The following is a 57,671-nucleotide window of genomic DNA, read 5'->3' on the forward strand; positions in this document are numbered from 1 at the left end:
CCCTGCCAGATTAAGAGATTGGATTTCTCAGCCAAAATCAACTGGGTATGAGGCATTGCACATTACTGTTATTGGTCCTCAAGCTAAATGGGTAGAAGTTCAAATCCGTTCCGAAAGAATGGATGAAATAGCCGAAAAAGGTTATGCAGCTCACTTTAAATATAAACAAGGATCTGTTAAAGAAAATGGTTTAGAAGGATGGTTAAATCGCTTGAAAGAAAGTTTAGAAAACCAAAGTTTAGATGCTGTAGATTTTGTTGAAGATTTTAAACTGAACCTTTATGCCAAAGAAATTTATGTATTTACTCCTAAAGGAGATTTAAAATCGCTTCCTAAAGGAGCTTCGGCGTTAGATTTTGCCTTCTCAGTGCATACCGATGTCGGTTTAAAATGTCGTGGAGCAAAAGTAAATGGAAAGTTAGTTCCGCTAAGTCACGGGTTAAAAAGTGGCGATCAAGTAGAAGTACTTACGGCGTCAAATAACAAGCCTAATGTACGATGGTTAGATTTTGTGATTACTGCCAGAGCTCGTGCTAAAATTAAATCGGCCTTAAAAGCAGAAGAAAAGAAAATAGCGGAAGAAGGAAAAGCCATTTTACAACGAAAATTACGCCATTTAAAAATCAATTCTAGTGAAAAAATCATTCATGAATTGGCTAGTTATTTTGGACTAAAAACGAGCTTCGATTTATTTTATAGAGTGGGTAATGGAGCCATAGACAACACGCAACTTAAAGACTTTGTTGCTCAGAGAAGCAATCGTTTCATGGGTTTCATTAAAAACACTTTTAGACGTTCTCCTTCCAAAGAAATATCAGAAAAAGAAGAGGTTACCAACAAATACGATGCTTTAGTGTTTGGTAAAGAAGAACAAACATTAGATTATACTTTAGCTAAATGTTGTTCCCCTATTCCTGGTGATAAAGTTTTTGGCTTTGTTACAATTAATGAAGGTATTAAAGTACACAAAAACGATTGTCCGAATGCTATTTCGTTACAATCAAACTATGCTTATAGAATCATGCCTGCCAAATGGATTGATTCTACCAAGCAAGAGTTTACGGCTATTTTGCATCTTTCAGGAATAGATAATAAAGGAATTGTTAACAACATTACGAAAATCATTTCTAACAGTATGGATGTGTTTATTCACAGCATCAATATCTCTGGAGATGATGGTGTTTTTGACGGAAAACTCTCGTTAAGTGTAAAAAATAAAAACCAACTTGATAAATTAATTAACAACATGAAACAAGTGGAAGGCGTTCAAAAAGTTGAACGCGTTAATACTTTGTAAATTTCGTATTTAACATCCTTGTATTTTATCAAGAAATAAACGTAAATTTGTCCTTTCGTAAAATTTAAATATAAATGAGTAATTCAGCCGAAAATCAAGAAATTGTAAAAAAAGTATTCACTTCTTTTTTAGAAGAGAATAAGCATCGTAAAACACCAGAACGCTACGCTATTTTACAAGAGATTTATGATGCTGATGAACATTTTGATATTGAATCTTTATATATTAAAATGAAAAACAAAAACTATCGTGTTAGTAGGGCTACCTTATACAATACGATGGATTTATTATTAGATTGCGGGTTGGTTCGTAAACACCAGTTTGACGGACAATCGATGGCGCGTTACGAAAAAAGTTACTTCGATAAAAACCACGACCATGTGATACTTACTGATAGTGGCGAAGTAAAAGAGTTTTGTGACCCAAGAATTCAAATCATCAAAAAAACAATTGAAGATGTTTTTGATATAGACATTCACAATCACTCGCTTTATTTCTACGGAACAAAAAGAAACAACAAATAAAACACAACACTTAACAACACACTAAATGGCAGTAGATTTATTACTCGGACTACAATGGGGAGACGAAGGAAAAGGTAAGATTGTAGACGTTTTAACAAAAAACTACGATATAATCGCGCGTTTTCAAGGAGGCCCAAATGCTGGTCATACCCTAATTTTTGATGGAAACAAACATGTATTACACACCATTCCTTCAGGAATTTTTCATAAAACAGCTTTAAACGTAGTAGGTAATGGAGTGGTTATTGACCCTGTTATCTTTAAAAAAGAATTAGAAAACTTAGATAAACATAACATTGATTATACTTCTAAATTATTAATTTCTCGTAAAGCACATTTAATTTTACCAACTCACCGATTATTAGACGCGGCTTCTGAAACTTCAAAAGGAAAAGCAAAAATCGGATCTACTTTAAAAGGAATTGGGCCTACTTATATGGACAAAACAGGTAGAAATGGAATGCGTGTTGGTGATTTAGAATTAGATAACTGGAAAGAAAAATATAGAGCTTTAACTGAAAAACATTTAAGTATGTTAGCCTACTTTAATGTTCAAATCGATTACGATTTAGATGAGTTAGAAGCTGAGTTTTCTAGAGGGATTGAAAAATTAAAAACATTACAGTTTATTGATTCTGAAGAGTTTTTAAACAACGCTATTAAAGAAGGGAAAACTATTTTAGCTGAAGGAGCTCAAGGATCGTTATTAGATATTGATTTTGGAACCTATCCATTCGTAACTTCATCTAACACTACCGCTGCTGGTGCTTGTACTGGTTTAGGAGTTGCTCCTAACAGAATTGGTGAAGTTTTCGGTATTTTCAAGGCTTATACTACTCGTGTAGGTTCTGGACCTTTCCCTACTGAATTATTTGACGAAGATGGAGCTACTATGGCGAAAGTTGGTCATGAATTTGGAGCTACAACTGGACGTGCTCGTCGTTGTGGATGGTTGGATTTAGTTGCGTTAAAATATGCTGTTGATGTAAACGGTGTTACGCAATTAATGATGATGAAAGGTGATGTATTATCTGGTTTCGATACCTTAAAAGTTTGTACTTCTTACAACTATAAAGGAGAAGAAATTTCGCACTTACCTTATAATATTGAGCCAGAAAATGTAAGTGTAAATTATACAGAATTCAAAGGTTGGGAAGATGATTTAACAAAAATGACTTCTGCCGATGATTTGCCTCAAAACTTATTAGACTACATTGCGTTTATTGAAAAAGAAACGGGTGTACCTGTAAAAATAGTTTCTGTAGGACCTGATAGAAAACAAACTATTAATAGATAAAATTTAAAGGAGCTCAATAGAGCTCCTTTTTTATGATGGTAAAAGAATACTTAGAGAATATCACTGCCCAATTTACATCGTATAAAGAAGTAGCTGATAAAACAATTGCTCAACTAGAAGAAAAAGACTTACACTGGAAATACAATGAAGAAAGTAACAGCATTGCTGCTATTATTGTTCATGTATCTGAAAACATGTTATCGCGTTGGACGGACTTTTTTACTTCTGATGGAGAAAAAGAGTGGAGAGATAGAGATGCTGAGTTTGAAACTCATGATTTATCAAAAAAAGAATTGATTGCTCAATGGGAAAAGGGTTGGAACTGTCTTTTTACTGCTTTAGATTCATTAAATGAAGAAAACTTCAATCAGCCTATTCTCATCAGAAATAAACAAGTTAAGTTACTTGAAAGCATTACGAGGCAAATAGCTCACTTTCCCTATCACATTGGTCAAATTGCTTATGTAGGTAAGATGATTTTAAACGACAAATGGCAAACCGCTTCTATAGCTAAAGGAAAATCTAAAGAGTTTATACAGGCTCAATTTGAAAAAAACAACTCATAAAAAAACGTCTTTTAAATTTTTAAAAGACGTTTTTAATAGGAAACATATGGCAACTAATTTTTTACTGTTTCCAAAATACTCGCTATAGTTTCTTTATTATCTACACCTAAACCTTCTTGTTGGTGCACTAACTCCCCTTCCGGATTAAACACACTTATAATATTTGAGTGTGAAAAATCTAATGGAGAAATTTGTTTGTATTTCACAGCCAGTACATTGGCAAACTCTCTAACAGATTCTTCGGTACCTTGTAAAAAAGTCCAATGCTCATCATCCATAAAGTTTTCTTTCGCAAAAGCTTTTAATCGTTCTGGGGTATCGTTTTTAGGATCTATACTAATTAAAACATATTGTAAGTCTTCGTTATATTCTTTAGGTATTTTAGCCTCAATATTACGCATATCAGCAACCAACCTGGGGCAAGCTGCTTTACACGTCGTATAAATCATGACCATTACCAGCGTTTTTCCTCTTAAATCTTCTAAATGAATCGTTTTATTTTCTTCAGTTTTCCATTCTGATGCTAAATTGAATATAGAACTTTCAGAGATATCAGTAGCTAAAGCTAACTCTTTAGCCTCTTTTTGATCTTTCTGTGTTAAATCCATTTTACAAATAGGACAACTTCCTTCTTCTGTATATGTTTTGTCTCCCTCACAAAACATCGGACATTCATATACAGTTGCTAAATTTGTGTTGCTTTTTTCTTTTTTACAAGAACTTACTAACGTAATTGAAAAAAGAAGTATCGTTATATATTTTACTACTTTCATTGTGCTATATTTTTATCTTTTACACATCTAAAACCTAAGTTTCGCATCGTGTATTTAGCTTTTAAACTTCCACGGGTAGCATACCGCATAAAAGCTGCATAATTCATTAAATCTGTTGACCCTACTGCTGCACTACCACAAAACAAATTGCTATCGTTATCAACATCTTTTCTAGATTCTCCCGATACCAATACTGAATTAAAATCAGAGGTCCATTCCCAAACCAATCCGTGCATATCATACACCCCCCAATAGTTTTTAAATGTTGACCCTATAACATTAGTAAATGTTCTTGGTTTTTCATACCAACTTAAAATGTATTCATTGTAGGTTTTTAAAGTTCTTGCATCTTGTAATTTCTGATTAGCCATTCCAACATATTCCCATTCATCTACAGTAGGTAATCGTTTTCCTTGCTTTTCACAATAACATTTTGCAGCAAACCATGAAACATTCGTAACTGGCGATTTTAAACTAAGCTTCTCTCCTATTTCTGCATCATTTTTCCAATTAATCAGGTAACTTTTATCTGCAAAAAGTTTAATTACTTTAGATTTTCTCCACTTTGGGTTTTCTTTTACAAACTGTAAAAAATCTTCATTGGTTACAGGGTATATATCTATTAAAAAATCTTGAATCGTAACTCTTGCTGAATCTCTTCCATACAAAGGAATATAACTCCCTCCTTTAATAGGAACCATTTTAGATTGACAATTCATATGGGAAATGCCTAAGAAAAATATACAAATTGTCAATCTTAAAATAGTTTTCATTTCTTATAGTTTAACGTTTAACTACATTTTTAGTGAGCACTTTTTACTTCCATTACCGTATTTACACTAACGTTGGTTTTATTATTACCCCAAGAATTGTATACATAGGTTAGTACATCTGCTACTTCTTGATCGTTCAACGCTTGTTTGGTCATTACACTGTTGTATTTTTGACCGTTTACCGTAATTTCACCTGTTTTACCATGTAAAATAATATCGATAGCTCTTTTTACATCAGCATTTAAGTAATCTGATTTTGCTAAAGGAGGAAATGCATTGGGAATTCCTTCTCCATTTGCTTGGTGACAAGCAAAACACGTTTTCGTATAAATCTGTTTACCATCTGCTATTTTTTGCGCTAATGATTTTTCTTGCTTAGCAACAACGACCTTTTCTTCTTTACCATTGGGCATTTCTTGAATAGTCCCTCCTTCTGGGTGGTAAATACCTTCTTGTTTTACTCCTGAATAAATCTTTTTACTTTCTTCTCCTTTTACCTTTAGCATTCCTAAAGCTCCTTTGTTAAACGCTCTAAAAATAGCGTGGTCTACTAAAATAAAAGTACCTGGAACATCTACCTTAAAATCAACAATTGCTGCTCCTCCTGCCGGAATAGAGGTTGTTTGAACATTTTTATTAATTACATCTCCTCCTTCTATATGCACATTGTCAAAAATTTCACCAATAACATGGAAAGATGATGTTAAATTAGGTCCTCCATTACCTACAAATAAACGTACTGTTTCGCCAACATTAGCAGTAATTGCATTATCCCCTGTTAAGGCTCCTACACTTCCGTTAAACACTACATAGTCTGCATCTTCGTCTACAGCTTTTCTCATATCAAAAGCTTGTAGGCCTGGTTCTCCGTTTTCTCCTTTTGTATAGAAATCTCCTTGCATAATATAGTACTCCTTATCTACTTTTGGTAAACCTCCTTCAGGCTCTACTAAAATTAGTCCATACATTCCGTTCGCAATATGCATTCCCACAGGTGCAGTAGCACAGTGATATACATATAATCCAGGGTTTAACGTTTTAAATGAAAATGTTTTTTCATGTCCAGGCGCTACAAATGATGAAGTTGCTCCCCCACCTGGTCCTGTAACTGCATGTAAATCGATATTGTGAGGTAATCTATTATCTGGGTGATTAGATAAGGTAAATTCTACTTCATCTCCTACTCTGGTTCTTATAAAGCTACCTGGAACAGAACCGCCAAACGTCCAATACACGTATTCTACACCATCTGTCATAGTTCCTTCTTTTTCAAGAATTTCCATATTTACCAGTAACTTTTTGGCTGATCTATTACCAACAGGTGTTGGAACATGAGGCGGAGCTGTTAATTCTGCTTCTATCGTTCCTTTAACTGCTATATCTGAAGCGCTTTTCATTGCAATACTTTCAGATTTTTCATTCTTGCAACTTGCCATTAAAAACATAGCTGCCAAAACCATTGAAATTGTTTTCACTTGTTTCATCTCTTCTATTGATGTAGTTATTAATAATTTTACATAAAAGACTTTTTTATCTTTTATACAAACAAAACTACTAAGAGAATTGCTTTTGAAATATGACTTTTATCATGAAAACAAAAAAAGGAGCTGATAGCTCCTTTTAATTTATTTTTCTTTTAAAATTTCTTTACCAAAATGGTGACACAACTCCAAGGTTTCTTTCACATCATCCATAGTTGTTTTTGGATTTATCAAACACATTCTAAGCACTACTTGTTTATTTAAGATTGTAGTTACTAAAAACGCTTCTCTTGATTCCATTATTTTTTGAGAAATTTTCTGATTCAATTCATCAATTTCTTTTTCTGATAGGTTTAATCCAATAGGATTGTATCTAAAGTTAATTACTGCCAACGTAGCTGGTGAAATAATTTCCCAATTTCTACTTTTACGCAACATTTTTTCTACGTCATCAGCTAATTGGATGTTGTAAGTAACCGCTTCTTTAAAAGCATCTAACCCATAGGTTTTAATAGACATATAAAACTTCAAGGCTCTAAAACGTCTTGTTAACTGAATTCCGTAATCGTAAAAGTTAATTTCAGATTCATTTCCTTCAATATCACGTAAATACTCTGGTTTTTCACTAAAAGTACCACTTAACCAAGAAGCATCTTTTACTAATAAACAACCTATTTCATATGGCTGATAAAACCATTTATGCGGATCTACAGTAAGAGAGTCAGCTCTTTCAATTCCTCGTAAAGCTTTTGCTCCTTTTTCAGCTAAAATAGCGGCTCCACCATACGCTCCATCGATATGGAACCATAAATCTTCCTCTTCACAAATGTCTGCTATTTCATTTAAAGGATCTACAGTTCCTGTATTCGTGGTTCCTGCAGAAGCGATGTAACAAAATGGTTGTAAGCCTTCTAATCGGTCTTTTGCTATTGCATTTTTTAATTTGTTGATACTAATTCTAAACTCTAAATCGGTTGGTAAGATTCTAATTTGCTCTTTTTTAAACCCTAAAACACGAATTGCTTTAATATTTGAAGAGTGTGCTTGATCTGACAAATAAATTACCGCTTTCGAAAAATCATCACCACATTTTAAGCGTCTCGCGGTAACTAGAGCTGTTAGGTTTGCCATAGAACCACCACTGGTAAAAATTCCTCCTCCTTTTTCAACAGGGAAATTATACATTTTTAATAACCAGTTCATCGTTACAATTTCCAACTCAGCTGCTGCTGGAGACACCATCCATCCGCCTGAAAAAATATTGAATCCAGTAGCCAAACTATCTGCCATAGTACTAATAAAATTACTAGGTCCGGGTACAAATGAATATGCTTTAGGGTGTGAAATAACGGTACTGTTAGGTATTACATTGTCCATCACAAAATCTAACACTTTTTCTGCAGGCATACCATTGTTTGGGGCTTCTTGTAAGAAAATACTATCCATTTCTTTTCTTGAAGCACTAGCCACAGGCTTTTGTTGCTCTAAAGTAGCCCAATGTTCAGTAATTATATCAACTATTTTATATCCGTAAGATTTCATCTCTTCTTTTGATAAATCAAAATGAGCGCTCATATCTTTATAATTTTTTAATTTGTTGCAAAATTAACCATTTACTAAATGACAGCCTTTTATTTATCTTGATAATTTTATTTCTTTATTAAGATTTTGGCATGTTCTTTTCATTATTTTTGTGCATTAAATCGTATTATTTTGAAAAAACTATTTCTACTAACTTTTGTATTATTCTCTGTTGTAAGTTTTTCTCAAACCAAAAAAATCAAAATACTTTCTACCGAATTAAGTACTGCTGATGAAAGCAAATATCCCGGAGCTACTATACTGATAGGAAAAGTTAAAATGTCGCACGAAGGAGCTACTCTAGACTGTAAAAGAGCACTACTTTACAAAGACAAAAACTTATTTAAGGCCATTGGTGAAGTAATTATTGAGCAAGGAGATAGTATTATTCAATACAGTGATTTTGCTACTTATAATGGAAATACAAAAAAGGCCAAATCTTGGGGAAACGTAGAAATTAATGATAAAGAAATGACGCTAAAAACTGATACGCTTCATTTTGACAGAATCAACCAAGTATTATACTATCCTAATGGAGGAACCATACGTGACACAAAAAACACTTTAAAGAGCGTAAAAGGAACTTATCTTTTAAGAGAGAAAAAATTTACGGCACAATCTAAAGTAACAGTTGTTAATCCTGATAATCATTTAGAATCTGACCATTTAGACTATTATACCAATACCAACTTGGCTTATTTATACGGACCAAGTACCATTACCAATTTAAAAGATAGCACAAAAGTATATTCTGAAAGAGGTTTTTACGACACGAATACTGATATTTCTTACTTTGTAAAACGCGCAAAATTATTTTTAAAAGAACGAACTGTTTCTGCCGATAGTTTGTATTATGACAAGCGTAACGGTTTTGCTTCAGCAACCAACAATATAAAAGTGGTAGATACTGTACAACATATGGTTACTAAAGGGAATTATGCTGAACTATACGAACAAAAGGATTCTTTATTTATTATTGATAGAGCCGTTGCCATTTCTGTATTAGAAAAAGATTCTATGTATGTAGCGGGCGACAAAATTTTACTTACTGGAAAACCAGAAAAACGCATTGCTCGCATTTTTAACAATGTAAAAATATTTAAATCTGATTTACAAGGTAAATGCGACTCTATACACACAAGTCAAGAAACAGGATTAACCAGAATGTTTAACAGACCTATTTTATGGTCTAATAACAGTCAAATAACAGGTGACAGCATCCAACTACTTACTCATAAAGAGAGTAATAAGCTTGATTCATTAAAAGTGTTACAAAATGCATTCATGATTCAACAAGACTCGGTAAACACAGATAATTACAATCAAATAAAAGGAAGAAATATTTATGGTAAGTTTGAAGATGATGACTTGCGGACTATGATGGTTAAAGGAAATGCAGAATCGTTGTATCATAACAATAATGAAGATACTCATAAGCTGGAAACCATTACCAAAGAAATTGCGAGTGATATAGAGTTTATTTTAGAAGATGGAGCAATAATTCAGACTACCTATTTTAAAAAATCTGAAGGAAAAACCTATCCTCCCTCCGAATTCCCCCCTGGTGAGAAAAAATTTAAAGGTTTCTTGTGGCGTGGTGATGAACAGCCTAAAACAGTCGAAGATATTTTTGTAAAAGATACAACTAACGCTGCTACTGCTCCTTTAAAAACCCAAAAGCAACTCGATGTTGTTAAAAAGGCGAGAAAACAGTTTATTGATGAAACTACCAAAAAAGAAGAAAAACAAAAGAAACCAAACCTTAAAGGATTAAAATAATTTCTGTGAAAGACGATTTTTTAAAATACCAAGGGCAAACCACTCCTCATCCCTTAGCGATTGAAATTTCACACGCTAAGGGTAGCTATATTTATGATAGCAACGGAAAAGCGATGTTAGACTTTGTTGCTGGAGTTTCTGCCAATAGTTTAGGACACAACCACCCTAAGGTAAATGAAGCCATAAAAAATCAATTGGAACAATATACACATGTAATGGTGTATGGAGAGTTTATACAAAAACCACAATTAGAATTGTGCAAAACATTGGTAGCTACCTTACCTCCTAACCTATCGTCGGTATATCTGGTAAATTCGGGTACCGAAGCGACTGAAGGTGCTTTAAAATTAGCCAAACGTTTTACGGGTAGAAGTGAAATTGTTGCCGCTAAAAATGCGTATCATGGAAATACACAAGGCGCTATGAGTGTGTGTGGAGCAGAACAACAAAATCGTGCTTTTCGTCCGTTAATTCCAGGGAGTAAGTTTATTGAATACAACAACGAAGTAGATTTAGAAAAAATCACTACCAATACAGCGGGTGTTATCCTAGAAACTATTCAAGGAGGTGCTGGTTTTATTGAGCCTAAAAACAACTACTTAACAAAAGTAAAACAACGTTGTGAAGAAGTTGGTGCCTTGTTAATTTTGGATGAAATCCAGTCTGGAGTTGGACGTACAGGAAAATTTTGGGGATTTGAAAATTACAACGTTACTCCAGATATTATTATTACAGGTAAAGGTTTAGGTGGCGGAATGCCAATCGGCGCTTTTATTGCTTCTTTTGAAGTGATGGATTGTTTAAAAGAGCATCCGAAATTAGGACATATTACTACGTTTGGCGGGCACCCTGTTATTGCGAGTGCTGGTTTAGCTACCGTACAAGAAATCACTTCCTCTAACTTAATGGAAGAAGCCTTACGAAAAGAAAAAATTATTCGCGATGCTTTTAAAAATCATTCCGCGGTTAAAGAAATTAGAGGAAAAGGATTGATGCTTGCCTTATTAGTAGATACTCCTGAAGCTGCCTCACAAGTAATTTTAAACTGTTTAGACAAAGGCTTAATTTTATTCTGGTTACTTTTTGAAGGAAGAGCCATTCGTATTACGCCTCCACTCACCATTTCTGATGAAGAACTAAAAAAAGGATGTGATCTTATATTGAGTGAATTAGACAAATTGTAGTTCACGAAGAAATCTAAAAGTAACAAATTTTACTTAGTTAAGCGAAATTAACCTAGAGCGTTGGTAATAATTAGTAGAAAGGGAGTGTTTGATAAAACACGGTTTCTACGTGCCGCAGGCAATTATTAGCAACGTATTTGTGTATGATTTTTTGCGGGAAAAGGATACGAGTTCTTTTCCGATGTTGCGGAAAGATAATTAATAAGATTGAATTTCCGTTGAGGAAATTCAGCCGCAATTAATTATACACCTTGTTGTAGTGTCGTTTTACTATTTTAAATTATCAAGTTCATATTTAAAAAATGTTTCAAATTCTTCCTTAATAGTCAATCTGTGTTGCTTAATTAAATCAAAAATTAAGTCTTTAATTGTTAATACTCTAGTATCGATTTTTGGTTTTTCATTTAGCAAAAACAAAGAAGAAAAATTTAATTTATTTCTTTCAGTAACTAGCGTAGGAAGCTGATTTTTTATTGCACTGTAAATTTTAAGTCTATCCGTTTGGTTAAATTTCTTTTCCAAAAATGACTCATTGAATAATTCATTTTCAAATAGATTATGCATTTTCAGCGAATTTAAGATTCTGAATTTTAAAAATATATATGCAATATCATTACGTAAAATGACATTATTTTGAATAAGCTTTAATTTTGTTTTATCTAAAGGAAAACTAAAACTGTGTTTTTTTTCTAGTTCTTTAGTGTTATTTGGATAAGTTCTCATCTCTGATATTCTTAGCATCTTGTTTTAAATGCACTACAACGCTCTAGGTGTATGGCGAGTGAGGCGCTAGCCTCACGGGGAGCCATAATTGCGTCTCATTTGTTATACAATTTGTTGGTATTAGTTTCGTGTGTAGTTCACGAAGAAATCTAAAAGTAACAAATTTTACTTAGTTAAGCGCAATTAACCTAGAGCGTTGGTAATAATTAGTAGAAAGGGAGTGTTTGATAAAGCACGGTTTCTACGTGCCACAGGCAATTATTACCAACGCTTTTGTATAGCTGTCAGTTATGGGCAAGTTAGCGATTATTTTTGGATTAAGCACAGGCCTTAGCAATTCCGAGTGGATTCGGACGCAGTCGAATCCGCCATAATTTTGGTTATATATTGGTATAACTAGTTTTTATATCCCTTCTATTTTTAAAATTTCTATTCCACTTGTTAGTTTTTGATTCAACCTGCACGTAGATATTATTTTCCCACTATAATGACTTTCAAATTCGATCATGATATTTTCGTTTTCTATTTCACAGATAATATCACCTCTTTTTACAACATCTCCTTGTCTAAAATACCATCTTGTTAAAGTCAATCCTTTTTGATTTCCTATTTCAGGTAGAAATATTGTTTGAACTTCTCCTTTTTCCAACCTAAAATCTGACGGAACAATATCTGTTCCACTTTTTTCAATTTCTTCTTTAGTTCTGAAATTCGGATTACTTTTCAAATCATTTATAATTTCATTCCGTTTTCTTTCAGAAAAAAATAGTTTATGAATTATTGATTTCATCATTTTTAATCAAATTAGCTATTCGTTTAGAGTTTTCATTAGAAATTCAGAGTTGAATCCTCCGTAATTTCGGTTAAATTATTGTTTCGTTGCTTTACCATAAGTGAGGTTTTGCGAAGTAAACCCAACCACACCATAAAGTCAAGAAACAACTAAATAAAAGTCCAATTATGAAAAATATCATTCGAAACCTTTTTATTCCAATTTTGTTTTTAAAATAGTACCAATCAAATAATTCCAATAAAATTCCTAAAGAATAAAATATATTTGCTCCAACGCCCCAATATAATATCCCTAAAATATCGGCTCTTACCCAAGAATATTCTCCTCTGGAAAATCCGTCATAAACAGTATAGACTCCAACTAATCCAACAACGAGATTGAAACTCCATCTTTTAGATTCCCACCATTTTATATTTGATTTTAATTCTTCTATTGTCATCTCTCAAATTAACTGTAATTGTCTCTTGTAAACGCCAACTATAAGTTAAATTCCTTTATCTTTTGGTTTAAAACTGATTAGCATCGAACACCATTCAATTCGCCATAATTGTGGTTATACCTTGTTAGTAACAGCTTTTAATTTACCCAGAAAATTATTTATCTAATTTTAGCGTTTTAATGCAGTTTAGGTTTTTAGTTCGGTCTATCTTAAACCACTCACAACAGTTTTATTTACAAGTAGTTGTGTTATTTATATTTCACTCATCAATTTTTCGAAATTCCAAACAGTTGCAAATTCTTCGTTCAAATTAGCGAGTGTTGTTAGGTGTATTATTTCAGAATCATATCTCTCTCCATTGATTCCAATTCGGTCAAAAGCTGCCGTTGCATCAGAAATTAAATACGTTTCGTAACCATAATTCCCCGCCATTCGAGTTGTTGTCGACACACAATGATTTGTGGTAATTCCAACTATTACTATAGATGTAATTCCCAATCGGTCTAACTGTTCCTTTAAATTAGTTCCGATAAAAGCACTATTTACATTTTTCGTTATTATAGGCTCGTTTTCTTTAGGCAAAACATTTTCATTAAACTCAAATCCCGGATTTTGTTCATTAAGTTTAGATTTTGGGTTTGTAGAGCTATGTCTAATGTGAAAAATTGGCAAGTTTAATTCCCTCCATTTATTAAGTATTTTTCCGCAAGTAATTTCAGCATTTTTATTATTTCTATTTCCTCCCCAATAATTTTCGTCCAAAAACGCTTTTTGAACATCAACCAGAATTAGTGCTGTATTTTTTTCTCTTAAATTCATTTTAAAATTTGTTCGGTTTTAATAGCATACAACGTATTTGTGTATGATTTTTTTTTGTGGAAAAAGGACATGAGTCCTTTTCCATTGTAGCCTAAAAATAATTAATCAAATTTAATCTCCAAGAGAAAATTCAGCCGCAATTAATTATACACTTTGTTGTAAAACGTTTTTTTCTCAGTTCATGAGGTTGTTTCGTCATTTTGAATATCTATCCATAAAGAATATGCGCCAAGTAAAATTCCAAAAGGAATACAGATTGCAAATAGTCTATAATATTCATTGTTGGTTATTGCGTCAGATACAAAAATATAAGCTACTAATATCGATGCAAGAATACCAAACATAGCAAAGATTCTTATCATTATTCCACCAATACTTTTATTAAAGTCATTATGGCTACGCATTTTTTCCGTTCTTCTATATATCCCAGAAAAGAAGTAATAGAGCATGTGATATGCGACATTAATAGCCAATACAGTAAAGAATCTTTCTGTCAATTCATTCTCCCTTGAAAAAATCAAAAATAGTATACTTAAAATCAAATTCAGGTATCCAATTATTTTATGATATTTTATAATTTCAGGTTTGGTCATTATATGTTTTACAACGTTTATGTATAAGGAAAGTTGCGTGTTTGAGTGCGAGGATTTTCCGAAGGAAAATCAGAAGCAAGCAAACGAGCAACTAACTTTGGTTTAGTTAAAACTAGCAATTTTTTTTATACGGTGTTATGCATTGTTTTTTTTTATCTCTTTTTTTCTGTTTTTCAACCATTTTCTGGAAATATTCGTCACGTTTTTTAAATGATTTTTTTGTTCCAATTACTTTTCCGTCTGAAGCTAAAATATAGTTTATTTCCCATTTGTTTTCTTCGTTAAAGTAGAACTGAATTTTTTCTGCTTTTAACTGTTTGATAAAAATTTCCACTTCTTTTTTTAAGGTTTCAATAACCTCTTTTTTAAATGCGTTTATTGCAACATCTGGATTTCGAGTAGTTACAATTAATTCTACTTTTGATTTCTTAATTGGAATTTCTACAACAAAATGAATCGGTCTATTTTTAGGAATCATTTCTTTGACAGATTTTCGAATAGCTTTTCCAATTAGTTTGTAGAATTTAACCAAATCCTCTTCAATGGCTTCTCCTAATTTTTCAGGAATTTTTCTAAGTCCTATTCCAAGTGCAATTCCAATTATTTCAGTTAATTTCAGAACAATTTCAGGGTCTGGTATTTCGGATTTTCTAATAAATTCAGAGCCTTTAATTTCTAAGTCCGATTCTGATTTTAGGTCACTTATAAATGCTTGTCCTTTTTCAAAAGAACCAAGATTTATTGGGTCAATTTGAACTTCAATAGTTTCTATCGGTTCAAATTCACACTCTATAAATGGAAAATTTTCATCAGAAAATGACATTTCAATTAGTTCCAATCCATTTTCCAATATTTCTGTTTTACTAATGTCAAAATACTCTTGGTCTGCAACTAAATAATATGCTCCATCTTTTTCAATTACTTCTCCATTACTTATTCTACCCATCGGTGGGAAATTTCGATTATGGTCAAGTCCTAATCTTGGTTTTCTTTTTCCATTTATGAATTTGAGAGAACTTTCCAAAGCTTCTTTCGTAATAACGTGTCCGTGCTTGTCTATATTCGATGAGCTTAAAACATACCTTTGCGAGTATTTTGTCTTCTTTTCGTTCATAAATGTTGGTTAGTTGCGGTGTTTCTCAAATAATGCATAACGGACAAGTATATGCAAATGTGGGCGATTGCGAGCTTCAAACTTATCAAACCGTGAAAATTTAAAGCGGGCTACAGTCCTTGAATTTAATACAATTTCGCCCATTTTGTATATACAGTGTTATGCGCTTTTATTTACTTTTTCTCTAATATCCATTTGTCAAGAAACTCATTAACTTTCTCAATATAGTTAATAGCTTCTTGTTTTGTCTTTGTCTGACCTGAATGCCCCGAATCATTCCTACCAACCCTTATTTCTTCAAGCAATTCAATTTTTAAACTTAGGGGATTTTTAAATCTGTTTGCCATTTCTGAGGGTAATTGGACTAATTCAATATTACTTAAAGGACTTTGAGTCGTTGTACCTGTTTTATATTTTTCAAGAGAGCCTTGAAATTTTCCAAGCATTAATTTTTTAACATCTGTAATTCCTATTGCAATAAATATCTCCTTTAATTCATTCTCTATAGTTCTCCCATACTGAATTATGACTGGTGAGAAATCGCTTGTTTCATGAATTGTATTAAGTAAAAGTTGACCAGAAGATAAATATTTAGCACTAATTGAAGATATTTTAGAAACATCAAACCGATTATTTATAATCGTTTGATACATCTGTATGTCCAATTTATTAATATAATCGTCAATTTTTAGTTCTAATTCAGTTATTTTATTTTCATTCTCTTCTTTATTCTTTTTTAATTCATCAAAGTCTTGTAAAAATCTATCTCTTTGAATGTTTAATAAACTAAATTTCAAATTAGTCTGTTCGTCAAAAAAACCTTTTCCAAAGTACTTTTCGTAATCAATACTTCCATCTTCATCAATATGTACATTACTAACATACTCATTTTTCACCCCTTCTCTAACATCATTTGGGTGATTAAAATAAAACATTTTAACATCATCTGATGAAACTATTTTTCGACCTATATATTCTTGAAATTTATAAATTAGATACTCACTATGAGTTTCTATAAGGAACTAAATATTGAACCTAGATGCTGCATCAATAAATAACTCTGCCATTTTTGACTGTAACGATGGATGTAGGTTGGCTTCAGGTTCTTCAATTAATAAAGTTGAAGGGATAAAATATATTGTCTGTTTTTCACAATATCCTTCTTGATGATTAAAATCATATTCATGTGTTATTTGGTGATTTTGGGCAATAACAGCTATTTTCATGATGATTGGAAGCAATTGGGAAACACCATATCCTAAATCGACCAAAGGCGTTTTTGTATCATCAAAATTGACTAAAAAAATCTTAGTTAAGCCTATCGCTTCATCTCTATAGACTGAAAGTTCTTTTCCAATTTTGAAGCCTTTCTGTTTTTTTTCTCCATTTTCATCATTAATCTCTCCTTTCCCAATCCAAAAGTTTACAAATTCTTTGATTTGCGGATGATGTTCTAAGTATATAGCTGAAAAATCCCGTACAATCAGAATATCTTCACTGTTTTGTTCGTCAATAAACCATTCTCTATTTCTACCTCGTGCAGTTGGTAGAAAATAAACCTTTTTTAAACTATCAATTTTTCTCTGAACAGTATCTAAGAAATCTTTCTCTATTGCTCCCAATAGATTTGTAAATAGTTCACTATTAGGAGTTGTTTGAAACATTGAGGAAGTTAAATCATCACGTAAATTTTGTTTCTCGCTATTTATCTGTTTTTCTTCAGTTTGCTCATTTTTCAGTTCCTCACTTGCAATGTCTCTTTCCATTCCATCAAAAATACTAGAAAAGGGTTGTTTGAAACATTCTAAAACTTTGGATTGGTGATTATCTTTCCCTTTAAGAAGTTTAGTAGTAATTTTTTGTTCTATAGCCAATAGTTTCGACTTTTCTTCTTCTGTCAATTCTGAATAATCAGAGAATAAACTTTTCCCTTGGATAAATTTTTCTGTAAAGCCTTCATAACCATCTTTTCTCTTTTTAAAGAAAGGAAAATCAAAATAGGTGTGTTTATACATCTCTATTCTCCTATATAAGTCAATGGTAAAATATTCTTCTGTTTTTTCATTCGGTTCTAATCCTTCACTTCTTTCAACAAAAGGTGTTTCTCTGATAAGTTGTATTATTTTTTTTAAATTAATGCATGTTTCCATTTCCCAATAAGGAGAGTCATCATAAGACTCTCTATATCCGATTATATTAGACCAGTGTAAATATTCTCCATTCCAAACAATCGCAATATTTTTAATGTCATGTGAAACTGTTAAATCTTCTTTATTTCCAGTCTTATGTATCATACGTAACCCATATCTAACTTCAAGAGTAGCTCTTATCTCTCGACTACCTCCTAATTTAACTGGAAAAGAAAACACTAAATCTTCATTTTCTTCAAAAATCGGCGGTTCAACTGGGAGGTTGTCGTTATTTTTATGAAAATCAGCAAGTCTCGAATACATATGTTGACCTTTTGATTTATTTGATTTTTTTAAAGTCGCCATTGTATCTCTATTAAAGATACGTTCAAGGTTACCAAGTTCATGTTTCATTGTTTTAAAGTCTAAACTTTCTGAATCAATTCCATCTTTAAAATTATGAACCATGAATTGTATTGCTTTGAAAACAGAACTTTTCCCAGCGTTATTTGTGCCTGTAATTAATGTAATTGGTGCAAATTCAAGTTCTTCTTTTTTATTAAAAGTCCTAAAATTTTGTAAACCTATTCCTTCTATGTTTGGCATTTTGAGACATTATAAATTTTACATTTACTATTATTGGCAATAGCTTGGAGTTAATTGCGCATAACTTATTTATATAGATGTAAAACACATCGTTATACACCTATTTTGGTAGGTTTATAGTTGTATTTTATGTTTGTTTATACTCTTACGAACTTACTAATAATAATTTAATTTTCTTACGGAATACCATAAGCTCAACTATTTAGATACTAAAAGTAGTTTTAGTTATTATTAACGATCTCTGATACCTTATTTAGAAAATCAAAAACCAAGTTGACACACTTTATTGGATAGTCTCCGTTATTGGGTCGCTGATATCACGGCATGCTCCGAAGACACTACGGCACGGGCCCCTGGTATTACGGCGTACTCCGAAGACACCACGGCATGGGGCGCTGATGTTATTCTTCTTATTTTTTAGCAATATAGGTGTATTTTAGAAACTATCAAAAAGGCTTTTCACAAAAAAACAACAACTTTTCTTGTTTTTTAGAACATAATGTATACATTTGGCTCAATGTTAAACAACAAAAGACATATCATTTCTATTCCAGCTGTAACTACGGCTTCTTTTGTTGGCACTACAACTACAATTACTACTACAACCCTTTAGGGGTTATTTTTCTACATATCATTTCCGTATATATTTATTTTTTCAAAAGACTTGAAAACAGATAAATAGCTTAAAAAATCTTATTTTTAATTTATTATTCATTTTAAAATGAACGTTTTAAAATTTGGTGGTTCCTCAGTAGCCAACCCTCAAAACATAGAAAAAGTAGTACAAATCATTGCCAATGCCTCTGCAAACAATCCACTTATTGTGGTGGTTTCTGCTTTTGGAAAAACAACGAATAAACTCATTGCATCGGCAGAACAAGCTGCTCAAAACAATGCGAATTACCTTGAAAACTATCAAGAAGTTGAACGATTGCATTTTGAAGTAATTGAAAAATTAGTTCCTGATAATCAGCAAGAAGAAGTTAAAAAGCATATAACTTCCCTTTTTAAACAATTAAAAACCTTATTAGAAGGTTGTTTGTTACTAAACGAAATTACACCCAAGACTTTAGCTACCATTAGTGGTTTTGGTGAATTGTTATCTTCTTACATTATTGCAAGCATTGCTCGTAAGGAACTGGATGTCGTATATAAAGACAGTAGAGAGCTAATCTTCACTTCCAACGCCTTTGATAAAGCACAAGTTGATTTTCAACTAACCAACGCCAATTGCAAGGAGTATTTTGACAATAATAAGCACCGAGTAACCTTGTTACCTGGATTTATAGCTCGCACTAAAGAAGGAAAGTCAACTACCTTAGGACGTGGGGGTTCCGATTATTCTGCCGCTATTTATGCGGCGGCTGTCAATGCTGATGAATTGCAAATATGGACAGATGTTAGTGGTATGTACACTGCGAATCCGCATCTAGTAAAACAGGCATTTCCTATTCCACATATTTCGTATCAAGAAGCCATGGAATTGTCACATTTTGGGGCAAAGGTTATCTACCCTCCTACCATTCAACCAGTATTGGAAAAAGAAATTCCTATTCGCATAAAAAATACCTTTGAAGCTGAAAATGTAGGAACACTTATTTCTAAAGTTACCGAAAACGGAAAACCTGTAAAAGGAATATCGCATATAGAAAATATTACGCTATTAACGTTAGAAGGAAGTGGCATGGTAGGCGTTTCTGGCATTTCTAAACGTTTGTTCGAAACCTTATCGACACACAACATCAATGTGGTGCTAATCACGCAAGCTTCTTCTGAGCACTCTATTTGCGTGGGAATTTATGACGACGATGCTGAAAAAGCAGCTTTAAAAATTAATGAAGCTTTCGCTTTTGAAATAGAGCGTCATAAAATAGACCCAATTATTGTAGAACAAGGTTTGGCAATTATCGCTTTGGTAGGCGATAAAATGAGAAATCACCAAGGGTTAAGCGGACAAATGTTCAGTTCTTTAGGCAAAAACAACGTGAATATTCGTGCCATTGCCCAAGGTGCTTCAGAGAAAAACATTTCTGCGGTTATCAACAGTTCAGATGCAAAAAAAGCATTGAATACGCTACACGAACAGTTTTTTGAAGAAAAAATAAAACAATTAAACTTGTTTGTTACGGGTGTAGGAAATGTGGGTGAACGCTTTTTAGCACAAATCCATCAACAAAAAAAGTACTTAAAAGAGCAGTTAAAACTAAATGTACGTGTTGTGGGGATTTCTAATTCCAAACAAATGATTTTTAATGAAGGGGGTATCAGCTTAAAATCGTGGAAACAACAATTACAAAACGGAGAAGCAAGTTCTTTAGAGCTTTTTTTCCAAAGAACAAAAGCGTTAAACCTTCGTAATTCGGTTTTTATTGACAATACGGCCAATCAACAAGTTTCTGAAATATACGAACACTATTTAGTCAACAATATTGGAGTGGTTACGTGTAATAAAATAGCCTGTGCTTCTGAACTTAACAATTATAAAAAGTTAAAACACATTTCAAGAAAGTACAGCGTTCCATTTTTGTTTGAAACCAATGTGGGTGCTGGTTTGCCTATTATTGATACGCTTAAGAACTTAATTGCTTCTGGTGATCGAGTGCATAAAATACAAGCGGTGTTATCGGGTTCTTTAAACTTTGTTTTCAATAATTTTAATGAAAGTATTTCTTTTCATGATGTCGTACAACAAGCGCAAGAACAAGGATATACAGAACCCGACCCTAAAATTGATTTAAGTGGTGTGGATGTAGCCAGAAAAATATTAATTCTTGCACGTGAAAGTGGTTATGATTTGGAACTTTCAGACATCGAAAACAATGCTTTTTTACCTGAAAAGAGTTTAAAAACTACGAATAATGAAGATTTTTATGCTTCTTTAACTGAGTTTGAGACACAATTTCAACAAGTATATAAAGAAGCTGCCGATAAAAATTGTCGTTTAAAATATGTTGCTGAATTCAATGATGGAAAAGCAAGTGTAGGTTTACAACACATTCCGTTTGACCATCCTTTTTATAATTTAGAAGGAAGCGACAACATTGTCTTGTTTTTTACGGATAGATATCCTGTAAATCCACTACAAATAAAAGGAGCTGGTGCGGGTGCTGAAGTAACCGCTTCTGGAATTTTTGCTGATGTGATACGAATTGGAAATCAATAGTATATGAAAAAACGTTATCAAAATATCATAGAAGTCTATAACAATATAGCACAGGCGTATCAAGATAAATTTATCAATGATACCGTGTACAATCATAGTTATGACCTTCTTTTAAAACATCTAGAATCAACTCATCATAATGTGTTGGACGTAGCTTGTGGTTTTGGGAAGATTACCAAGTATCTCTTACGTCACAATCCTGCACTTAGCATTTTAGGAGTGGATGCTGCTGAAAATATGGTGGATTTAGCAAAACAAAACAATCCAAAAGCTTCCTTTAAAGTGCTAGATTGTAGAGAAATTAACAGTTTACAACAAGGTTTTGATGTAATCATCTTCGGATTTTGCTTTCCGTATCTTACCAAAGAGGATGCTCTAAAACTTATAAAGGATGCTGTTACGATGTTATATCCAAACGGATTACTCTACATCAGTACCATGATTGGGGATTACAAAAAAGACTCTCGTATCACTGCTAGTTCGGACGGGAAAAACTCGATGTTTATTCACTATCATGAACCAGCATATTTGATGGATGCTCTAAAAGCACAAGGATTCAAAATTTTAGAAAATTACACCAAACTATATCAAGAAGGTGGTGATACCGACTTGTTTTTAATCGCAAAAAAATGAACTATTTAAAAATATTTTCACCGGCCACTGTTGCTAATGTTTCCTGCGGATTTGACGCTTTAGGTTTAGCGCTCGAAACGGTTGGTGATACCATGACTTTTACCAAAACAACTACAAAAGGTATCAAAATTACTCAAATAACCGGGGCTGATTTACCATCTGACCCTAAAGTAAATGCTGCGGGAGTAGTTGCACTAGCTATGCTAGAAAAACATCCAGTTGATTTTGGTATCGACATCACCATTCACAAAGGATATACTCCAGGAAGTGGTTTAGGTAGCAGTGCTGCCAGTGCTGCGGGAGCTGCATTTGGAGTAAATCAATTATTAGGAAATAGCTTCTCGCTCCTTGAATTGACTCAATTTGCAATGTTAGGAGAAGAAGCTACTTGCGGAACTCCGATAGCTGATAATGTTTCTGCCGCTATTTATGGTGGGTTTACGTTGGTACGTAGTTACGAACCTTTGAGTATCGTAAAAATCCCTGTGCCTGCTGATTTAAGAGTGGTGGCAATCCATCCTCAAGTTGAAGTAAAAACCAAAGATGCCAGAGAGGTATTACCGAAAGAAGTTCCTCTAAAAGATGCGGTTACGCAATGGGCTAATGTTGGCGGATTGATTAGTGGATTGCATACCAATGATTATCAATTAATCGCAGACTCCTTAACCGATATCATTGTTGAACCTGCTCGTAAACATCTGATTCCACATTTTGATGAAGTGAAGCAACAAGCTATTAAGGCAGGAGCTTTAGGAGCAGGAATCTCAGGTTCGGGTCCAACTATTTTCACTTTATGTAGAGGTGATGAAACTGCTGAAAATGTTTACAAAACCATACAAAACACTTACCAAGACAAACAAATTGATTTTAATATGATTCTTTCTAAAATCAATACAGAAGGAATTAAAATTTTAGACACTAACTAATATAAAATGTTCACTGAGCGTAGTCGAAGTGAAAAAAACAAACACGAAATTATGAACTATTATAGTCTCAATCATACATCACCTAACGTTAGCTTTGAAGAAGCTGTCGTAAACGGATTAGCTCCAGATAGAGGATTGTATTTCCCTGAAAACATTACGCCATTACCTAAAGAGTTTATTAATAATATTGGAGAATATTCTAATGAAGAAATTGCGTATGAGGCCATCAAACAATTTGTGGGTGATGAAATTCCAAAGGACGTTTTACAAGAAATTATCAAAGGAACCATTAATTTTGAGTTTCCTGTGGTACCCATTGAAGAAAATATCGGTACACTAGAATTATTTCACGGACCTACCATGGCTTTTAAAGATGTGGGTGCTCGTTTTATGGCACGTTGCTTAGGCTACTTTAATCGTAATAAAGATCAACAAGTAACCGTATTGGTTGCGACTTCTGGTGATACTGGAGGTGCTGTTGCTAATGGTTTTTTAGGAGTGAAAGGTGTAGATGTGGTCATTCTCTACCCTAGTGGAAAAGTAAGTGATATTCAAGAGAAGCAATTAACAACCTTAGGACAAAATATTACTGCTTTAGAAGTTGACGGTGTTTTTGACGATTGCCAAGACATGGTAAAAACTGCTTTTTTAGATGCAGATATCAATCGTACCTTAACCTCAGCAAACTCTATTAATATTGCGCGTTGGTTACCACAAATGTTTTACTTTTTCTTTGCTTATAAACACGTATACAAACAGCATAAAGAAGTAGTTTTTTCAGTGCCTAGTGGAAATTTTGGAAATATTTGTGCAGGAATTATGGCGCAAAAACTAGGATTGCCTATCAAACATTTTATAGCCTCGACCAATGTAAACGATACTGTTCCTAATTATTTAGCAAGTGGTGAATACCACCCTAAACCATCTAAAGCAACCATATCGAATGCCATGGATGTTGGAAATCCGAGTAATTTTATCAGAATTCAAGAATTATTTAATAACGATTTAGCGCTTTTAAAAGCTGCATTTTCTTCTTTTTCTTTTTCTGATGATGCAACTCGTACAGCCATGAAAAACATTTATGATAACTCTAATTATATTGCAGATCCGCATGGAGCCGTTGGATATTTAGGCTTGAAAAAATACGGATTACAAAACGAGTATGGAATTTTCTTAGAAACTGCACATCCCGTAAAATTTTTAGATATTGTTGAAGAGGTTTTAAATGTAACTGTTGAAATCCCTTCGCAAATAGCATCTGTAATAGACAAACAAAAAGAAGCGATACAAATTAGCTCTTACCAAGAATTGAAAGATTTTTTAAATGCTTAACACAAAAAATGCCTCAAATATGAGGCATTTTTTATTCTTACAATCTAACTATGTTATCTACTAAATTTTCATCATTTCTTGTTCCGTAAGGATCTATAGCAATATAATTAGGCTTTTTATTTACGATGAATGAAACCTCAGTGAGCCCTTTGTTGATTTGTTTAGACTCATAATGCAACACTGTACTATTGTCTTTTACTTCTGAAGGGTGGGTTGAAAAAATTCCTATTTTGATAGGCTCATTAATCCCAATTTCTTTAATATCTCCGTTTTCCTTTGTTTCAAACCGTTTTGCTTTTATGGTGGCGATAACTTCATAGGTTCCATCAGATAACTTCTTATACGAACTTTTTTCTACAGCTATATCGTAAGAAATTACTTTTTTAAACCAATCATTTACCAGTCGGTGATATCTTTTTGGAGTAATCTTATATATTTCTTCAAGTAACTCTATGGTATGTGCTTTAGGAGTACTATCTAATCGGTGTTTTTCTGTCATGTTTTTTAAAACATGATTTACTTGCTCCTCTCCTAGTAAATCTCTCAATGCCATTAACATTGTGTACGCTTTACCATAAGAAATATAACCTTCTTCTTGTACTTTATAAATGGGAGGTTCAATATTTTCACCAAATGCTCTTCCTAAGAAATACCTTCGTCGTGCATCTTCAGCTAACGCATACAAAGCGCGTTTTCCATACATCTTTTCTAATACCACTCCTTCTGTATATTTCGCAAACCCTTCTACTAATAAAGAACCACCCGCAACTGGTTTGGCTGTTAACGTATGTCCCCACCATTGATGAGCTACTTCATGAATCGTTCTTTTAGCGACTAAATTAAAGGTGTTTTCATCACGTACATCCGACAAATACAAACGATCTTCAGTCATGCTAATAACTCCGGGATGCGCAAATCCACCAAATCCCCAATGTGAAGGTATTTCTGCTATACGGATGTAATTAAAATTGTACGAACCAAAGTTTTCCTGACAATATGTTAACGCTTCTTTTGTACTATTTTCTATTGTGTTGATATTAAAATTATGGCTAGGGTTGTAATACTGCTCAATTGCTATTCCTTCGTGTATTGTTTTTTGAACTTCATATTTGGCAGAAAAATAGGCTATTATAGGAAATATTTTACCTTTTGATTTGTAGTGGTAATAGTTTCTGTTATTCTCAGACCAAGTTCGTAGCAATTCTCCCGAGCTTATAGCCGTTTGATCGTTATTTGTAGATACCACCGTTTCAAATACCACCTTTTCAATTTGAATATCTTCAAGTGCTATGTGAACCTCTGAATTATCTTCGTCTTCTCTTGCTGGTAATCCTCTTTTTTTACGTTCTGTTTTATCCCTAATTTCCAATCCTGAAGCATACCCTATAATAGGCTCAAAACTCCTAGATGTAATGTAAGTTCCATTATAAACAATGCTTTTGTCTTCTTCATACCCTTTTAGTTTTTTTTCTATAACAAAAGTATAAGCTACAGAATCGTTGGGTTGTAGTTTTTCTTCAAATTCAAATACATACGCTCCATGTATGGTATCTTTCGTAAACAAACGCGCTTTTTCAATATGAATTTGTTTTATAGGTATTCGTTCAGTTAATAACAGTTTAGTTACCGCTTCATTACTCTTATTTTTTAAAACATAGTTTGCCTTAACGGTATATTTTCTTTCCTTCGGAAAAATAGCGACTTCTGTTTTTTGAGAAATTGGGTATAACTTTTCTAAGACTTCATACTGTTTATACCTGCGTTCATAACTTTCGCTAAAATTTAAATTATCCTTAGCCGTTTGATAATCTGAAAGAACATTGGTATTGTAAAATACTAAACTTCCAATTCCAATAACCAATAAAGAAAAGCTTAGCAACAATACCTTTTCTATTAAGCTACCACCTTGCTTTAGTTGTTTCATTTTATACGAAAGACCTTTTAGCATACCTCTATTCCAAACTTTAAAAGCTATTAAAACGAATAAGATTCCTATGGCTAGCCAATACAGTCCTAGATGATTAAACTGTGTCACGTTACTGTTATACATAGTCATGTCTCCAAAACTCACTCTGGGCATAAAACCTATGCTTGTTAAGGGGTGTGCTAGTCCTAAAACACTCGCTTTCATACTTGCGATAACCAACAAACCAAAAACTCCCATTCCTACATACTTACTCTTAGCTATACTATTTATAAATACAGCAAGCATTGCGTATATAATTAGTTGCAAACCGTAATAGTAAAAGATAGAGACATACATGCTGATATTTATATTTTTAAAACCAAGACTAATTTGAAAAGCGATACACATCAACACACCTAATCCTATTAATAACACGGGTAACAGCGATAAACTGATAAATTTAGCCATAAAAAACACCCAGTTCTTTGTAGGAGTAGCCCCCATAAGTAAATTAAAATTTACGCTATGTGCTCTCCATACAATCTCTGAACCATAAAAGATGAGCAGTAAGAGTCCGAAAAGAGTTAACGGACTTGTGATAAGTTCTATCAACTGATTTGTTAATGGGTATATACTTACTCCATATTCACGTCCTTCTACAACATTTGCATACAGTTCAGAAAAAACAATGATCAACCACATAGCTACAATTACTAAAAAAGGCAAGCTTTTACACACACTGTTTAACTCTAATCGTACCAACGACAAAAGCGATTTTATTTGTGCTGAAAAATTGTATGCTCCATCTGTCGGTTTGTAAGAAACGAATTGTTTCGTCTCATTTTTTAGTGTTTTCTCTTTCTTTACTTTCTTCGTTATTTTCCTAAAAGAAAAACTCTTGTAAGTAAGTAACAATATCCCTACAGAGAGAACTATCCAAAGTATTCTATTCCATAAAAACAATCCAGAAAAAGAAAGTAGCTGCGTATTCTTTTGATGAGCAGTCCAGTATTGAGTTTGCTCAAAAAAAGCTGCTATTCCAAAAGAATCTGCTATAGCAGCTACCGACATCATTTCTGGTGATGCAGGGACGGATTGTGCTAACAAAGGTGAGTTTAAAAAAATAGAACTCACAAAATACAACATGTATATCCCTACTGCACTTGCATAGGTGGCAATGCTTTTTTTGGTAAATACACTCACAGAAAATATCAAAGCTGTACATATAAAAATATTCGGCAATACTATATAAAACCATGGCTGCATATAGTTAAGCAATCTAAAAGCCCCCAATCTTTCCGTATCCAAACCAGAAAAATAATTTCCTAAAATATACCCAACTACAAAAGGAGAAAATGCCAGAACACTAAAAATAAAGGTTCCTAAAAATCGACTCCAAAAATAATGCTGTTTGGTTATTGAAGTACTATAAACCAATCCTTCCATATGATACTGTTTGTCTCTTATGGCAGCTGTTACCGCAAAAAACATAATAATAAAAACACTTCCTAAAGTAAAAAGTCCTGTATGAAAATAGACTTGATAAAGAGCATTAAAATGGACTCCTGTAGGAGCGTGTTCTTGACTTCCTGTAAAGTATCCTAAACCTAAAAATAAAATTGAAAAAAGGGGAAATGCTCGTTGTTTTAATTGATAGTAGATTTCAAACTGTACTAATTTCTTAAACATAGCTTAGGCGTTTTTATGGTGAAACAATGTAGCGAAGTAATAATCTTCAAGGTTGGGAATAATGTTCTCAAAATCATTGGATAAAGGCGTTTCAGAAAAAACTCTTATTTGTGTTTCACCTGCAACTAGTTTTGTAGAAATAACCTTATACGATGTTTTATAATCTTCAACTTCATCTTTAGTAATAATTTTTGTCCAAATAGCATGTTGAATACTCGCTACCAATTCTTTCGGATTTCCTTGAGAAATAATTTGACCTTCTGATAAGATTGCCATTTTCGTACACAAGTTTCGAACATCTTCTACTATATGCGTAGATAAGATGACAATCACATTCTCCCCTATTTCACTTAGTAAATTTAAAAACCGATTACTTTCTTCTGGATCTAAGCCCGCAGTGGGTTCATCTACGATGATTATCTGAGGATTTGCCAACAAAGCTTGCGCTATTCCGAAACGTTGCCGCATACCTCCTGAAAATGTATGCACCGCTTTTTTTCTATGCTGATATAGGTTTACTTGTTGTAATAATGAAGCGACTTGGTTTTTGCGTTCTGTATTGTTAGTTATCCCTTTTAAAACGGCTAAATGATCTAACAGTCTTTCGGCTGATATTTTAGGATATACACCAAATTCTTGAGGTAAATAGCCTAAGTGTTTTCTTATCTCCTCTGGTTTTTGAATAATATCATGATTGTTAAAGACAAGCTCTCCTGAAGAAGGCTCCTGTAAAGAAGCTATGGTACGCATTAAAGAAGATTTCCCTGCTCCATTGGCTCCTAACAAGCCAAACATACCGTTTGATATTTTTAAGTTGATTCCGTTTAATGCTTTAACACCGTTAGGATATGTTTTGGTAAGGTTTCTAATTGTTAATGTATTCATATGTGGTTAGGTATTTGTTTTCAGCAAATCTCCACTACCTTACCTTTCTGATAAATTAAAAATGATATATCAACTTATTTTTAACACACATAATATTTATTTAAACACTAACTAAAACTCAACTAAAAAAGCTACTTGTTCATCTAAAAAACAATAGTGTTTGTCAATATAATTGTGAAAACAGTTTTACATGAGTAATTTTGAAGTATGATTGATTTTTTAAAGAAATACAAAGCCTTTTTTATTGGACTTCTAATTATAATTCCGTTGTTCATTTTATTAGATTATGTCGATTTTATAAACATCCCAAATGATCAACCTGCTGAAGTTATCGTGATCACTCTTTTTTGGGCGCTAATTGTTGCCTTACCCATACATAATTATCAGTATTTAAAAAGGAAAAAGAAAGCAGTAATGGGTATTCTTTTGCTTTTTCTACTGTTGTTTATTACGGTGTTGATTGATTCTTTTATGAAACTTCCAGACAATCCAATCACCTTCATTTTATTAATAATATTTTGGTGTGGGTTGGCTTATTTTTTAGTACCTAACTTCATTAAAAAATATTGGAAATTCATAGCCCTTCTATATACTCCATTACTCTTATACTTTTTTTATCTCAGATTATTTTCTGGTGATTTAGAAGCTTATTTAAAAGTAAAACAAGAAACTCCTTTCTATATTTTTTTCTTACCTATTCCTATTTTCTTTTTTCTTTGGATTTTTGAACAATGGAAATGGGTACAAGAGTTAAAAAAAGAAAAATCTAAAACTGAATTATCACTCTTAAAAACACAAATAAACCCGCATTTTTTCTTCAACACGTTAAATAACTTGTACGCACTTACAGTCAAAAATTCCCCTCAAGCACCAGAAGTTATTTTAAAACTATCTGACATGATGCGTTATACCATTTACGATGGGGAAAAAGAAACAGTAAAAGTTTCAGAAGAAATAGAATACCTAAACAACTACATCGAACTCCATAAAATACGCTATAAAAAGTCTGTAGAAATTACTTTTAATCACCACATCGATGTCTCTTTAAATATTCCTCCCTTACTGTATATTATTTTACTTGAAAATGCCTTTAAACACGGTATAGAAACACTTGCAGAAAATGCTTTTATACATATCAATTTATACGAAGATGTTCATTTTATTTGCTTTGACATAGAAAACAATTTTGATTCTAGTGAACTCAATAATTCTAAAGGGATTGGATTACAAAACCTAAAACGACGATTATCTTTGCTATACAAGCAACAACACGAACTAAGTATTAGTTCCACAAATAATATCTATAAAACACAATTAAAAATTCCAAAGCATGCTTAACTATATAATTATTGATGATGAGCCTTTGGCTCATGAAATTATAACAGAATTTTGCAGCATGCTCCCGCATGTTCAATTAGTAAAAAACTGCTATAATGCTATGGAGGCTATACAGTTTTTAAATGAACATGCGGTTGATTTTATGTTTTTAGACATCAACATGCCCAAATTAAAAGGATTGGATTTTTTAAAGACGCTATCTAGCCCACCAAAAACCATTATTACCACTGCCTACAAAGAATACGCTCTTGAAGGCTTTGAACTCAATGTTGTAGATTACCTTTTAAAGCCTTTTAGCTTTGACCGTTTGGTAAAAGCGGTCAATAAAGTATCTGATGCTATATCTACCAAAACAATCCACAAGGAAAGTGTACAACCAAGCATAGCCAATACCCGACTTTTTATTAAAGGAGATAAAAAACACCACCAAATTGATTTAAGTGATTTGTTATTCATAGAAGCTTACGGAAACTATACAAAGTTATTTTTAGCAGATGAAATGATTGTGAGCCACGAAAAGATTTCTCATTATGAAACTATCTTAGATAAGAACAATTTTCTAAGAGTACACAAATCGTTTATTGTGGCTATTGATAAAATTAAATTTGTGGAAGGTAATCGCATTATAATTCACGAGCATAAAATACCTATTGGTCAAACCTATAAAAGCACGGTTAGTAAACTATATAGTTAGCACTGTTTTATTTTTTTATTTATCTCATTTATTTTCATAGATTTATGCATATTCAAAATTATTTACATGCATATATCTTCAACAGTTACGCGTCTTTTTGATTTTCCTTATCATCAATTAGAAAACTATCCACAACAACATTGCTTAGTTTCCAAAGAGAATAATGAATGGAAAAGTATTGCTACTCAAAAATACATTGAAGACGCCAATACCATAAGTAAAGCTTTACTAAACCTTGGTGTTAAACCTGGCGATAAAATTGCTGTAATTACTTCTGTAAACCAACCTAAATGGCATTTGCTAGATATTGGAGTAATGCAAATTGGCGCTGTAAATGTACCTTTATATCCTACTTTTTCAGAAAAAGATTATGCCTATATCTTAAACCATTCTGATAGTATGTATTGTTTTGTTTCTGATGATGAACTTTATCAAAAAGTAATCAAAGTTCAAGAACAAACACTACTTAAAAAAGTATTTACTTTTGAAGAATTAGATGTAGATTATGGGTGGAGTTCTTTCCTAAGCCTTGGCAAAGATGAAACCCATCAAACAACAGTGAATGAATTTAAAAAAGCGGTGAAACCATCTGATTTAGCTACTATTATCTATACCTCAGGCACTACAGGTACGCCCAAGGGAGTGATGCTTTCACATAATAACATAGTTAGCAATGTGTTTGCGGTAGGCAAAAGGCTCGATTTACAAGGCAATCAAAAAAGAGTGATAAGCTACTTACCTATTTGTCATATTTTTGAGCGTGCAGCCTCTTATTATTGTCAATATATGGGTTTCGAAATTCATTTTGCGGAAAGTATTGATAAAGTTGGAGAGAATTTACGAGAGATTCGACCTCATTTTATGGCAGTTGTACCACGTTTATTAGAAAAAGTTTTTGATAAAATTGTAGATAAAGGAAGTAGTCTATCTGGTTTAAAAAAACGACTGTTCTTTTGGGCATTACAATTAGGGGAAGAGTACCAACCTTATAAGGCAAACGGCTGGTGGTATGAATTTCAACTTTCTATAGCACGCAAACTTATTTTTTCTAAATGGAAAGAAGCGCTAGGAGGTAACTTAGAGTTTATGTTAGCGGGTAGTGCACCTACGCAAGCCAGACTTGTAAGAATCTTCACTGCGACGGGAATTCCTGTTTTTGAAGGCTATGGGCTTACCGAAACCTCTCCTGCAATTTCTGTTACCGATATGCGAAACAACGGTTTTAAAATAGGAACGGTTGGTAAAGTGATTGAAAACACAACAGTAAAAATAGCTGAGGATGGGGAAATCTTAGTCAAAGGACCTAATGTAATGATGGGCTATTATAAAGATTCAGAAAAAACTAACGAATCAATTATAAATAACTATTTCCATACAGGAGATATTGGAGAACTAGACAATGACGGCTTTTTACAAATTACAGATAGAAAAAAAGAAATTTTCAAAACCTCTGGAGGTAAATATATTGCTCCAGCTGTATTAGAAAGTGAGTTGAAAAAATCACGCTTTATTGAACAAGTTATGGTGATTGGTGAAGGCGAAAAAATGCCCGCTGCATTAATTCAAGTTGCTTTTGAGTTTGTTCGAGAATGGTCGAAAAGGCACAATCATATAATTGCGGATATTACTACAGATGAGAAACTACTCAAACGAATTCAAAAAGAGATTGATCTTTGCAATGAAAAATTTGGGAAGTGGGAACAAATAAAACGCTTTGAAATAACTCCCGATGAATGGACGACCAATTCGGGGCATTTAACTCCGACATTGAAAATGAGACGAAAAATAATCTTAGAAAAATACAACAGTTTGCATCAAAAAATATATAATCCTCAATAAATCAACCAGTAAACTACAACTTGTGCAATCGGGGTATTTTTCATACTTTGCAAAGCCCAAAAATTTGAACATATGTCGATTGAAATTACGCGTCTTTTTGACTTTCCTTATTATCAACAAGAAAATTATAAATTAGATAAAGCATTTACCACAAAAAAAGATGGAAAATGGCAATCTATTTCAACAAGTGAATACATTAAACAAGCCAATTCCATAAGTAGAGGTTTGTTACGATTAGGTGTACAACCTAACGATAAAATCGCTGTAATTTCAACTAATAATAGAACCGAATGGAATGTTTGTGATATTGGAATATTACAAACAGGAGCGCAAAACGTTCCTATCTATCCAACTATTTCTAAAGAAGACTACGAATATATTTTAAACCATTCTGAAGCTACTTATTGTTTTGTTTCTGATGATACTATTCTAGAAAAACTAAATCAAATAAAAGCAAATACTAAGCTGAAAGAAGTTTTTACTTTTGATGATATCCAAGGAGAAAAAAGCTGGCAAGAAGTTTTAGATTTAGGAAAAGATGAAAGCAATCAGAATGAAGTTGAAGAGCGTAAAAATGCTATTCAAACTGATGATTTAGCTACCTTAATTTATACTTCTGGAACAACAGGACGTCCAAAAGGAGTTATGTTAAGCCACAAAAATGTAGTTTCAAATGTACTGAGCAGTGAAAAACGTGTTCCGTTAGAATACGGTCAAGGGAGAGCTTTAAGTTTCTTACCTGTTTGCCACATCTTTGAACGTATGATTTTATATTTATATCAATACTGTGGTATTTCTATCTATTTTGCTGAAGCTATTGATAAGTTGAGTGAAAATGCTCAAGAAATAAAGCCACATGTAATGACTGCGGTGCCAAGGCTGTATGAAAAGATTTACGATAAGATTTATGCCAAGGGAGCTGACTTAACAGGTATTAAAAAGAAATTATTCTTTTGGGCGATAGAATTAGGTTTACAATACGAACCTTATGGAGCGAACGGATGGTGGTATGAAAAGAAACTAAGCATTGCTAAAAAACTTATTTTCTCTAAATGGCAAGCTGCCTTAGGTGGAGAATTAAAAATAATGGTTTCTGGTTCTGCTGCATTGCAACCACGTTTAACTAGAGTATTTACAGCTGCTGGAATGCCTGTAATGGAAGGTTATGGTCTTACTGAAACTTCTCCTGTAATTGCTGTAAACGATATGCGTGATGGAGGTTTTAGATTAGGAACTGTAGGTAGATTGATTGAGGGTGTTGAGGTTAAAATAGCCGATAATGGAGAGATTTTAGTAAAAGGGCCAAACATAATGCAAGGATATTACAAAGATCCTGAAAAAACTGCTGAGGCATTACAAAATGGATATTTCCACACAGGAGATAAGGGTGAGTTAAGTGAAGATGGATTCCTAAAAATAACCGGACGTACCAAAGAAATGTTTAAAACGTCTGGAGGTAAATATATTATTCCACCATTATTAGAAGGTCAATTAAAACAATCTCGCTTTATTGAGCAAGTAATAGTTATTGGTGAAGGTGAAAAAATGGCTGCTGCATTTATTCAACCAAACTTTGAGTTTGTACGTGAATGGGCACAAAGACATAACGTTACCGTAGGAGATAACAAAGACTTGGTAAGCAACCCTAAAGTAATAGAACGTATTCAAGAAGAAGTAGACTATGCCAATACTAAGTTTGGTAAATGGGAAACTATTAAAAAGTTTGAATTAACTGAAGAAGAATGGTCTATTGATGGAGGACAGCTTACCCCTACCATGAAAATGAAACGAAATATTATCAAAGAAATGTATAAAGACTTATACGATAAAATTTATAGAAACTAATCGTTTAAAGTGTTGTGAAAGCAACACTTTTTCTTTTTAATCACAGGATAGCTAAAGCTTAATTTCCTTTGAACACCTCGTAAACTAGTCCATAGGCAATTGATTATGACTAAAATTATTACTTTTTCTTCGGATGTTTCTATTATTGAATTACCTGAAAAATTCGATTATCCTTATAATTATACACCTCATACTCTAGCCCAAATAGCTACTGAGGAATTACAAGAATATTTAACAAATCAAACTGATTTTTCGCACAATTTTGGAATTAAAAACCCTGAAGATACCAACTCGCTTGGAAAAATGTTTGGTGTTTTAGTCGTGCAAGATCAAAATGGAACCTTAGGCTATTTAGCTGCATTCTCTGGTAAACTTGCTGAGAGTACACAACACAAACATTTTGTTCCGCCTGTTTTTGATGTTTTAAATACAAATGAGTTCTACCTTACAACAGAAGAACGACTTAATGAATTAACCCATAAAATAAAGAGTCTAGAAAGCTCCTCTAATTTTATTGAAACAAAAAAAGCATATCGAAAAACGCAACAACTGCACGAAAAGCTTTTAGCCGAAGAGCAGTTTAAAATTAAACAACGGAGAAAGCTTAGAAAAAAACTAGAGCAACAAAACAATCAGTTAAACATTAATGAGGAGTTTTATTTACGTGAATACGAAGTGTATTTAAACGATAACATAGTTCCTTTACAAAAAGCGTATCAAACAACACAACAGCAAATTGAGCAGTTGAAACAACAGCGCGCAAATCTTTCAGCTTGGGCACAACAAGAAATATTTAAAAAATATGCATTTCTTAACGATCGAGGAAAGACTAAAAACTTATTAGATATTTTTACAGACTCCACCCAAAACATTCCTGCTGGTGCAGGTGATTGTTGCGCTCCTAAATTACTTCAATATGCATACAAACATCAATTAAAACCTATTTGTATGGGGGAATTTTGGTGGGGTAAACCGTTGAAAACATCCATAAGAAAACATCAAAACTATTATCCTGCATGTACTGGTAAATGCAAGCCTATTTTAACGCACATGTTACAAGGAATAATTGTAGAAGAGAATCCGTTAGTTGCTCAATTAAAGGGGCAAAAAGAAATTACAATTATTTATGAAGATTCAGATGTATTGGTCATCAACAAACCACATGAACTCTTATCGGTAGCTGGCAAAGAAATAAAAGACGCTGTGTTTAGTCGCATTCAAAAATTATATCCAAATGCAACTGGTCCGTTAGTAGTACATCGATTAGACATGTCTACCTCTGGAATTCTCTTAATTGCCAAAAATGAAGAAACTTATAAAGCTTTACAGGCACAGTTTATTCACAAAACTATACAAAAACGCTATGTAGCTTTATTAGACGGTGTTTTAAAAGAAGATGAAGGAAAAATTGAGCTACCCCTTAGAGTAGATTTAAACGACCGCCCTAAACAGCTTGTGTGTTACCAACACGGAAAAAAAGCATTGACTACTTGGGAAAAAGTTGAAGTTCTAAACAACAAAACAAAAGTATACTTTTATCCTATAACTGGACGCACGCATCAATTACGTGTGCATGCTGCACATAATTTGGGACTAAACACTCCTATTGTAGGTGATGATTTGTACGGAAAAAAAGCAGATAGGTTGTATTTACATGCTGAAAAAATCACATTTATACACCCTATTTCAAAAAAACAAGTAAGTTTTATTGCTCCTGCACCTTTTTAATCGCAGGGCGATAGATAGCCAAAAAATTCCTTAAACTTATTTTAAAATAGTTTTAAGTATTATTTGTGTAGCTAATATTGCACAATTTTATACTACGTATTTTGTCTTTTTAAGTGTACTTAAAATGATAAACGAGGCTAAAAAGAAAATTGCTAAACACAATACACTCCATTGCATAGAACCTGTAATCCAATTTAATGTTCCATATACAGCAGTTCCTAAAACAATGGCTATTTTTTCAGTAACATCATAAAAACTAAAATAGGTAGCATGATCTTCTGTTTCTGGCAATAATTTAGAATAGGTAGAACGTGTTAAGGTTTGAATTGCTCCTTGCACCAACCCCAGTAAACCACCTAGTCCATAAAAATAAACTGCTACATGTTCTTGAGATTTATCTAACATAAAAGCACAGAAACAAACTAACATCCACACCACGATAGTTACTTTTAAAGCAGTAATATTACCCCATTTTTCTGAAAACCTTGAAAATAAAATCGCTCCTAAAATTGCGACTATTTGTACTAATAAAATGGTAATAATTAAACTCGTAGAAGACAAGCCTAATTCTGAAGAACCAAAAATAGCAGCCATTAAAATAATAGTTTGTACACTAATGCTTAACAAAAAGAAAGAAATTAAAAAGCGTTTTAAGGTTGGGTAGTTTAATACCTCCTTTATCACAATTTGTAATTCTTTGTACCCTTTCCATATATAATCTTTTTCAGGCTTTTTGTTATACACGTTTCCTGGCAATCGTTTAAAAGTTACTTGGGCAAACCCAAGCCACCATAAACCTACCATTACGAAAGAAATTCTAGATGCCATTCCTGCACTAATTCTTAGAGTTTCTGGGAACATAATCATCGCCAAATTGATGAGTAATAAAATTACAGAACCTACATAACCATATACAAAACCTTTGGCACTGGCTCTATCTTGTTGTTCAGGATGGGCTACTTCGGGTAAATAAGCATTATAAAACACCAAACTTGCCCAAAAGCCAATACTTGCTAAAACAGTAAATAAAATACCTATCCATACAGTATCAATTTCATCAAAAAAGTACAAACTCATTACCGATAGTGCTCCTAGGGTACAGAAAAACTTCATAAATTTTTTCTTACTTCCCGTATAATCTGCAATACCCGACAATATTGGAGAGATAAACGCCACTACTAAAAACGAAAAAGACAACGCATAGCTATACAAACTATCAGGATGCTCCCAGTTCATTCCTAAAAAGCGTACAATTTTACCTTCCGTTACCCCGCTGTAATACAACGGAAAAACGGCTGTACTAATTACCAATGAATATACTGAGTTGGCCCAATCGTAAAATGCCCATCCGTTAATTAACTTCTTATCTCCTATTTTATACATACAAATTCTAATAAAAAAACCGTTCATGTAACATGAACGGTTTGCAATATACTATAATTTATCAATCTTATTTACTCGCAGGCACATTGTATTTTGCTGCTAATTTTTTAGCCTCTGGTAAAAAATTTCTTAAGGTCTGAATACGAGTTTGATTAGATGGGTGCGTACTCATAAACTCTGGTGGAGCTCCGCCTCCTGAGCGCTCACTCATTCGTACCCATACTTCAGCAGCCTCTTCTCCTTTGTATCCTGCCATAATCATAAAAACTAAGCCTAACTTATCTGCTTCGGTTTCATGTTCTCTACTAAATGGCAACATTACTCCTACTTGGGTTCCTAAACCATACGCCATATTCCACATTTCAGCATTTTTACTATTCTGAGTACTTAAAGCCAAAGCAACTCCTCCTAATTGTTGTAATTGTCCTGTAGACATACGTTCTTGTCCGTGTTTCGCAAATGCGTGAGCTACCTCATGCCCCATCACAGCAGCAACTCCATCTTCATTAGCACAAATAGGCATAATCCCTGTATAAAACACCACTTTTCCACCGGGCAAACACCAAGCGTTGACTGTTTTATCTTCTACTAAATTAAATTCCCACTCATAAGAATTTGCTTCTGTAGTCATTCCATTTGCACGCATAAAACGATCTACTGCTGCTGAAATATTTTTCCCTACACGTCTTATTTGATTTGTTTGTTTTGTATTAGTAGACAATTTATTCTCTTCTAAAAACCCTTTGTATTGTGCAAAACTTGCTGGTAAAATTTGAGCATCGTTTACAAAATTCAATCTTTTTCTTCCCGTAATTGGTACCGTACTACACGCTACTAAAAAAGCAGCTAAAAATGTTAGGGCTATAATTTTTTTCATTGTTTAATAGTTTAAAATTCTATGTTCTTGGTTGTATCTCTTATGACACGAAATTAACTTATTTGTCACAAACTTGATAATATATTATGTCTTTAAAGCTACAAATTCTATCTTTATCTTAAAAACTAATTCATGAATTTTACGCATTCAAAAACAGCCATACCAAGTATTAAAATTCCTAAACCTCTTATCTTTTCAGCTAAAATTTTACAGTTCATATCTACCAATAAAGCTGCTAAATTTGGGGCTAGGCTTTTTACAACTCCTGTTAATTTTCCTATTCCTAAGAGAGAAAAAGTAATGTTAGAGAGTGCACAAAAAAAAACAATAAATGTGCCATCCATCTCAAGAGATATTCAAGTACTATCGTACGGCTACTCTACTAAAAAAGTATTATGGGTACATGGTTGGGCAGGAAGAAGTACTCAATTATATATGATTGCTGACAAACTATTGGAAAAAGGCTACATGGTTATTTCTTTTGACGGACCTGCACATGGTAAGTCTACAGGAAAAACTACCGAAATGCCAGAATTCTTAGAAACTATTACTGAAATTAACAAACAATTTGGTCCTTTTGATGCTGCTATAGGACACTCGTTTGGTGGTGTATGCTTGTATAACGCCCTTTCAGAAAACTTTGCTGTAAACAAACTAGTTACTGTTGGCGCTGCTGATAAAATATCGGATGTCATGTTAAACTTTACTAAGAACTTACAAGTAAAACCTGTTATAGCTCATAAAATGAAATACTTGTTTGACAAAAAATGGCACCGAGATATTGATACACACTCTTCGAGCGTAAAGGCTAAAAATGTAAAAATACCTACGCTAGTAGTTCATGATTCATTTGATGGCGATGTTGATGTAAGTTGTGCAATAGCAATACGTCAAAACTTACAGAATGGAAAACTTTTAATTACAGAAGGTTTAGGACACACCCGAATTCTTCGCAACCCGAAAGTAGCTTCCAAAATTGTTGATTTTATAAGTAAAGAACCATGAGAAAATTAGTTGTTTTATTCCTTTTAGCAATAACAGTTAGTACTACTTTAAATGCTCAAAACAAGAAAAAGTACGCAGTAAACAAAACCAACAGTGAGTGGAAAAAGTTATTAACACCCAAACAGTATTATGTACTTAGAGAAGCTGGTACAGAACGCCCCAACTCAAGTCCTTTAAACTTTAACAAAAAAGAAGGTACCTATGTATGTGCAGCCTGTAAAACCCCACTATATAAATCTGAAAACAAATACGATTCAGGTAGTGGATGGCCTTCTTTTGATAGCGCTATTAAAGGAAATGTAGAACTAGATACAGATTATAAACTAGGCTATGCTAGAACAGAGTTAAAATGTAACACTTGTGGCGGACATTTAGGACACTCTTTTAACGATGGGCCTAAAAAAACTACTGGTAAACGCCACTGTATTAATGGCGTTGCTTTAGAATTTATTCCTAAAAAATAAAATTGTAAATTAAGGCTGATTTTAACCAGTCTTTTTTTATTGGCGCCGCCAAAGGGTATAAATACCCCAAGACTTGCCTCGAAAATCAAGAACTTTTTTCCAATAAATGCATCGTGAGCTTGTCACGAGGTAGTTTACTAAAAAATTATGCCATGCAAAACTCCTATCTAGAAAGTATCAAAAAACAAATAACCTACTATAAAAGTTTAGGCGATAAAACTTTTAATCAACTTACTCAAGAAGAACTATTTTACCAATATAACCAAGAAAGCAACTCTATTGCTGTGATAGCAAAGCATATTGCGGGTAATATGTTATCTCGTTGGACCAACTTTTTTACTGAAGACGGAGAAAAATTGTGGAGAAATAGAGATGACGAGTTTGTAAATACCTTTTCAACCAAAGAAGAAATGATAGCCTATTGGGAAAAAGGATGGAATTGTTTTTTAAACACTATTCACTCTTTAAAAGAAACTGATTTGGAAAAAATCATCTACATAAGAAATCAAGGACATACGGTAACCGAAGCAATTAACCGTCAAATTTGTCATTATCCATACCACATCGGACAAATTGTATTTTTAGGCAAAATGCTACAAAACGAAAAATGGGTATCGCTATCCATTCCTAAAAATGCTTCTAAAAACTTCAATCAAGAAAAATTCAGTCAAGAAAAAAGTCGCAAACATTTTACGGATGATTTATAGCATTTACTCGTATTGTTACCAATATAAAAACTAAAAAAAGTGACTACGAGTCTTACTAATTATTAAAAATTGGACACTTTTATACAATAATGCAGAAAAAATCTACTAACAAATTGCTAAAAACTAACAACTAATAACTAAATTTGTGCCTCTAAAAAATGAAGCCGATACATGTTTAATAATTTAAGCGAAAAGTTAGATAAGGCGTTACATACGCTGAAAGGACACGGAAAAATTACTGAAGTTAACGTTGCGGAAACTTTAAAAGAAGTTCGTAGAGCTTTACTAGATGCCGATGTTAACTTTAAAATAGCAAAGAATTTTACCAAAACAGTAAAAGAAAAAGCCTTAGGTCAAGACGTATTAACTACGTTAAATCCTGGGCAATTAATGGTAAAATTGGTTAAGGATGAATTAACCGAGTTAATGGGTGGTGATACCGTTGGTGTTAACTTAGGAGGTTCACCTACTGTAATTTTAATGTCTGGTTTACAAGGTTCGGGTAAAACAACCTTTTCTGGTAAACTAGCTAACTATCTTAAAACTAAGAAATCTAAACAAGTTTTATTAGTAGGATGTGATGTATATCGTCCTGCCGCAATTAACCAGTTACGTGTTGTTGGAGAACAAATTGGTGTAGAAGTATATGCTGAAGAAGGAAATCAAAATCCTGTAGAAATTTCTCAAAATGCGATTAAGCATGCAAAAGCAAACGGTAAAAACGTGGTAATTATTGATACCGCGGGTCGTTTAGCTGTTGATGAAGAAATGATGACGGAAATTTCTAACATCCACAAAGCTGTAAAACCACAAGAAACCTTATTTGTGGTAGACTCTATGACAGGGCAAGATGCGGTAAATACAGCCAAAGCCTTTAACGATGTATTAAATTTTGACGGAGTTGTTTTAACTAAGTTAGATGGGGATACTCGTGGTGGAGCTGCTTTATCTATTAAATCGGTAGTAGACAAGCCTATTAAATTTATAGGTACGGGTGAAAAAATGGATGCAATTGATGTATTCCACCCTAGTCGTATGGCTGATCGTATTTTAGGAATGGGAGACGTTGTTTCGTTAGTAGAGCGTGCCCAAGAACAATACGATGAAGAAGAGGCTAGAAAATTACAAAAGAAGATTGCTAAAAATCAGTTTGGTTTTGATGATTTCTTAAATCAAATCAATCAAATCAAAAAGATGGGTAGCATGAAAGATTTAGTGGGTATGATTCCTGGTGCTGGTAAAGCCTTAAAAGATGTTGATATTGACGACGATGCTTTTAAAGGAATTGAAGCGATTATACACTCTATGACTCCTGAAGAAAGAAGTACGCCTTCTGTTATTAATGCGAGTCGTAAAAAACGAATTGCAAAAGGATCTGGTACTTCGGTACAGGAAGTTAACCAATTGATGAAGCAATTCGACCAAATGAGCAAAATGATGAAGATGATGCAAGGTGGTGGCGGAAGAAAAATGATGCAAATGATGAAAGGCATGAGATAATATAAAAAAGATAGGCTTCTGCCTGTCTTTTTTTATTTAGTTTACAGTGCCAAAGTAAACAGTATTCAGTAAGTTGTATTTATGGGAGTTAAAACTATTGAGTTCTTTCTATATCATGTCGAGTGATTTTTCTGACTAAAAGGAAGATAAATTGTATTGAGACATTTAAAACGGGTTCTCGATACATCTCCCTCCAGTCGATACTCGAACTGACATATAGTATTTGAACTTAATTTATGATTAAAAAATAATACTTCTACTGAAGTAACTTTTAAAATATTACTATTGAATACAAAAGCAAAAAAGTTGGGAAATAAATCTATTATATGATTAACAATCCTGATAAATTTGGAATATAACAACACAACAATTACAACACAACAACTGTATACTGAAGACTGTGTACTGAAAACTCTTTACCAGAAACTGTATACTGAAAACTTAACAAGACTATGATTTTACTAGATGGTAAAAAGACATCAGCAGACATTAAAGAAGAAATTGCTTTAGAAGTAGCAGCATTAAAAGCAAACGATAAAAAAACACCCCATTTAGCAGCGGTTATCGTAGGTAATGACGGAGCAAGTTTAACCTATGTAAATGCAAAAGTAAAAGCTTGCGAACGTGTAGGTTTTGAATCTACTTTACTTCGTCTTCCTGAAGAAACTACTGAAGAAGAACTATTAAACGAAATTGCTATTTTAAATATAGATAACGATATTGATGGTTTTATAGTACAACTTCCCCTACCCGATCATATTGACGAACAAAAGGTATTAATGGCTGTAAATCCTGATAAAGACGTGGACGGTTTCCACCCTATGAATGTAGGAAAAATGGCCTTAAACTTACCTACGTATATTTCTGCCACTCCTTTCGGAATTTTAGAATTGTTAGACCGTTACAATATTGAAACCTCGGGTAAAAATGTCGTAGTTATTGGTCGCAGTCATATTGTAGGAAGTCCAATGAGTATTTTACTATCTCAAAAAAGAAAAGTAGGAAACGCTACAGTTACCCTTGCACACAGTAGAACCAAAAACTTAACAGAGGTAACTAAAAAAGCCGATATTATTGTGGCTGCCATTGGTATTCCTGAATTTTTAAAAAGTGATATGGTAAAAGACGGTGTAGTAATTATTGATGTAGGAATTACTCGTGTTGCCGACCCTTCTAAGAAAAGAGGTTTTAGATTGGTAGGTGATGTTGCTTTTAACGAAGTAGCAGAAAAAGCATCGCACATTACACCTGTACCGGGTGGTGTGGGCCCTATGACGATTGCTATGCTGTTAAAAAACACCTTACTAGCTTGCGAACGTAGACAAGAAGAGTGCTAACAAAATACACAACTATATATTACAAAAGACTGCCTAAGGGCGGTCTTTTTTGTTATATACAACTCGTGTTAAACAACAAAAACAGTAATCATTGTAATAATAACAACTTATTTTATACTAATTATTAACACTAAATTATTTAAAACATGGATTATTATTACATATTACTATTGGTTATAGCCGCTTTTTTAGCTATTAAAGAAGAAAAGAAAACAAACAGAAAAAAGCAGTTTCGTTGGATTTATATAGTTTTAATAGGTGTTGCACTTGTGTATAACTTTGGAGAATCTATTGGACAAATGATTTATAAAATATCAAATACTTAATACATCTTAAAACTCCTAAATTAGGATAGCATAACGTAACAACAAATAATGACTTAAGTAGAATAATTTCTGGAATGCTAAGAACTCTAGCTATAAAACTGCTAATGTTCTAAACAAAGGCAACACACTTATCATAATAACATAAAAGACTGCTTCTAAGAGCAGTCTTTTTTTATAGAAAACAGTTTTTACCTTCTTTTACCCAACTATTCAATTACCCTTTTTTGTTATATTAGCTAATATTAAAACACAAAAAAATTCCTAAAATTTAGGTTTAACCTCCTTTCTAGGAATTATAAGAATACTAAAAGTGTTTATATAATTTAATTGTAGTTAATTATGAAAAAGCAAAGAACATGGAAAACAACATTCTGAAGTTTCATATTAATCATGATATTTCTGGAGTTGAGTTAATGAATGCTAATTTCAAATCTAATAAAGCTTCTTTACATTATCATCCTGAATTTATTATTGGTGTAATGGAAAGCGGCATACAGTCTTATTGCCCTAAATCGCCAAAAGAGAAAATAATTTCAAAAGGTCAGATTTCAATGATAAACCCAGAGAGGATTCATAGTAATAAAAATGTTGATGATAAAGGATATAAGTATAGAACTTTTAACATACAGCCAGAAGTTTTCCAAAAAATTGCAAACGATATTAAACAAGACGAAGTTTTTATTCCAAGTTTTGATATGGTTACTGTAAAAGATAAACATCTTAAAACACAATTATTACTCCTACATAATAGCCTCTTTTTAAATCAATTTGATACTATTCAAAATCAAAATAGCTTTTATGAAACGTTTGCTTATCTTATAAAGACTTACAGTTCAAATAAATTAAAAACGAGAAAAGTAAACACCAATTCTATTGTTGCTAACCGTATAAAAGATTATTTACACACCTATTTTGATTCTAAAATAACATTAGAACAATTATCAGAAGTTTCGGGGTTAAGTACTTATTATTTAAATAGAGTTTTTTCAAAATCAATAGGAATTCCTCCTCATAAGTATTTAATGAGTCTAAGACTTAATAAAGCTCAAGAATTACTAAAACTAAAAAACTCTGTTACAGAAGTTGGATATATGGTCGGATTCTTTGATCAAAGTCATTTTACAAGAAATTTTAAATTGTTTTTAGGGATTACACCTAAACAATATCAGTCTTCCTTTTTTTAATAGCAAGATTATACAATTTTTTTAAATCTTCCAGCTTTAGTTTTGTCTCTCAATTAAAAGAGAAATAAAATGGATGTACATAAAATACTCTCTGAAAGAGATGAAACTTTGAATTATGCCGCGCAAAAAGCAATAGTTTTTTTAAATGAGGCACAAAAAAGAGCTATAGAACCAACTCAGGAGGCTCTTAAAAATCTTTCTTTATTAGATCAACCTTTTCCTGAGACACCAATTTCATCCATAAAAGTTATAGAAGAGTTAGAAGATATTGGTAGTAAAGGCGCAATGATTACCATTAGTCCCCGATTTTTTGGGTTCGTAACAGGGGCTAACCTTCCAGTCACTGTTGCAGCTCAATGGCTAGCCGCTGCATGGGATCAATTACCCAATATGGCTGTTCTTTCCCCCTTAGCTTGTAAATTAGAGCAAGTGGCTGAAAAATGGCTAGTCGATGTTTTACATTTACCCAAAGAAACACGTTGTTCGTTTGTAACGGGTACTACAACAGCAGATATGGTTTGTTTACTTGGTGCAAGAAATCATGTTTTGGAACAATATGGATGGGACATTCAAACGAATGGTTTATTTGGAGCCCCTAAAATTAGAGTTCTTGTTGGAGAAGAAGTTCATACTACTATGCTTAGGGCTCTTAGGGCTATAGGTATTGGAAATGCACAAATAGAAAAAATTCCAGTAGATGCTAATGGCGCAATTGATGCTAGCAAACTTCCTGAGTTTAGAGATGAACCAACTATTATTTGTTTACAGGCAGGAAATGTAGATTCAGGAGCTTTTGATCCTTTTGATGTGATTATTGAAAAAGCCAAAAAATATAATGCTTGGGTACATATTGATGGTGCTTTTGGTTTATGGGCAGCTTCAAATTTAAAGTTAAGTTATTTAATGAAAGGCTTTGAGAAAGCAGATTCATGGGCTACAGATGCACATAAATGGTTAAATGTTCCTTATGACTCTGGTATGGCATTTTATAAGGATGAAAACATTATAAAAAAGGCGCTTACTTTGAAGGGAAATTATCTTGTTCAAGGAAACGATGACCCAATGAACAGAACTTTAGAAACTTCTAGAAGAGCAAGAGGAACAGAAGTTTGGGCAGCCTTAAAAAGTTTAGGGAGACAAGGTGTCTCTGATTTGATAGGCAAATCTTGCGATTTAGCTAAGTATTTTGAGCGAAGATTAAGAGAAGAAGGCTTTGAAATCTTAAACAAAGTAGAGCTTAATCAGGTAATGGTTTCTTTTGGTTCTGATGAAAAAACAAAAGCAGTAATAAAAGCTATTCAAAAAGAAGGAACAGCTTGGTTTGGTGGTACGAATTGGCATGGAAGGGAAGCTATGCGAATTAGTACCGTAGGATGGTCAACTACTAAAGAAGATATTGATATGAGTATGGAAGCATTACTTAAAGTAATACGACAATTAGATTCATAAAATAAATATGACAAGACAAAGAGAAGATCAATAAATTCAATATTATAACAGCTATCAGAAGTAAAATGCCTAACTATTTTACTTCTGATGATCTATCCGTAACTTCTTCTTTAGCAAAAGAAAATGGAATTAAATTAAAAAAAACAATTACTTAACTCAAAATTTTAAAGATTAGATCAACTTGGTTTTAGATTTCTTTTATAAAAAAGTTAAATATTATGACAGCACCCAAAAAGTATAAAGATAAAATATTACTTAGAAAACTTAAAACAGAAGACCTTGATAATTATAAGTATTGGAAACATCCAAAGCATAGCTATCATTTATTAAATGGTCCATATTTTAAAAAATCAACCGAAAAAGAAATTGAAAAAGAAACTCAAGCATTGAAACTAAAACTTCTTAACGGAAGTAATGCTTTGGAACATATTAGAATTATTTCTAATAAAAAAAATGAAATGATTGGTGAAGTCAGTTGGTATTGGAAATCAAAAGAAACTAATTGGCTTGAAATAGGTATTGTTATTTTTAATGATAAGTTTTGGAATAAAGGAATTGGCTATATAGCTCTTAAACAATGGATAAATGAAGTTTTTCGAATTAAAGATAATATTGTTAGACTTGGAATTACTACTTGGTCTGGGAATACTAGTATGATTAAACTTGCCCAAAAGTTAAAAATGAAAGAAGAAGCAAGGTACAGAAAGGCTAGAATTGTTAAGGAAGTATATTTCGACTCTGTAAGTTTCGGAATTTTACGTGATGAATGGGAAAATAACAAACGGCAATAAAGTATCTAAAAAACAGCTATTTTGGGTGTTTAAACAACAATCAATTTTATAAACTTTTGGTCAGTATCAAACCGAAAAGTTAGTGCTTTAAATTTCTTACCTTTCTTATACGAGACATTTCAAACTAACTACCCCCTCCTAACACGCAACTTCTTTACCTCTTCAATGGTAAGACCTGTGGAGTCTGCAATGGTATTAGTATCAATACCTTTTCTTTTTAAAGATTTAGCGATTTCAATTGCTTTATTCTTTTCAGCAATTTCAGCAGCCTCTTTTTTAAGACGTTGCTCTAGCACATATTTAGGAACATATTTGGTACTTTTTGCTAACTCTTGTAAAAGGCCAGTATCGGCAAAACTCAAATAGCTTTTATCCGAAATAATTAAATGGTCTATAACATGGGTATTTACTATAATACCTACTTGTATCAACCTATCTGTTAAGTTTTTATCATTTACTGATGGAATTAACTCACCACTTGGGTGGTTATGACATAAAATAATTTTAACCGCTCTTTTTTGCAATGCAAAACTAAACACCTCCATAGGTTCAACCAAAGTAGCATTTACGGTACCTAAACTTATCAACTCAATAAAAAGAATACGGTTGTTGTTTTCTAGCCCTATAACCCAAAAGTGTTCACGGTTTTGGTCTATCTTACTTTCACGAAGCAATATTTTTTGCATTATTCCGTAAATAGCATCGGAATTTAATATTTTTATCTTCTCTTGTTCTGTCAATTTTATGTCCATATCGTAAAAATAGGATTTTTTCAAAGATAGCTTATATAGTTTTTATAGAAAGTAGTTTTTTTAAACAAGCAACTAGCATTTATTTTTTCTTGATAAAAACCGAAACCAACAATCAAAGCAGCACTAAAAAATCACTCCATATCACAGTTCTGTACTTCTTTCCTACTTTCTATATCTTAACGTATACCATAAGTATTGTAACCTTAAAAAATAAAAAAACTCCAAACGTTTGTTTGGAGTTTTCATTTTAAATATGTTTTTGCTGTTTAACAAACACAATGCGACCAATCTAACCCATAAGTATTTAATTGGTGCTCTAAATATAACTGTCTGTCTTCTTCACCTCTCCAGGTAAAGCTACAAAATTGTTCACAAGATGAAAATGGAAATCCACCCTTTACTTCTTGTTGTTCTTTTCTGTTTAATGTTTTACCTAAATTTAAAATTTGTTTTTTCATAATTAAAATTTTACTTTTTTTAAATTCTTGGTCTTTTAAAGACACCCAAGTTTATGTCTATTCTTCGCGAAAATTTGTTTATAAAGATATACATACCTGTTAAAACACTGTATATACCCCTTTTATTTTTTTTATTTTAAACGATAACTTCGGTGCCACTTTCTAGCTCTACAGGCTCTTTTCCTTGTTTAAATAAGCGTGCAGTATAGTTTCCTCGTAATACAATTAAATCTCCATTAACTTCTAGCCAACTACCTTCTCGCAACCCTAAAACTGGTGTTTCATTAAATACATGGTATTCTTTAATACGTGTTTCTCGTGTTTCTCCCATATGAGTAGAATCAGGATTGTGGTCTAAATAATGCGCATTAATATTAAACGGAATAAACCCTAAAGTGGTAAAACTTGGCGGATATACGATAGGCATATCGTTCGTATTCATCATTGTTACTCCACAAATATTGCTTCCTGCACTCGTACCTAAATACGGTGTTCCGTTTTCAACTGCTCTTGTTAAATCGGGTAAAACTTCGTTTTTATACAATTGGTTTACCAGTTCAAACGTATTACCGCCACCTGTAAAAATAGCCTCTGCTTGCTGTATTGCTTTCTTCGGATTATCAAACTCATGTATACCTACAACTTTTTTATGTATTGTTGCAAAAGCCTTACGAGCTACAGCAGTATACTCATCATAGGTTTTTCCACTTGCTCGTGCATACGGTATAAACAATACGGTAGAGGCTTCTTTAAAAAAAGTAGTTAGGGTTGGTAACATATATTCAAGGTACTCACTTCCATGAACAGTAGATGTACTTGCTATAATTAGTTTTTTCATTTTTTCTTTGTTAAATGTTTTACAATTTACTTTTACAAGTGTTAAACAGGTGTCTTACAACCTACTATAAATACTATGCTTTACGAGTATTTATGGCTAAAATATGTAGTTAAAAAGAAACCGTAAAATTTTTAATAAATAAAGTAGGGTTATTCAAGTCCTAGTTGTTTTTGTAGGTGTTATTTTATAAATCAAAAAGCATATAAAACTATGAAAAAATTATTTTTCCTCTTTACCATTACATTTTTATTCTCTTGTTCAGATTCTATTGAAATTCCCATAACTGAAAATGCATCAATAAAACCTGAAGGTACTTGGAGTTTAACGAGCTTAACCTCTGAAACAACCACTAAGGTTACTTCACGTATTTTATCTTATGAAAGTAAATCTAATGTTTATGGAGAAGAATATAACTTTTCGTTTAATTTTTCACAAAACCCTAACAAATATACTACTAAGGGTACGGTGAACATCGTTACTAAAACGAAAATAAATGATACGGTAGAAACTACAAATCACAAAGCTACCGCTGTTCAGGGGTTAAGTGCTGGCAAATGGGAAGTTAGTGGAAATGAACTAATCTTTAAAAATGGTAGTAGCAATGTAATACAATCAAAATTTACTATCGAATCGTTTTCTAAAAACAGCATGGTATTAAAACAAGACTTATCTGAAAACAAAACAGAGAACAACGACGTTATTACAATTACAGGAACAGCAACTCTAGTATTAGAAAAATAAAGGATGCTACAAGTATTAAAAATTACAAGACCAACTAAAAGTTACTTTTTAGTTGGTCTTTTTTTTATTTAACAAAAGTTTACAAACTTCTTAAAACATTTTTAAGACTGCTTGGTGGTTTATTTGTAATATGAGAAAATGGTTACTTGTTCTTTTTAGTTGCTTTTCTTGCGTGGTTATCGCACAAAACACACCAAAAATTATAACTGGTACTGTGTTTATAGATAGTATTGCTACCCAAGATGTACACATTATTAATAAAAAACTAGCTATTGGCGCTGTTTCTAATCAAAACGGACGCTTTGAAATTCTAGCTACCGAAAACAACGTCTTACTAATTTCTCACCTTAATTTAGAATATAAAGAAGTTACCATTACTAAAGAGCATATGAAAACCAAAAACATAGTTGTTTTTGTTGATAGTAAAACACATATGTTAGAGGAAGTTGTGTTAGAAAAACAAAAAAGTATTTTAGAAATTGATAGCGATATACTTACCAATGCTCCTGTTGTTAATGCCAGTACCTTAAAACTACCTTATGCCAACGTAACACCTACAAAAGACGAAAAAACAGTAAAAATAGCATCAGGTGTAGCCGTGAGCTTAACAGGACTTATAAATGCCCTTAATGGAACAAACAAACGAAAAAAGCAATTAAAAAAAATTACTGTTGAAGATAAAAGCATTGAAAAAATTAGAAAACACTTTACAGATGGTTTTTTTATACGACAACTAAAAATAAAGAAAGAACATATTAATCAGTTTTTACAAGCCTGTATTTCTAAAGGAATTATAAACTTGTATACTAAAGACAAAGTTTTAGAACTTACTGCTGTTTTAATTGAAAACAGTAAAACCTCCCCTTACCTACTGGAAAATGAAAATATAAGAGTTACCAAAAAATAATTGCATGATAAAACAACTACCCATTACACTTTTACTTTTAATTACTTTAGGTGCTACCGCTCAAAAAAAACGGACGTTCTTATACGGTCTTTTAATCGACGAGCTTGGGGTTATACCCAATGCCCACGTAATTAACCTTACGACCAAGCAAGGTACATTTAGCAACGATATAGGTAAATTTAGAATTTTAGCAAAACCTAGCGATAGCTTACAAATTTCCTTTGTAGGATACCAAACTAAAAAGATTGAGGTTACGAGTCTTCATTTTGGGATGGAAGAAAATGAGATAAAACTAATGAAAGCTCCATTTGAACTAGAGGAAGTGGAAATAAAAAAACACAACTTAATTGGTTCTATAGCTATAGATATAAAACAAACACCTAAAGATATTGGCATGGAAAAAGCTAAAAAAGCGCTAGATTTTTCTAAGATTGATTTTAGTGAAAAAGTAATTTTAGAAATTGATGAAATGGATAGATCACAAGCTCCTAATATGAGAAAAACCACAGACCCTACAGCTAATTTTGCAGGCGTAGGTACCAGTTTTAGCTCTGGCCTTGATGCATACTCACAGCGGCTTAAAAAAACCCGAAAAACAATAAAATATAAAGAACGTTTTCCGAAAATGCTACTCTCTGACTTTGGAGAACACTTCTTTTTTAAAGAACTAAGCATACCCAAAGACAGGTACCTCCATTTTTTAGAATATTGTAACCCGCTAGGTATAGAAAAGTTGTATAAAGAAAAACAACTTTTAAAAGTGATTGCTATCTTACAACAAGAAAGTAAAAGCTACTTAAAAGTAATTAACGAAAAAGAATAAGACCAACTGCTTTTAAATAATATAGTTACCAAACACATGAAAAACATACTCCCTTCAATTATTTGTCTGTTTTTAATAATAAAAGTCACAGCACAAGAAAACAGAAAATTCTTTTATGCTACCCTACAAGACGAAGTAAGTGCTATTGCTAATGCACATGTTATTAACCTAAATACGAAACAAGGAACTTTTACGAATAATAATGGTGAGTTTAGGGTTTTAGCCAAAGCAAATGACACTTTACAAATTTCGTTTGTGGGTTATGAGACTAAAAACTTTGTAGTAGATGTCAATCACTTCGGAATGCAAGAAAATTACATTCAACTAAAAAAAGTACCTATTGAATTGGACGAGATAGCCATAAAAAAACATAATTTACTCGGCCATATTACTTCTGATACCAAACACATAAAATCTAAAAAAGAAATAAACGCTGAAACATTAAACCTACCCTTTGCCGGTTCTAGAATACTTACGCCTGCTGAAAGAAGACTACATACTGCTACTTCAAGTTATGGAGGAATCGCAATTGACCCCTTACTGAATTGGATTTCTGGCAGGATAAAAAAACTAAAAAAATTTAAAGCTATTGAAGACAAAGAAAAAAGAATCGAACATATACGCAACAACTACCACATACTTATTGAATATGAGTTAAAAATACTAAAGGAAGATATTGATCGGTTTATCTATTTTGTTGAATCTGCTAACGATTTTACTCCCTCTTTCTTGCACAATGAAGTTACCATGATACTGTTTTTACAAAAGAAATCAGACGAATTTAAAAAGCTAAACCCCAAAAACTATAAGTAAAATACTCCCCTTGTCATTTGGTTATTTAGGCGATACTTTCTTAAATATTTTGTACCTTTAGGTGTAACTGTAAACTAACCCTATAAATACCATGAAAAAAGCACTATTTGCCTTATTATTTTTATCTCAACTATCATTCTCACAAGAAGAACGAAAAACACTTTTTGGAATTGTGTATGATGAAAATGGGGTGTTAGAAAATGCTCATATTGTTAACTTTTCAACAAATCAAGCTACATTTTCTAATGAAAAAGGGGAATATCGACTTTTTGCCAGACCTACAGATTCTATTAGGTATAGTAGTATTGGTTATAAAACCATTTATGAAAAACTAACCAAAGCAGATTTTAATACGTATAGAAAAAGAACAACTCTTGAAAAACAAGACTATGAACTCGATGAAGTGTTATTAAGAAACAACGAATTATCGGGTGAGTTAGTCAAAGATCTTAAAAAAGTAAAACGAGATAAAAACTTAGCAATAGCTAGTAATGCTACCGACTTTTCTAATGTTAATTACACTAATTACCATTCAGATGATTACATAAGCAAACACGTAAAGCCTACTGTGGTTAACGTTGATCCTACCAAAGCCTTTGAAGGTATGGGTACTACCAATACGTTTCCTGTGAAAGACTCAGAAAAACTATGGAAACTTCGTAAAGAATTAGCTTTTAAAGAAAGCATGCCTACAAAACTACTTAATGAATTAGGTGAAGACTTCTTTTTTGGTGAGCTTAAAATACCTGTAGATAAATACTATCACTTTTTAGAATATTGTAATCCCTTAGGTATAGAAAAACTATACCAAGATCGTGAAGTGTTAAAAGTGATAAAAATATTTAGAAAAGAACATACAGAGTACCTTAAAATTATTGAAAAATACTAATTTGGCGCAATAATTGATTTTTAATCAACCATGAAAAAACTTGTTGTCCTTTTATTTATACTTCCTTTACTATCATTTACCTTACATAAATACTATGTTGCATTAACCGAGATTGAATACAGAGAAGATACACGTAGTATACAAATGATTATGAATGTTTTTATGGATGATATTGAGCTTGCCATTAATAAAGATTATGATACCAACTTACAAATTGCTACCAAAAATGAGTTGAAGTTAATTGATGACCTTTTTTACAAATACTTAAAAGCGCATTTTAAAATTACTATTAACAATAAAGAAAAAACCTATAAATTTATAGGTAAAGAATACGAAGGAGATATTGTTTACTTTTATTTAGAAATTGAAAATGTTTCGTTGCCTAAATCAATAAACGTGGAAAACACTATTTTAGTAGACCACTTCCCCGATCAACAAAACCTTATTAAAGCAACTGTTAAAAAAGAACGCAAAAGTTTGTTTTTATCGAGTGATAATGATAAAGGTTTGTTAAATTTTTAATAAAGCCTCTTTTATAGTAATAAGATTTCATTAACTTTCCGCTTATTTATTCAAAAACTAATAAGCATATAATGAGAAAATATTCTACGCTACTATTTTCAGCGCTCTTTGTATCTGCTTCTTTATTTGCCCAAGAAGCTCCTAAAAAAGAACGTCAACAAGGTCATACCGATCAAAACAAATTCCGACAATTAAAAGATGTACTAGCAACTCCTAACGATCAACGTACTGCATCAGGAGCTCCAGGACATGCTTACACACAACAAAAAGTTGATTACGTAATGAACTTACGTTTAGATGAAGCTACAGATAGATTGTATGGAGACGAAGATATTACTTACCACAATAATTCTAAAGACCATTTAGAGTATTTATGGTTACAGCTAGATCAAAATATGCGAGCTCCAGATTCTAAATCGCCTTTAGCAGAATCTAAAAGTGTTGCTGGTTTTCAAACTCCAGATAAATTTGTGAGTGAAAACATGGGCAAGCCTAAAGCCTTTGGTTTTAATATTGAAGCTGTAAAGTATGCTGATGGTAGAGACTTACCTTATACCATTAATCGTACAATGATGCGTATTAACTTACCTAAGCCATTAGCTCCAGGTGAAGTTTTTAAATTTAAAATTAAGTGGAACTACTTAATTAACAATTCTGTTGAAGATGGTGGGCGTTCAGGTTTTGAATCTTTTCCCGATGGAAATAAAAACTATACCATTGCTCAATTCTTTCCAAGACTGTGCGTATACAATAATGTAGAAGGATGGCAAAACATGCAATTCTGGGGTCGTAGTGAATGGGCTTTAGAGTTTGGTGATTACGATGTAAAAATTACCGTTCCTGCAGATCATATTTTAGATGCTACTGGTGAGTTACAAAATGAAAAAGAGGTTTTAAGCAAAGAGCAACGTAAGCGTTTTGAAAAAGCTAGAAAATCGTATAAAAATCCTGTTTTTATTGTTTCTCAAAAAGAGGCTGAAGAAAACGAGAAGCAAGGCACTACCCAAACTAAAACTTGGCATTTCAAAGCAAACCAAGTACGTGACTTTGCCTTTGCTTCATCAAGAAAATATATTTGGGATGCGATGGCAGTAAACATTAACGGTAAAACTGTTATGGCTGTGTCTTTATACCCAAAAGAAGGAAATCCGTTATGGGAAGAGCATTCAACTCGTGTAGTTGCTAATACCTTAGAAGAGTACTCTAAAATGACTTTCGATTATCCATATTCTAAGGCGGTATCTGTACACGCAAAGCGCCAAGGAATGGAGTACCCTATGATTTGTTTTAACTACGGACGTCCAAACCCTGACGGAACGTATTCTGATAGAGTTAAAAACGGAATGATTGGGGTAATTACTCATGAGGTTGGTCATAACTTCTTCCCTATGATTGTAAATTCAGATGAGCGCCAATGGACTTGGATGGATGAGGGACTAAACTCTTTTGTAGAAATTTTAGCGGAACTAGATTACGATCCAAACTTCAATACAGGTAACTTACCTAAAGACATTGTTCGTTATATGAGCTTAGATCAAAATAGATTGAGTCCTATTATGTCTCAAGGAGATTATGTACATAATTTCGGTCCTAATGCTTATACCAAACCAGCCGCTGGTTTATATATGTTACGTCAAACAATTATGGGACCTGAATTATTCGATTATGCCTTTAGAACCTATTCTAAAAGATGGATGTTTAAGCACCCTACTCCTGCCGATTTCTTTAGAACAATGGAAGATGCTTCAGGAATGGACTTAGATTGGTTTTGGAGAGGTTGGTTCTATACAACTGATTATACTGATATTGGAATTAAAGAGGTTAAGCCTTTATATTTAACCAATAAGCCAAACGAAGAAACTAAGAAATTACAACAACAGTATCCTTCTTACTTTGCTCAATTAGGTAAATTAGTATACTTAACTACTGATAAAGAAGATGCTGATAAATCTGAAGTTGAAGCATATATTAAAGGATTATCATCTGATAAAAAAGCTAGCTTACAAGACATTCCTAACTATATGTATCAGGTTGAATTTGAAAAACCAGGAGGCTTAGTTATGCCTATTATTGTAGAGTTAACATATGCTGACGGTTCTAAAAAACGTGAAACTTTCCCAGCTCAAATATGGAAGAAAGATGAGCGTAAAGTATACCGAGTGTTTACTTCATCACAAGAAATAAAAAGTATTGTTGTAGATCCTGATTTAGAAACTGCCGATATTGATACGTCAAACAACAGCTGGCCTAAACAAACAACAAACAAGTTTGATGCTTTTAAAAACAAAGCAAAAAATTAATACGTTTTACCAAAACCTAGTCATAAAAAAAGCAGCCTTTTAGGCTGCTTTTTTTATGTACCGTCTTATTATTATTTGCTAAATAACTTATTTACCTCTTCATAAGTTAGTAATTTAGAAACCGTCATAATATCTGGGTCTCTACTTACATACTGTTGAATTTGCAGCACAACAATTCCATCAACTTTTGTATATTTTAACCAAATTACATCACCATTTGCCTTAATTTTATATGGATCTCTAGGGTTTTCTTCAAAGCCTTTTATCATTATTTGATATAGCTTTTCTACATCGTTATCTAAGTTTTTAAATGAAAAATGAACATACTCATGAATAGGATCGTTGATATTCTTATAATAAAAATTATACGCTTCATTTCCTATTTTTTCCAAGTAAACATATTCTATTTTCCCTACTATTTCAGTTTTTGTGGTTTCAATAAATTCAATTTGAGAATACGAGGCTACAGAAAATAAAAGACCTGCTAATAAAAGAAGTTTTTTCATAAAGTTTAAGGGTTTAAGTTTGATATTGTTTTTAATTTTTTAAATATAACTAAAACAACAACGCTTTTTACTTATAAAAAGTATTTTATACTTTTAATTATCTTCTAAATCTTACCTTTAAAATTATTAATTATGTTTACACTAGCTTTTTTTTCTACTAATACGCTATAAACCATTAAAAAAGAATAAAACAAGCAACAACTAAATAGCTAAAAATATTTAAATATTTTTTATTTTGCAGTGCTAAATAATTCGTTAAGCTTTCTAATAAATCATGTTAAAACAAATCTCATTTTTCTTCTTAGTCCTTTTTACTTGTTTTGTTTCCTTTGCTCAAACAATAAAGAAGTATCGTGAAAGTGATTTAAAAGATTTTAAAAATAAGTTTTACCAAAATAGAGAAATTGGTGTTGACAGCTCACTGTATTACATGAACAGACTTATAGAGAGTAATGACATTGCTTATAAAACTTTTGGATATGCCGCCACAGAATATTTAAAAGTAAGAGAGAAACAGGCTATAAATATTCCTTTTAAAGACAGTATAAATAAATACCTTCCTAAAATTGCCAAAACCAATAAAAATTACACTTTATTATTTGACATCCATATTTTACTAGGTAATACTAATAAAAGAAGAAAGTTAATTA

General features: G+C 32.6%; 52 protein-coding genes (2 of these 52 cut by a window edge). 32 read left to right on the forward strand and 20 right to left on the reverse strand.

What is annotated here, in order from left to right; genetic code table 11:
- The 4 genes from ACN0WY_RS05405 to ACN0WY_RS05420 form a co-directional block, all read left to right on the forward strand.
- Positions 1-1,297, forward strand: the 3' portion of a protein-coding gene (locus ACN0WY_RS05405; RefSeq protein WP_330486840.1) for a bifunctional (p)ppGpp synthetase/guanosine-3',5'-bis(diphosphate) 3'-pyrophosphohydrolase. 920 nt of this gene lie to the left of the window's left edge; 1,297 of the gene's 2,217 nt are visible here — the last part of the coding sequence; the start codon falls outside the window, past its left edge; the stop codon is at positions 1,295-1,297.
- 74 nt (positions 1,298-1,371) lie between these two features.
- Positions 1,372-1,821 (forward strand): Fur family transcriptional regulator, encoded by a 450-nt coding sequence (locus ACN0WY_RS05410; RefSeq protein WP_099214482.1) that lies wholly within the window; start codon positions 1,372-1,374, stop codon positions 1,819-1,821.
- A gap of 25 nt (positions 1,822-1,846) precedes the next feature.
- Positions 1,847-3,118 carry an adenylosuccinate synthase gene (locus ACN0WY_RS05415; protein WP_330486841.1) on the forward strand — a complete coding sequence of 424 codons (1,272 nt, stop codon included), beginning with the start codon at positions 1,847-1,849 and terminating at the stop codon, positions 3,116-3,118.
- A gap of 32 nt (positions 3,119-3,150) precedes the next feature.
- Entirely contained in the window at positions 3,151-3,684 is a 534-nt protein-coding gene (locus ACN0WY_RS05420; RefSeq protein WP_330486842.1) for a DUF1572 family protein, read from the forward strand.
- Positions 3,685-3,737: 53 nt separating this feature from the next.
- On the opposite strand, the gene ACN0WY_RS05425 is transcribed toward ACN0WY_RS05420, so the two are convergent.
- From ACN0WY_RS05425 to ACN0WY_RS05440, 4 genes are all read right to left on the reverse strand, one after another.
- A complete protein-coding gene (locus ACN0WY_RS05425; protein WP_417799741.1) occupies positions 3,738-4,457 on the reverse strand; it encodes an SCO family protein in 720 nt (239 codons plus the stop codon).
- Complete coding sequence (locus ACN0WY_RS05430; RefSeq protein ID WP_417799742.1) at positions 4,454-5,230, reverse strand: formylglycine-generating enzyme family protein; 777 nt, start codon at positions 5,228-5,230, stop codon at positions 4,454-4,456. The genes ACN0WY_RS05425 and ACN0WY_RS05430 overlap by 4 nt, the downstream gene beginning before the upstream one ends.
- Positions 5,231-5,259: 29 nt before the next feature.
- Positions 5,260-6,714 carry a copper-containing nitrite reductase gene (nirK, locus tag ACN0WY_RS05435; protein WP_417799743.1) on the reverse strand — a complete coding sequence of 485 codons (1,455 nt, stop codon included), beginning with the start codon at positions 6,712-6,714 and terminating at the stop codon, positions 5,260-5,262.
- A gap of 141 nt (positions 6,715-6,855) precedes the next feature.
- On the reverse strand, positions 6,856-8,286 hold the full coding sequence (locus ACN0WY_RS05440; RefSeq protein ID WP_417799744.1) for a pyridoxal phosphate-dependent decarboxylase family protein: 1,431 nt from the start codon (positions 8,284-8,286) through the stop codon (positions 6,856-6,858).
- Between the two features lie 138 nt (positions 8,287-8,424).
- Here ACN0WY_RS05440 and ACN0WY_RS05445 point away from each other — a divergent pair, with 138 nt between their 5' ends.
- Entirely contained in the window at positions 8,425-10,071 is a 1,647-nt protein-coding gene (locus tag ACN0WY_RS05445) for an OstA-like protein (RefSeq protein ID WP_417799745.1), read from the forward strand.
- A 5-nt stretch (positions 10,072-10,076) separates the two neighbouring features.
- Positions 10,077-11,255 carry an aspartate aminotransferase family protein gene (locus ACN0WY_RS05450; RefSeq protein ID WP_417799746.1) on the forward strand — a complete coding sequence of 393 codons (1,179 nt, stop codon included), beginning with the start codon at positions 10,077-10,079 and terminating at the stop codon, positions 11,253-11,255.
- Positions 11,256-11,525: 270 nt separating this feature from the next.
- Here ACN0WY_RS05450 and ACN0WY_RS05455 read toward each other — a convergent pair whose 3' ends face one another.
- From ACN0WY_RS05455 to ACN0WY_RS05490, 8 genes are all read right to left on the reverse strand, one after another.
- On the reverse strand, positions 11,526-11,978 hold the full coding sequence (locus tag ACN0WY_RS05455; RefSeq protein ID WP_417799747.1) for a hypothetical protein: 453 nt from the start codon (positions 11,976-11,978) through the stop codon (positions 11,526-11,528).
- A gap of 403 nt (positions 11,979-12,381) precedes the next feature.
- Complete coding sequence (locus tag ACN0WY_RS05460) at positions 12,382-12,771, reverse strand: biotin/lipoyl-containing protein (RefSeq protein WP_417799748.1); 390 nt, start codon at positions 12,769-12,771, stop codon at positions 12,382-12,384.
- A gap of 91 nt (positions 12,772-12,862) precedes the next feature.
- Positions 12,863-13,210, reverse strand: a complete 348-nt coding sequence (locus tag ACN0WY_RS05465; protein WP_417799749.1) for a hypothetical protein — start codon at positions 13,208-13,210, stop codon at positions 12,863-12,865.
- Between the two features lie 252 nt (positions 13,211-13,462).
- Positions 13,463-14,029 (reverse strand): cysteine hydrolase family protein, encoded by a 567-nt coding sequence (locus ACN0WY_RS05470; RefSeq protein ID WP_417799750.1) that lies wholly within the window; start codon positions 14,027-14,029, stop codon positions 13,463-13,465.
- Positions 14,030-14,208: 179 nt separating this feature from the next.
- On the reverse strand, positions 14,209-14,526 hold the full coding sequence (locus ACN0WY_RS05475) for a hypothetical protein (RefSeq protein WP_417799751.1): 318 nt from the start codon (positions 14,524-14,526) through the stop codon (positions 14,209-14,211).
- Positions 14,527-14,734: 208 nt separating this feature from the next.
- Positions 14,735-15,736, reverse strand: a complete 1,002-nt coding sequence (locus tag ACN0WY_RS05480) for a hypothetical protein (protein ID WP_417799752.1) — start codon at positions 15,734-15,736, stop codon at positions 14,735-14,737.
- A gap of 173 nt (positions 15,737-15,909) precedes the next feature.
- Positions 15,910-16,752, reverse strand: coding sequence for a DUF3696 domain-containing protein (locus ACN0WY_RS05485; protein ID WP_417799822.1), 843 nt, complete (start codon positions 16,750-16,752; stop codon positions 15,910-15,912).
- A gap of 6 nt (positions 16,753-16,758) precedes the next feature.
- Entirely contained in the window at positions 16,759-18,471 is a 1,713-nt protein-coding gene (locus ACN0WY_RS05490; RefSeq protein ID WP_417799753.1) for an AAA family ATPase, read from the reverse strand.
- A 721-nt stretch (positions 18,472-19,192) separates the two neighbouring features.
- On the opposite strand from ACN0WY_RS05490, the gene thrA reads away from it, so the two are divergent.
- From thrA to thrC, 4 genes are read left to right on the forward strand one after another with little or no spacing between them, the layout of a single operon-like run.
- Positions 19,193-21,634 (forward strand): bifunctional aspartate kinase/homoserine dehydrogenase I, encoded by a 2,442-nt coding sequence (gene thrA, locus ACN0WY_RS05495; RefSeq protein ID WP_417799754.1) that lies wholly within the window; start codon positions 19,193-19,195, stop codon positions 21,632-21,634.
- Between the two features lie 3 nt (positions 21,635-21,637).
- On the forward strand, positions 21,638-22,267 hold the full coding sequence (locus ACN0WY_RS05500; RefSeq protein WP_417799755.1) for a class I SAM-dependent methyltransferase: 630 nt from the start codon (positions 21,638-21,640) through the stop codon (positions 22,265-22,267).
- The gene (locus tag ACN0WY_RS05505; RefSeq protein ID WP_417799756.1) at positions 22,264-23,193 is read left to right on the forward strand and encodes a homoserine kinase; all 930 of its coding nucleotides are present in this window, start codon (positions 22,264-22,266) and stop codon (positions 23,191-23,193) included. Before ACN0WY_RS05500 ends, ACN0WY_RS05505 begins: the two co-directional genes overlap by 4 nt.
- 51 nt (positions 23,194-23,244) lie before the next feature.
- Positions 23,245-24,525 (forward strand): threonine synthase, encoded by a 1,281-nt coding sequence (gene thrC, locus ACN0WY_RS05510; protein ID WP_417799757.1) that lies wholly within the window; start codon positions 23,245-23,247, stop codon positions 24,523-24,525.
- Between the two features lie 37 nt (positions 24,526-24,562).
- Here thrC and ACN0WY_RS05515 read toward each other — a convergent pair whose 3' ends face one another.
- Both ACN0WY_RS05515 and ACN0WY_RS05520 read right to left on the reverse strand, forming a co-directional pair.
- Positions 24,563-28,120 (reverse strand): M1 family aminopeptidase, encoded by a 3,558-nt coding sequence (locus ACN0WY_RS05515; RefSeq protein WP_417799758.1) that lies wholly within the window; start codon positions 28,118-28,120, stop codon positions 24,563-24,565.
- Between the two features lie 3 nt (positions 28,121-28,123).
- Positions 28,124-29,005 (reverse strand): ABC transporter ATP-binding protein, encoded by an 882-nt coding sequence (locus ACN0WY_RS05520; RefSeq protein ID WP_330486856.1) that lies wholly within the window; start codon positions 29,003-29,005, stop codon positions 28,124-28,126.
- A 207-nt stretch (positions 29,006-29,212) separates the two neighbouring features.
- On the opposite strand from ACN0WY_RS05520, the gene ACN0WY_RS05525 reads away from it, so the two are divergent.
- The 5 genes from ACN0WY_RS05525 (at position 29,213) to ACN0WY_RS05545 (ending at position 36,449) form a co-directional block, all read left to right on the forward strand.
- The gene (locus tag ACN0WY_RS05525; RefSeq protein ID WP_417799759.1) at positions 29,213-30,343 is read left to right on the forward strand and encodes a sensor histidine kinase; all 1,131 of its coding nucleotides are present in this window, start codon (positions 29,213-29,215) and stop codon (positions 30,341-30,343) included.
- Positions 30,336-31,037 carry a LytR/AlgR family response regulator transcription factor gene (locus tag ACN0WY_RS05530; protein WP_417799760.1) on the forward strand — a complete coding sequence of 234 codons (702 nt, stop codon included), beginning with the start codon at positions 30,336-30,338 and terminating at the stop codon, positions 31,035-31,037. The genes ACN0WY_RS05525 and ACN0WY_RS05530 overlap by 8 nt, the downstream gene beginning before the upstream one ends.
- Before the next feature lie 66 nt (positions 31,038-31,103).
- A complete protein-coding gene (locus tag ACN0WY_RS05535) occupies positions 31,104-32,876 on the forward strand; it encodes an AMP-dependent synthetase/ligase (RefSeq protein ID WP_417799761.1) in 1,773 nt (590 codons plus the stop codon).
- A 72-nt stretch (positions 32,877-32,948) separates the two neighbouring features.
- The gene (locus tag ACN0WY_RS05540; RefSeq protein ID WP_417799762.1) at positions 32,949-34,721 is read left to right on the forward strand and encodes an AMP-dependent synthetase/ligase; all 1,773 of its coding nucleotides are present in this window, start codon (positions 32,949-32,951) and stop codon (positions 34,719-34,721) included.
- 105 nt (positions 34,722-34,826) lie between these two features.
- Positions 34,827-36,449 (forward strand): RluA family pseudouridine synthase, encoded by a 1,623-nt coding sequence (locus tag ACN0WY_RS05545; protein WP_417799763.1) that lies wholly within the window; start codon positions 34,827-34,829, stop codon positions 36,447-36,449.
- 87 nt (positions 36,450-36,536) lie between these two features.
- Here the strand turns inward: ACN0WY_RS05545 and ACN0WY_RS05550 are convergent, their stop codons facing one another.
- A complete protein-coding gene (locus tag ACN0WY_RS05550; RefSeq protein WP_417799823.1) occupies positions 36,537-37,832 on the reverse strand; it encodes an MFS transporter in 1,296 nt (431 codons plus the stop codon).
- Positions 37,833-37,899: 67 nt separating this feature from the next.
- The gene (locus ACN0WY_RS05555; RefSeq protein ID WP_330486862.1) at positions 37,900-38,709 is read right to left on the reverse strand and encodes a M48 family metallopeptidase; all 810 of its coding nucleotides are present in this window, start codon (positions 38,707-38,709) and stop codon (positions 37,900-37,902) included.
- A gap of 132 nt (positions 38,710-38,841) precedes the next feature.
- Here ACN0WY_RS05555 and ACN0WY_RS05560 point away from each other — a divergent pair, with 132 nt between their 5' ends.
- From ACN0WY_RS05560 to ACN0WY_RS05600, 9 genes are all read left to right on the forward strand, one after another.
- The gene (locus tag ACN0WY_RS05560; protein WP_417799764.1) at positions 38,842-39,714 is read left to right on the forward strand and encodes an alpha/beta hydrolase; all 873 of its coding nucleotides are present in this window, start codon (positions 38,842-38,844) and stop codon (positions 39,712-39,714) included.
- The gene (msrB, locus tag ACN0WY_RS05565) at positions 39,711-40,178 is read left to right on the forward strand and encodes a peptide-methionine (R)-S-oxide reductase MsrB (RefSeq protein WP_417799765.1); all 468 of its coding nucleotides are present in this window, start codon (positions 39,711-39,713) and stop codon (positions 40,176-40,178) included. Before ACN0WY_RS05560 ends, msrB begins: the two co-directional genes overlap by 4 nt.
- Positions 40,179-40,330: 152 nt before the next feature.
- On the forward strand, positions 40,331-40,885 hold the full coding sequence (locus ACN0WY_RS05570; RefSeq protein ID WP_417799766.1) for a DUF1572 family protein: 555 nt from the start codon (positions 40,331-40,333) through the stop codon (positions 40,883-40,885).
- 171 nt (positions 40,886-41,056) lie between these two features.
- Positions 41,057-42,385 (forward strand): signal recognition particle protein, encoded by a 1,329-nt coding sequence (ffh, locus tag ACN0WY_RS05575; protein ID WP_330486866.1) that lies wholly within the window; start codon positions 41,057-41,059, stop codon positions 42,383-42,385.
- A gap of 452 nt (positions 42,386-42,837) precedes the next feature.
- Complete coding sequence (folD, locus tag ACN0WY_RS05580; protein ID WP_330486867.1) at positions 42,838-43,722, forward strand: bifunctional methylenetetrahydrofolate dehydrogenase/methenyltetrahydrofolate cyclohydrolase FolD; 885 nt, start codon at positions 42,838-42,840, stop codon at positions 43,720-43,722.
- A 146-nt stretch (positions 43,723-43,868) separates the two neighbouring features.
- Positions 43,869-44,048: a hypothetical protein gene (locus ACN0WY_RS05585; RefSeq protein WP_330486868.1), complete on the forward strand. Its 180-nt coding sequence runs from the start codon at positions 43,869-43,871 to the stop codon at positions 44,046-44,048.
- Positions 44,049-44,404: 356 nt separating this feature from the next.
- The gene (locus tag ACN0WY_RS05590) at positions 44,405-45,232 is read left to right on the forward strand and encodes an AraC family transcriptional regulator (RefSeq protein WP_417799767.1); all 828 of its coding nucleotides are present in this window, start codon (positions 44,405-44,407) and stop codon (positions 45,230-45,232) included.
- Positions 45,233-45,301: 69 nt separating this feature from the next.
- On the forward strand, positions 45,302-46,681 hold the full coding sequence (locus tag ACN0WY_RS05595; protein ID WP_417799768.1) for a pyridoxal phosphate-dependent decarboxylase family protein: 1,380 nt from the start codon (positions 45,302-45,304) through the stop codon (positions 46,679-46,681).
- 218 nt (positions 46,682-46,899) lie between these two features.
- Positions 46,900-47,472, forward strand: coding sequence for a GNAT family N-acetyltransferase (locus ACN0WY_RS05600; protein WP_417799769.1), 573 nt, complete (start codon positions 46,900-46,902; stop codon positions 47,470-47,472).
- 128 nt (positions 47,473-47,600) lie between these two features.
- Here ACN0WY_RS05600 and ACN0WY_RS05605 read toward each other — a convergent pair whose 3' ends face one another.
- The 3 genes from ACN0WY_RS05605 to pepE all read right to left on the reverse strand — a co-directional run bounded on the left by ACN0WY_RS05605 (position 47,601) and on the right by pepE (position 49,520).
- Positions 47,601-48,224, reverse strand: a complete 624-nt coding sequence (locus tag ACN0WY_RS05605; RefSeq protein ID WP_417799770.1) for a JAB domain-containing protein — start codon at positions 48,222-48,224, stop codon at positions 47,601-47,603.
- A 266-nt stretch (positions 48,225-48,490) separates the two neighbouring features.
- The gene (locus ACN0WY_RS05610; protein WP_330486874.1) at positions 48,491-48,682 is read right to left on the reverse strand and encodes a hypothetical protein; all 192 of its coding nucleotides are present in this window, start codon (positions 48,680-48,682) and stop codon (positions 48,491-48,493) included.
- A gap of 136 nt (positions 48,683-48,818) precedes the next feature.
- A complete protein-coding gene (gene pepE, locus ACN0WY_RS05615) occupies positions 48,819-49,520 on the reverse strand; it encodes a dipeptidase PepE (RefSeq protein WP_417799771.1) in 702 nt (233 codons plus the stop codon).
- A 210-nt stretch (positions 49,521-49,730) separates the two neighbouring features.
- On the opposite strand from pepE, the gene ACN0WY_RS05620 reads away from it, so the two are divergent.
- From ACN0WY_RS05620 to ACN0WY_RS05650, 7 genes are all read left to right on the forward strand, one after another.
- Complete coding sequence (locus tag ACN0WY_RS05620; protein WP_417799772.1) at positions 49,731-50,261, forward strand: hypothetical protein; 531 nt, start codon at positions 49,731-49,733, stop codon at positions 50,259-50,261.
- Positions 50,262-50,391: 130 nt separating this feature from the next.
- Positions 50,392-51,168, forward strand: coding sequence for a carboxypeptidase-like regulatory domain-containing protein (locus tag ACN0WY_RS05625; protein ID WP_417799773.1), 777 nt, complete (start codon positions 50,392-50,394; stop codon positions 51,166-51,168).
- A gap of 4 nt (positions 51,169-51,172) precedes the next feature.
- Entirely contained in the window at positions 51,173-51,991 is an 819-nt protein-coding gene (locus ACN0WY_RS05630) for a carboxypeptidase-like regulatory domain-containing protein (protein ID WP_417799774.1), read from the forward strand.
- Positions 51,992-52,027: 36 nt separating this feature from the next.
- Positions 52,028-52,804, forward strand: coding sequence for a carboxypeptidase-like regulatory domain-containing protein (locus ACN0WY_RS05635; protein WP_417799775.1), 777 nt, complete (start codon positions 52,028-52,030; stop codon positions 52,802-52,804).
- A 91-nt stretch (positions 52,805-52,895) separates the two neighbouring features.
- Positions 52,896-53,693 (forward strand): carboxypeptidase-like regulatory domain-containing protein, encoded by a 798-nt coding sequence (locus ACN0WY_RS05640; protein WP_417799776.1) that lies wholly within the window; start codon positions 52,896-52,898, stop codon positions 53,691-53,693.
- A gap of 30 nt (positions 53,694-53,723) precedes the next feature.
- The gene (locus ACN0WY_RS05645) at positions 53,724-54,215 is read left to right on the forward strand and encodes a DUF6702 family protein (protein WP_417799777.1); all 492 of its coding nucleotides are present in this window, start codon (positions 53,724-53,726) and stop codon (positions 54,213-54,215) included.
- Positions 54,216-54,286: 71 nt separating this feature from the next.
- A complete protein-coding gene (locus ACN0WY_RS05650; protein ID WP_417799778.1) occupies positions 54,287-56,515 on the forward strand; it encodes a M1 family metallopeptidase in 2,229 nt (742 codons plus the stop codon).
- Positions 56,516-56,586: 71 nt separating this feature from the next.
- On the opposite strand, the gene ACN0WY_RS05655 is transcribed toward ACN0WY_RS05650, so the two are convergent.
- Positions 56,587-57,021, reverse strand: a complete 435-nt coding sequence (locus tag ACN0WY_RS05655; RefSeq protein ID WP_330486883.1) for a hypothetical protein — start codon at positions 57,019-57,021, stop codon at positions 56,587-56,589.
- A gap of 274 nt (positions 57,022-57,295) precedes the next feature.
- Between ACN0WY_RS05655 and ACN0WY_RS05660 the strand changes: the two genes are divergently transcribed.
- Positions 57,296-57,671: the beginning of a helix-turn-helix domain-containing protein gene (locus tag ACN0WY_RS05660; RefSeq protein ID WP_417799779.1), read on the forward strand. The gene runs 1,328 nt beyond the window's last position; only the first 376 of its 1,704 coding nucleotides appear in the window; the start codon lies at positions 57,296-57,298; the stop codon falls past the right edge of the window.

The organism is Tenacibaculum sp., assembly GCF_048269885.1.
In the GTDB taxonomy this organism is placed as follows: Bacteria; Bacteroidota; Bacteroidia; order Flavobacteriales; family Flavobacteriaceae; genus Polaribacter.

Coding starts and splice junctions, on each gene's coding strand:
- ACN0WY_RS05560 (WP_417799764.1), top strand. CDS start 38,842: ATGAATTTTACGCATTCAAAAACAGCCATACCAAGTATTAAAATTCCT.
- msrB (WP_417799765.1), top strand. CDS start 39,711: ATGAGAAAATTAGTTGTTTTATTCCTTTTAGCAATAACAGTTAGTACT.
- pepE (WP_417799771.1), bottom strand. CDS start 49,520: ATGAAAAAACTAATTATAGCAAGTACATCTACTGTTCATGGAAGTGAG.
- ACN0WY_RS05545 (WP_417799763.1), top strand. CDS start 34,827: ATGACTAAAATTATTACTTTTTCTTCGGATGTTTCTATTATTGAATTA.
- ACN0WY_RS05470 (WP_417799750.1), bottom strand. CDS start 14,029: ATGAATTTAAGAGAAAAAAATACAGCACTAATTCTGGTTGATGTTCAA.
- ACN0WY_RS05610 (WP_330486874.1), bottom strand. CDS start 48,682: ATGAAAAAACAAATTTTAAATTTAGGTAAAACATTAAACAGAAAAGAA.
- ACN0WY_RS05440 (WP_417799744.1), bottom strand. CDS start 8,286: ATGAGCGCTCATTTTGATTTATCAAAAGAAGAGATGAAATCTTACGGA.
- ACN0WY_RS05655 (WP_330486883.1), bottom strand. CDS start 57,021: ATGAAAAAACTTCTTTTATTAGCAGGTCTTTTATTTTCTGTAGCCTCG.
- ACN0WY_RS05490 (WP_417799753.1), bottom strand. CDS start 18,471: ATGCCAAACATAGAAGGAATAGGTTTACAAAATTTTAGGACTTTTAAT.
- ACN0WY_RS05530 (WP_417799760.1), top strand. CDS start 30,336: ATGCTTAACTATATAATTATTGATGATGAGCCTTTGGCTCATGAAATT.
- ACN0WY_RS05500 (WP_417799755.1), top strand. CDS start 21,638: ATGAAAAAACGTTATCAAAATATCATAGAAGTCTATAACAATATAGCA.
- ACN0WY_RS05515 (WP_417799758.1), bottom strand. CDS start 28,120: ATGTTTAAGAAATTAGTACAGTTTGAAATCTACTATCAATTAAAACAA.
- ACN0WY_RS05595 (WP_417799768.1), top strand. CDS start 45,302: ATGGATGTACATAAAATACTCTCTGAAAGAGATGAAACTTTGAATTAT.
- ACN0WY_RS05585 (WP_330486868.1), top strand. CDS start 43,869: ATGGATTATTATTACATATTACTATTGGTTATAGCCGCTTTTTTAGCT.
- ACN0WY_RS05480 (WP_417799752.1), bottom strand. CDS start 15,736: ATGAACGAAAAGAAGACAAAATACTCGCAAAGGTATGTTTTAAGCTCA.
- thrA (WP_417799754.1), top strand. CDS start 19,193: ATGAACGTTTTAAAATTTGGTGGTTCCTCAGTAGCCAACCCTCAAAAC.
- ACN0WY_RS05620 (WP_417799772.1), top strand. CDS start 49,731: ATGAAAAAATTATTTTTCCTCTTTACCATTACATTTTTATTCTCTTGT.
- ACN0WY_RS05635 (WP_417799775.1), top strand. CDS start 52,028: ATGAAAAACATACTCCCTTCAATTATTTGTCTGTTTTTAATAATAAAA.
- ACN0WY_RS05640 (WP_417799776.1), top strand. CDS start 52,896: ATGAAAAAAGCACTATTTGCCTTATTATTTTTATCTCAACTATCATTC.
- ACN0WY_RS05590 (WP_417799767.1), top strand. CDS start 44,405: ATGGAAAACAACATTCTGAAGTTTCATATTAATCATGATATTTCTGGA.
- ACN0WY_RS05570 (WP_417799766.1), top strand. CDS start 40,331: ATGCAAAACTCCTATCTAGAAAGTATCAAAAAACAAATAACCTACTAT.
- ACN0WY_RS05525 (WP_417799759.1), top strand. CDS start 29,213: ATGATTGATTTTTTAAAGAAATACAAAGCCTTTTTTATTGGACTTCTA.
- ACN0WY_RS05650 (WP_417799778.1), top strand. CDS start 54,287: ATGAGAAAATATTCTACGCTACTATTTTCAGCGCTCTTTGTATCTGCT.
- ACN0WY_RS05520 (WP_330486856.1), bottom strand. CDS start 29,005: ATGAATACATTAACAATTAGAAACCTTACCAAAACATATCCTAACGGT.
- ACN0WY_RS05600 (WP_417799769.1), top strand. CDS start 46,900: ATGACAGCACCCAAAAAGTATAAAGATAAAATATTACTTAGAAAACTT.
- ACN0WY_RS05420 (WP_330486842.1), top strand. CDS start 3,151: ATGATGGTAAAAGAATACTTAGAGAATATCACTGCCCAATTTACATCG.
- thrC (WP_417799757.1), top strand. CDS start 23,245: ATGAACTATTATAGTCTCAATCATACATCACCTAACGTTAGCTTTGAA.
- ACN0WY_RS05410 (WP_099214482.1), top strand. CDS start 1,372: ATGAGTAATTCAGCCGAAAATCAAGAAATTGTAAAAAAAGTATTCACT.
- ACN0WY_RS05460 (WP_417799748.1), bottom strand. CDS start 12,771: ATGATGAAATCAATAATTCATAAACTATTTTTTTCTGAAAGAAAACGG.
- ACN0WY_RS05540 (WP_417799762.1), top strand. CDS start 32,949: ATGTCGATTGAAATTACGCGTCTTTTTGACTTTCCTTATTATCAACAA.
- ACN0WY_RS05535 (WP_417799761.1), top strand. CDS start 31,104: ATGCATATATCTTCAACAGTTACGCGTCTTTTTGATTTTCCTTATCAT.
- nirK (WP_417799743.1), bottom strand. CDS start 6,714: ATGAAACAAGTGAAAACAATTTCAATGGTTTTGGCAGCTATGTTTTTA.
- ACN0WY_RS05425 (WP_417799741.1), bottom strand. CDS start 4,457: ATGAAAGTAGTAAAATATATAACGATACTTCTTTTTTCAATTACGTTA.
- ACN0WY_RS05625 (WP_417799773.1), top strand. CDS start 50,392: ATGAGAAAATGGTTACTTGTTCTTTTTAGTTGCTTTTCTTGCGTGGTT.
- ACN0WY_RS05455 (WP_417799747.1), bottom strand. CDS start 11,978: ATGAGAACTTATCCAAATAACACTAAAGAACTAGAAAAAAAACACAGT.
- ACN0WY_RS05630 (WP_417799774.1), top strand. CDS start 51,173: ATGATAAAACAACTACCCATTACACTTTTACTTTTAATTACTTTAGGT.
- ACN0WY_RS05550 (WP_417799823.1), bottom strand. CDS start 37,832: ATGTATAAAATAGGAGATAAGAAGTTAATTAACGGATGGGCATTTTAC.
- ACN0WY_RS05505 (WP_417799756.1), top strand. CDS start 22,264: ATGAACTATTTAAAAATATTTTCACCGGCCACTGTTGCTAATGTTTCC.
- ACN0WY_RS05555 (WP_330486862.1), bottom strand. CDS start 38,709: ATGAAAAAAATTATAGCCCTAACATTTTTAGCTGCTTTTTTAGTAGCG.
- ffh (WP_330486866.1), top strand. CDS start 41,057: ATGTTTAATAATTTAAGCGAAAAGTTAGATAAGGCGTTACATACGCTG.
- ACN0WY_RS05605 (WP_417799770.1), bottom strand. CDS start 48,224: ATGGACATAAAATTGACAGAACAAGAGAAGATAAAAATATTAAATTCC.
- ACN0WY_RS05430 (WP_417799742.1), bottom strand. CDS start 5,230: ATGAAAACTATTTTAAGATTGACAATTTGTATATTTTTCTTAGGCATT.
- ACN0WY_RS05645 (WP_417799777.1), top strand. CDS start 53,724: ATGAAAAAACTTGTTGTCCTTTTATTTATACTTCCTTTACTATCATTT.
- ACN0WY_RS05465 (WP_417799749.1), bottom strand. CDS start 13,210: ATGACAATAGAAGAATTAAAATCAAATATAAAATGGTGGGAATCTAAA.
- folD (WP_330486867.1), top strand. CDS start 42,838: ATGATTTTACTAGATGGTAAAAAGACATCAGCAGACATTAAAGAAGAA.
- ACN0WY_RS05415 (WP_330486841.1), top strand. CDS start 1,847: ATGGCAGTAGATTTATTACTCGGACTACAATGGGGAGACGAAGGAAAA.